52 protein-coding genes (1 of these 52 only partly in view) are annotated in these 55,953 nt (G+C 73.3%); 23 read left to right on the top strand and 29 right to left on the bottom strand.

Annotation, left to right across the window (positions count from 1 at the left end; translation table 11 throughout):
- A protein-coding gene (locus tag ABT084_RS26665) for an SUKH-4 family immunity protein (protein WP_351048779.1) crosses the window boundary here: on the top strand, positions 1-488 show its 3' end. 655 nt of this gene lie to the left of the window's left edge; only the last 488 of its 1,143 coding nucleotides appear in the window; its start codon lies beyond the left edge, outside the window; its stop codon occupies positions 486-488.
- 67 nt (positions 489-555) lie between these two features.
- Here ABT084_RS26665 and ABT084_RS26660 read toward each other — a convergent pair whose 3' ends face one another.
- Positions 556-1,623: an RNA ligase (ATP) gene (locus ABT084_RS26660; RefSeq protein WP_351048777.1), complete on the bottom strand. Its 1,068-nt coding sequence runs from the start codon at positions 1,621-1,623 to the stop codon at positions 556-558.
- A 906-nt stretch (positions 1,624-2,529) separates the two neighbouring features.
- Here ABT084_RS26660 and ABT084_RS26655 point away from each other — a divergent pair.
- Entirely contained in the window at positions 2,530-2,751 is a 222-nt protein-coding gene (locus ABT084_RS26655; protein WP_330334068.1) for a hypothetical protein, read from the top strand.
- A gap of 341 nt (positions 2,752-3,092) precedes the next feature.
- Here ABT084_RS26655 and ABT084_RS26650 read toward each other — a convergent pair whose 3' ends face one another.
- Positions 3,093-3,605 carry a hypothetical protein gene (locus tag ABT084_RS26650; RefSeq protein ID WP_351048775.1) on the bottom strand — a complete coding sequence of 171 codons (513 nt, stop codon included), beginning with the start codon at positions 3,603-3,605 and terminating at the stop codon, positions 3,093-3,095.
- A 147-nt stretch (positions 3,606-3,752) separates the two neighbouring features.
- Positions 3,753-4,361, bottom strand: coding sequence for a TetR/AcrR family transcriptional regulator (locus ABT084_RS26645; protein WP_351048772.1), 609 nt, complete (start codon positions 4,359-4,361; stop codon positions 3,753-3,755).
- 156 nt (positions 4,362-4,517) lie between these two features.
- Between ABT084_RS26645 and ABT084_RS26640 the strand changes: the two genes are divergently transcribed.
- From ABT084_RS26640 to ABT084_RS26630, 3 genes are all read left to right on the top strand, one after another.
- Positions 4,518-5,687: an FAD-dependent oxidoreductase gene (locus tag ABT084_RS26640; protein WP_351048769.1), complete on the top strand. Its 1,170-nt coding sequence runs from the start codon at positions 4,518-4,520 to the stop codon at positions 5,685-5,687.
- A gap of 87 nt (positions 5,688-5,774) precedes the next feature.
- Complete coding sequence (locus ABT084_RS26635; RefSeq protein ID WP_351048767.1) at positions 5,775-6,512, top strand: DUF1838 family protein; 738 nt, start codon at positions 5,775-5,777, stop codon at positions 6,510-6,512.
- Entirely contained in the window at positions 6,509-7,216 is a 708-nt protein-coding gene (locus ABT084_RS26630) for a hotdog fold domain-containing protein (RefSeq protein WP_351048765.1), read from the top strand. The genes ABT084_RS26635 and ABT084_RS26630 overlap by 4 nt, the downstream gene beginning before the upstream one ends.
- Before the next feature lie 12 nt (positions 7,217-7,228).
- Here ABT084_RS26630 and ABT084_RS26625 read toward each other — a convergent pair whose 3' ends face one another.
- The 6 genes from ABT084_RS26625 to ABT084_RS26600 all read right to left on the bottom strand — a co-directional run bounded on the left by ABT084_RS26625 (position 7,229) and on the right by ABT084_RS26600 (position 11,822).
- Positions 7,229-7,726 (bottom strand): hypothetical protein, encoded by a 498-nt coding sequence (locus ABT084_RS26625; protein ID WP_351048762.1) that lies wholly within the window; start codon positions 7,724-7,726, stop codon positions 7,229-7,231.
- 278 nt (positions 7,727-8,004) lie between these two features.
- The gene (locus ABT084_RS26620; protein WP_330334072.1) at positions 8,005-8,196 is read right to left on the bottom strand and encodes a DUF5302 domain-containing protein; all 192 of its coding nucleotides are present in this window, start codon (positions 8,194-8,196) and stop codon (positions 8,005-8,007) included.
- 153 nt (positions 8,197-8,349) lie between these two features.
- Positions 8,350-9,288 carry an SCO0930 family lipoprotein gene (locus tag ABT084_RS26615; protein ID WP_351048759.1) on the bottom strand — a complete coding sequence of 313 codons (939 nt, stop codon included), beginning with the start codon at positions 9,286-9,288 and terminating at the stop codon, positions 8,350-8,352.
- Between the two features lie 234 nt (positions 9,289-9,522).
- Positions 9,523-10,257, bottom strand: coding sequence for an anti-sigma factor (locus ABT084_RS26610; protein ID WP_351048756.1), 735 nt, complete (start codon positions 10,255-10,257; stop codon positions 9,523-9,525).
- On the bottom strand, positions 10,254-10,883 hold the full coding sequence (locus ABT084_RS26605; protein ID WP_351048754.1) for a sigma-70 family RNA polymerase sigma factor: 630 nt from the start codon (positions 10,881-10,883) through the stop codon (positions 10,254-10,256). Before ABT084_RS26605 ends, ABT084_RS26610 begins: the two co-directional genes overlap by 4 nt.
- 78 nt (positions 10,884-10,961) lie before the next feature.
- Positions 10,962-11,822 (bottom strand): DUF1996 domain-containing protein, encoded by an 861-nt coding sequence (locus ABT084_RS26600; protein ID WP_351048751.1) that lies wholly within the window; start codon positions 11,820-11,822, stop codon positions 10,962-10,964.
- Positions 11,823-12,669: 847 nt separating this feature from the next.
- Here ABT084_RS26600 and ABT084_RS26595 point away from each other — a divergent pair.
- From ABT084_RS26595 to ABT084_RS26585, 3 genes are all read left to right on the top strand, one after another.
- On the top strand, positions 12,670-14,451 hold the full coding sequence (locus ABT084_RS26595) for a S8 family serine peptidase (protein WP_351048799.1): 1,782 nt from the start codon (positions 12,670-12,672) through the stop codon (positions 14,449-14,451).
- A 256-nt stretch (positions 14,452-14,707) separates the two neighbouring features.
- Complete coding sequence (locus ABT084_RS26590; protein WP_351048749.1) at positions 14,708-17,476, top strand: helix-turn-helix transcriptional regulator; 2,769 nt, start codon at positions 14,708-14,710, stop codon at positions 17,474-17,476.
- Between the two features lie 61 nt (positions 17,477-17,537).
- Complete coding sequence (locus tag ABT084_RS26585) at positions 17,538-18,599, top strand: GNAT family N-acetyltransferase (protein ID WP_351048747.1); 1,062 nt, start codon at positions 17,538-17,540, stop codon at positions 18,597-18,599.
- An 89-nt stretch (positions 18,600-18,688) separates the two neighbouring features.
- Here the strand turns inward: ABT084_RS26585 and ABT084_RS26580 are convergent, their stop codons facing one another.
- Entirely contained in the window at positions 18,689-19,240 is a 552-nt protein-coding gene (locus ABT084_RS26580) for a DoxX family protein (protein ID WP_351048745.1), read from the bottom strand.
- Positions 19,241-19,365: 125 nt separating this feature from the next.
- Between ABT084_RS26580 and ABT084_RS26575 the strand changes: the two genes are divergently transcribed.
- On the top strand, positions 19,366-19,824 hold the full coding sequence (locus tag ABT084_RS26575; RefSeq protein ID WP_351048743.1) for a MarR family winged helix-turn-helix transcriptional regulator: 459 nt from the start codon (positions 19,366-19,368) through the stop codon (positions 19,822-19,824).
- Between the two features lie 51 nt (positions 19,825-19,875).
- On the opposite strand, the gene ABT084_RS26570 is transcribed toward ABT084_RS26575, so the two are convergent.
- A complete protein-coding gene (locus ABT084_RS26570) occupies positions 19,876-20,277 on the bottom strand; it encodes a hypothetical protein (RefSeq protein ID WP_351048740.1) in 402 nt (133 codons plus the stop codon).
- A 133-nt stretch (positions 20,278-20,410) separates the two neighbouring features.
- On the opposite strand from ABT084_RS26570, the gene ABT084_RS26565 reads away from it, so the two are divergent.
- Entirely contained in the window at positions 20,411-21,640 is a 1,230-nt protein-coding gene (locus tag ABT084_RS26565; protein WP_351048738.1) for a chymotrypsin family serine protease, read from the top strand.
- 31 nt (positions 21,641-21,671) lie between these two features.
- Here ABT084_RS26565 and ABT084_RS26560 read toward each other — a convergent pair whose 3' ends face one another.
- Positions 21,672-22,859 carry a glycosyl hydrolase family 18 protein gene (locus ABT084_RS26560; RefSeq protein ID WP_351048735.1) on the bottom strand — a complete coding sequence of 396 codons (1,188 nt, stop codon included), beginning with the start codon at positions 22,857-22,859 and terminating at the stop codon, positions 21,672-21,674.
- A gap of 185 nt (positions 22,860-23,044) precedes the next feature.
- On the opposite strand from ABT084_RS26560, the gene ABT084_RS26555 reads away from it, so the two are divergent.
- The gene (locus ABT084_RS26555) at positions 23,045-23,707 is read left to right on the top strand and encodes an NADPH-dependent F420 reductase (protein ID WP_351048732.1); all 663 of its coding nucleotides are present in this window, start codon (positions 23,045-23,047) and stop codon (positions 23,705-23,707) included.
- A 25-nt stretch (positions 23,708-23,732) separates the two neighbouring features.
- Here ABT084_RS26555 and ABT084_RS26550 read toward each other — a convergent pair whose 3' ends face one another.
- The 10 genes from ABT084_RS26550 to cynR form a co-directional block, all read right to left on the bottom strand.
- Entirely contained in the window at positions 23,733-24,356 is a 624-nt protein-coding gene (locus ABT084_RS26550) for an isochorismatase family protein (protein WP_351048730.1), read from the bottom strand.
- A 107-nt stretch (positions 24,357-24,463) separates the two neighbouring features.
- Positions 24,464-25,444: a GlxA family transcriptional regulator gene (locus ABT084_RS26545; protein WP_351048727.1), complete on the bottom strand. Its 981-nt coding sequence runs from the start codon at positions 25,442-25,444 to the stop codon at positions 24,464-24,466.
- A gap of 106 nt (positions 25,445-25,550) precedes the next feature.
- Positions 25,551-26,216, bottom strand: coding sequence for an HAD family hydrolase (locus ABT084_RS26540; protein WP_351048724.1), 666 nt, complete (start codon positions 26,214-26,216; stop codon positions 25,551-25,553).
- Complete coding sequence (locus ABT084_RS26535) at positions 26,213-27,181, bottom strand: pseudouridine-5'-phosphate glycosidase (RefSeq protein WP_351048722.1); 969 nt, start codon at positions 27,179-27,181, stop codon at positions 26,213-26,215. Before ABT084_RS26535 ends, ABT084_RS26540 begins: the two co-directional genes overlap by 4 nt.
- Positions 27,178-27,411, bottom strand: coding sequence for a tautomerase family protein (locus ABT084_RS26530; RefSeq protein WP_351048720.1), 234 nt, complete (start codon positions 27,409-27,411; stop codon positions 27,178-27,180). Before ABT084_RS26530 ends, ABT084_RS26535 begins: the two co-directional genes overlap by 4 nt.
- A 39-nt stretch (positions 27,412-27,450) precedes the next feature.
- Entirely contained in the window at positions 27,451-31,461 is a 4,011-nt protein-coding gene (locus ABT084_RS26525; RefSeq protein WP_351048717.1) for a non-ribosomal peptide synthetase family protein, read from the bottom strand.
- Positions 31,458-32,459: an EamA family transporter gene (locus tag ABT084_RS26520; protein WP_351048714.1), complete on the bottom strand. Its 1,002-nt coding sequence runs from the start codon at positions 32,457-32,459 to the stop codon at positions 31,458-31,460. Before ABT084_RS26520 ends, ABT084_RS26525 begins: the two co-directional genes overlap by 4 nt.
- On the bottom strand, positions 32,456-33,124 hold the full coding sequence (gene upp / locus ABT084_RS26515) for a uracil phosphoribosyltransferase (protein ID WP_351048712.1): 669 nt from the start codon (positions 33,122-33,124) through the stop codon (positions 32,456-32,458). The genes ABT084_RS26520 and upp overlap by 4 nt, the downstream gene beginning before the upstream one ends.
- A gap of 265 nt (positions 33,125-33,389) precedes the next feature.
- Entirely contained in the window at positions 33,390-34,235 is an 846-nt protein-coding gene (locus ABT084_RS26510; RefSeq protein WP_351048710.1) for a class I SAM-dependent methyltransferase, read from the bottom strand.
- Positions 34,236-34,381: 146 nt separating this feature from the next.
- Positions 34,382-35,284: a transcriptional regulator CynR gene (gene cynR, locus ABT084_RS26505; protein ID WP_351048708.1), complete on the bottom strand. Its 903-nt coding sequence runs from the start codon at positions 35,282-35,284 to the stop codon at positions 34,382-34,384.
- Positions 35,285-35,443: 159 nt separating this feature from the next.
- Here cynR and ABT084_RS26500 point away from each other — a divergent pair, with 159 nt between their 5' ends.
- On the top strand, positions 35,444-36,040 hold the full coding sequence (locus ABT084_RS26500) for a carbonic anhydrase (RefSeq protein WP_351048705.1): 597 nt from the start codon (positions 35,444-35,446) through the stop codon (positions 36,038-36,040).
- Between the two features lie 47 nt (positions 36,041-36,087).
- A complete protein-coding gene (cynS, locus tag ABT084_RS26495; protein ID WP_351048702.1) occupies positions 36,088-36,558 on the top strand; it encodes a cyanase in 471 nt (156 codons plus the stop codon).
- A gap of 31 nt (positions 36,559-36,589) precedes the next feature.
- Here the strand turns inward: cynS and ABT084_RS26490 are convergent, their stop codons facing one another.
- The 4 genes from ABT084_RS26490 to ABT084_RS26475 form a co-directional block, all read right to left on the bottom strand.
- Positions 36,590-37,480, bottom strand: coding sequence for a glycoside hydrolase family 19 protein (locus ABT084_RS26490; RefSeq protein ID WP_502969205.1), 891 nt, complete (start codon positions 37,478-37,480; stop codon positions 36,590-36,592).
- A 151-nt stretch (positions 37,481-37,631) separates the two neighbouring features.
- Positions 37,632-39,434, bottom strand: a complete 1,803-nt coding sequence (locus tag ABT084_RS26485; RefSeq protein WP_351048700.1) for a glycoside hydrolase family 15 protein — start codon at positions 39,432-39,434, stop codon at positions 37,632-37,634.
- 29 nt (positions 39,435-39,463) lie between these two features.
- Positions 39,464-39,994 (bottom strand): GNAT family N-acetyltransferase, encoded by a 531-nt coding sequence (locus ABT084_RS26480; RefSeq protein WP_351048698.1) that lies wholly within the window; start codon positions 39,992-39,994, stop codon positions 39,464-39,466.
- 91 nt (positions 39,995-40,085) lie between these two features.
- The gene (locus ABT084_RS26475) at positions 40,086-41,933 is read right to left on the bottom strand and encodes a galactose oxidase early set domain-containing protein (protein WP_351048696.1); all 1,848 of its coding nucleotides are present in this window, start codon (positions 41,931-41,933) and stop codon (positions 40,086-40,088) included.
- A gap of 526 nt (positions 41,934-42,459) precedes the next feature.
- On the opposite strand from ABT084_RS26475, the gene ABT084_RS26470 reads away from it, so the two are divergent.
- A complete protein-coding gene (locus ABT084_RS26470) occupies positions 42,460-43,929 on the top strand; it encodes a UDP-N-acetylmuramoyl-L-alanyl-D-glutamate--2,6-diaminopimelate ligase (protein WP_351048694.1) in 1,470 nt (489 codons plus the stop codon).
- A 150-nt stretch (positions 43,930-44,079) separates the two neighbouring features.
- The gene (locus ABT084_RS26465; protein WP_351048691.1) at positions 44,080-44,301 is read left to right on the top strand and encodes an acyl-CoA carboxylase epsilon subunit; all 222 of its coding nucleotides are present in this window, start codon (positions 44,080-44,082) and stop codon (positions 44,299-44,301) included.
- 25 nt (positions 44,302-44,326) lie between these two features.
- Here ABT084_RS26465 and ABT084_RS26460 read toward each other — a convergent pair whose 3' ends face one another.
- Positions 44,327-45,964, bottom strand: coding sequence for an FAD-dependent oxidoreductase (locus tag ABT084_RS26460; protein ID WP_351048688.1), 1,638 nt, complete (start codon positions 45,962-45,964; stop codon positions 44,327-44,329).
- A 238-nt stretch (positions 45,965-46,202) separates the two neighbouring features.
- Between ABT084_RS26460 and ABT084_RS26455 the strand changes: the two genes are divergently transcribed.
- The 7 genes from ABT084_RS26455 to ABT084_RS26425 all read left to right on the top strand — a co-directional run bounded on the left by ABT084_RS26455 (position 46,203) and on the right by ABT084_RS26425 (position 51,645).
- A complete protein-coding gene (locus ABT084_RS26455) occupies positions 46,203-47,309 on the top strand; it encodes a SchA/CurD-like domain-containing protein (protein ID WP_351048685.1) in 1,107 nt (368 codons plus the stop codon).
- 134 nt (positions 47,310-47,443) lie between these two features.
- Positions 47,444-47,899: a cupin domain-containing protein gene (locus tag ABT084_RS26450; RefSeq protein ID WP_351048683.1), complete on the top strand. Its 456-nt coding sequence runs from the start codon at positions 47,444-47,446 to the stop codon at positions 47,897-47,899.
- Positions 47,896-49,167 carry a beta-ketoacyl-[acyl-carrier-protein] synthase family protein gene (locus ABT084_RS26445; protein ID WP_351048681.1) on the top strand — a complete coding sequence of 424 codons (1,272 nt, stop codon included), beginning with the start codon at positions 47,896-47,898 and terminating at the stop codon, positions 49,165-49,167. The genes ABT084_RS26450 and ABT084_RS26445 overlap by 4 nt, the downstream gene beginning before the upstream one ends.
- Positions 49,164-50,429: a beta-ketoacyl synthase N-terminal-like domain-containing protein gene (locus ABT084_RS26440; RefSeq protein ID WP_351048678.1), complete on the top strand. Its 1,266-nt coding sequence runs from the start codon at positions 49,164-49,166 to the stop codon at positions 50,427-50,429. The genes ABT084_RS26445 and ABT084_RS26440 overlap by 4 nt, the downstream gene beginning before the upstream one ends.
- Positions 50,430-50,538: 109 nt before the next feature.
- Entirely contained in the window at positions 50,539-50,793 is a 255-nt protein-coding gene (locus tag ABT084_RS26435) for an acyl carrier protein (protein ID WP_351048675.1), read from the top strand.
- A 1-nt stretch (position 50,794) separates the two neighbouring features.
- The gene (locus ABT084_RS26430; protein WP_351048673.1) at positions 50,795-51,274 is read left to right on the top strand and encodes an SRPBCC family protein; all 480 of its coding nucleotides are present in this window, start codon (positions 50,795-50,797) and stop codon (positions 51,272-51,274) included.
- 41 nt (positions 51,275-51,315) lie between these two features.
- Positions 51,316-51,645 carry a TcmI family type II polyketide cyclase gene (locus ABT084_RS26425; protein ID WP_351048671.1) on the top strand — a complete coding sequence of 110 codons (330 nt, stop codon included), beginning with the start codon at positions 51,316-51,318 and terminating at the stop codon, positions 51,643-51,645.
- 127 nt (positions 51,646-51,772) lie between these two features.
- Here the strand turns inward: ABT084_RS26425 and ABT084_RS26420 are convergent, their stop codons facing one another.
- On the bottom strand, positions 51,773-53,140 hold the full coding sequence (locus ABT084_RS26420) for a tetratricopeptide repeat protein (RefSeq protein ID WP_351048668.1): 1,368 nt from the start codon (positions 53,138-53,140) through the stop codon (positions 51,773-51,775).
- A gap of 167 nt (positions 53,141-53,307) precedes the next feature.
- Between ABT084_RS26420 and ABT084_RS26415 the strand changes: the two genes are divergently transcribed.
- Entirely contained in the window at positions 53,308-54,693 is a 1,386-nt protein-coding gene (locus ABT084_RS26415) for a M64 family metallopeptidase (protein ID WP_351048665.1), read from the top strand.
- Here the strand turns inward: ABT084_RS26415 and ABT084_RS26410 are convergent.
- A protein-coding gene (locus tag ABT084_RS26410; RefSeq protein WP_502969204.1) for an IS5 family transposase occupies positions 54,690-55,612 on the bottom strand; the annotation gives its coding sequence in 2 pieces (ribosomal slippage) (positions 54,690-55,264 and positions 55,264-55,612; 924 coding nt in all). The two genes, ABT084_RS26415 and ABT084_RS26410, sit on opposite strands and share 4 nt — an antisense overlap.
- Positions 55,613-55,953: the final 341 nt, after the last annotated feature.

Here is a 55,953-nt window from a genome sequence, read left to right as displayed (position 1 = left end):
GGCTGCCCGCGGGCCTGGCCCATCCGCCGACCCGTGCCCTCCTCACCGAGGTCGGCCTGCCGCAGCACTGGGCGGCCGGGGTGACGGCCTTCACCCTCGCCTTCGACCGGGAGGGCCCGCAGCCGCCCGATGACGCGGGGCTGGTGCACCTGGGCACCTTCGAGCTGGCATACCGCGACCAGGGGAAGGTGTTCCTCCACGGGGAGACGGGCGCGGTGTCGCTGACACGAGGGGACCCGGGCGGGGGCGCCGTCTCGGCTCCATTCCCGTTCGCCCGGGATGCGGAAACGTTCCTGCGCCTGCTGGAGGCCGTACGCCGCTACATGGGCGCGTGCTGGGACCCGTATCCGGCGGAGGACGGGAGCGGGGCCTTCCTCGCCGAGGTGTCCGCCCTCGAACCGGACGTCCTCGAAGCGGCCGGGCCCGGCGCGGAGGTCTGGGAGCACGTCTTCGCGTCCATCGTGGAGCTGGGGGTCGAGGGCTACTGAGCCGCGGCTTCCCCCGCTTCCCGCCCCGGGCCTCGGCCCGGGGCGGGGGAGTGCAGCGAGGGGCCGTTCACTCGTACTCCGTGCCGCCCTTGCGCGTCAGGTACGCCGGGCTGACCGCCTTGGCGATGGCCCGGCCGCCCACCACGGGGCTGTACCGCTCGGTGACCGGGCGGATCACCACGCCCTCCCGCAGGTGCAGGGTGCGCCCCGAGAAGGTCTCGCGGCCGGTGGCCAGCTCCAGCACGGCGTCGAGGTCGTACGGCCCCTCGTACAGCCGGGGCACCAGCGGCAGTTCGCCGTCGAGGAGCGCGGCGGGGTCCAGCCAGCGCACCTGGCCGTCGATCTCCGCCGAAACGTCGAAGACGGCGTAACCGAGCAGCTCGCTGCGTCCGTCCGCGCCGTACGTCAGGTCCTGGACCCCCGCCCCGAAGACCTCGCCGAAGATCCCGACCCGGGTGGCGCCGAGGCGCTCGGCGAGCCGGGCGGCGACGGCGGGTACGTCGTGGGAGTGGATCGCCCGCCAGTACAGATTGCGCGGATCCTCCACCAGGGCCAGGCTCTTGGCACCGAACCCCTTCGAGGAGACGTGGGTCCGGGCGCCCTCGACGACGTAGGTGGTCAGACAGGCGGTCCCGTGCAGCTTCTCGGTGAGCACGACCGGCTCGCCGGGCGTGAAGATGTCCGGGTAGCGCTGCAGGTTCTCGATGTCGACCCAGGGCAGCAGGTCCGGGGCGGCCTCGACGTCGCCGCTCATCGTGGTGGGTATGGGCGGCGACCACTTGGTGATCCCGAGCAGTTGGGCGAAGTCCGTGCCCTCGGCGGCCGCGTGGGCCAGGTCGACATCCGACAGGGCCGCCGGGCGGCACACGATCCCCTGAGACAGCTCGCCACGCAGCCGGACCGCCTTGACCCGGTCCGCCTTGCTGCCCGCCAGCCGTCCGGTGAGCCCGAGTTCCCCGATCAACTCCGCCGGGAGCACGGCCTGCTCGGGGATGTACACCGCGAACTCGCCCGTGCGGTAGGCGCCCTTGGCGACGACGGCACGGTAAAGGCCCACCTGGGCCAGCTCGAGCGCGTCGGCGTTCGGGTGGGTATGGACGGTCAGGGGCTCGGCGGTGACGCGCAGCGTCGACATGTCAGGACTCCTCGGATGCGGTTCTCATCGCGGACCACTGTGGTCGACCTGTTTCTCCTGGGCCAACGGATATCCGCTCTGCTAACCTCAACGGCCGCCGCGCCTGGCGCGCGGACAACGCGTCCCGTCCCGGCGGAAGCCGACCCCGACCCCGCCCCCGACGCCGCGACCGTCCTGCGCGATGCCGGCGGCGGGGGCTCCGCGCACCGACGCCAGACGGAAGCCCGCCGCAGCCCCTCGCGCCCCCGCAGCCGGTACAGCCCACGTGGCGGGCTGGCCCTCCATGCCCGGGCCGGCCGACCCTGCCTCCGGCGGCGTCTCACACGCCGGCGAGGCTGGGGTGGCCCTGAGAGCTCAGCCTTTCGACCCGCCGAGCGGTGATTCCAGGCTGGGGGGCGGGCTCGGCTTGGGGGTCGACGGCAGCGAGTCCCGTGCTTCGATCCGGTGGGCGGTGATACCAGCCGTGGGAGCGCAGGTCTGCGACCCCCGAGGGGCATTCCCAGCGCCGGGGCCCAGGGCTTCGGGTTGCCGAGCCGCGAATTCTGCCCTGAGAAGCCCAGGTCTGCGGACCGTCGCGCGGTGAATCCGGCTCGGGGCCCCCATTCAGCCTCGCCGGCGTTTGAGGCGCCGCCGGAGGCCAAAGGACCCGCGGAGATCGGACGCGGGCGGGCGCGCCGGAGTGCTCCTCCGCACGGCGAAGACCGGCGTGCGGCGCGTGGCATCCGGACCGGGAGATTCCGCCGGAGGAAGGTGAATCGGGGCCGGGCGGGACGGCGGTCGGCGAGGCTCGAGTGGGTGACGGACCGGGTCCAACCGGCAGATTCCGGCATCGGCGTTATCAGGGCGCAATGAGAGAGAGGACCACACCGGGCGGCACGGCGGCTCGACAGGCGCATACTGGTGACAATGACAAAGTCAGCCGGAACCCGGCGCCACCTGCCCGCAAGCCCGTTCAAGGCCGCGACCGCTCCGCCTCTCAGGGTGTTCGTCGTAGGCGACCGGGTCACACACGATCAGCACGGCCTCGGCCGGGTCATCGCGATCGAGGACGGAATCGCCGTGCTCGTCGATTTCGGCTCGTCGCGGATGCGGATCCTGAGCCCGTACACCAAGATGACCACTCTTTGAGACGGTGAGAGTCGAGTGGAGGCTTGGCGATGAGCCATGCCTCCGCTCGGTCCCACCCGATCACGTCATCCCGAACCACGAAAGGCAGCGCCCTCATCGACGGATCCCCGCTGTTCTCCGCACCGGAACCGGTACGGACCCACGTCACGACGGCCGCATCGCGGCTCCCGGCGACGACGAACCCCTTCATGGCGCCGGATTTCGGCCCTGAGGACTCATCCGATTCGGCCACGACAGCCGACGCCCCCGGTGACGGGGAGCGGCTCCGTGAGCCCTTTAGCCCGTCGGCCTAGCCGGAACGACGACGCGGTGCGGGCGGTCCCGGCACGACTTCGCGGGACCTACCAGCCCGGTTGACCGGGAGCGTCCGTACGGAGCGGCACGTCGATGACCGCCCACAGGCGGTGCCCGTCCGGGTCCGACTCGGATCCGCAGTCGCGCAGGCCCGGCAGCCCGGTGACCCCGCCCAGCGTGCCGTCCTCGGCGCCCGCGGGGGGACGGGCCAGGTGGCTCAGCACGGCGATACAGGCCTGCCCTTCCAGCGCTGCCAGGTGCAGGCTGATGCGCCGCCCGCCGTCCGCGACGGCGCCCACGACCAGCGCCGTCACCACGGGCCCCACCCGGTCCGGATCCGGGAGATAGCGCCAGGCGGTCAGCTTGTCGACGACCAGCCGCCGGCCCCGGATCGCCGCCCAGGCCTGGGATTCCAGGGCCCAGTTGGCCGCCCGCTGGTTCGCGATGGTGAAAGCGCGCTCCGGCCGTGGCGACTCGACGGGTCTCCTCGGTGGCGGGGGTGTCCGCGGCGGATAGTCGGGCCGTCGCTCGGCCGCGTGGTCCGCGTGTGCCGGCAGCATCACGGTGACCCTCCCCTGAGAGGTGCGTGCGGCCGGGGCCGCCTGCGGTCACCCTAGATTCCGGACCCCTGCCCGCGCGGGCCGTCCGTGCCCGCGTCCCCCGCACGTGTCATCCGCCCGGTCGCACGGCCCGGTCGCACGGTCCGGTCACACGTCGGGCCAGCCCTGTCTGAGGTGGGCGAAGGCGGTGTCCAGGGCCTGCCGCGGGTCCGGCTCGAGACCCGCCAGATCCGGAACCTCCAGCACGAAGCGCGCCAGGACGCGCAGCGAGAGGTCGGACGCGTCCCGGCCGGTCTCCTCGGCGATGACCCGGGCCAGGACCTCCTCGCAGCCGGTCCACAGCGATCTGGCGTAGGCACGCAGCGCGGGCGTGGAGACCACCAGGTCCGTCTTGCGCCGCTCCTCCGGTGTGGGATCGGGGTCGAACGGGCCGCGCCCGGCCAGGAAGTCGTGGAGCGCGTCCAGGACGGACCGGCCCTCGGGGCGCTCGCGCACCGCCGCCGTCAGCGACGCTTCGCGTTCGCCGCCGTCCGCAAGGATCAGGGCCTCCTTCCCACCCGGGAAGTGGGCGAACAGCGTGGTCAGCGCCGTGTCCGCGGCTTCGGCGATCTCGGCGACCTTGACCTGGTCGAAGCCCCTCTCGAGGAACAGCTCCAGCGCGGTGTCCGCCAGCGCCTTGCGGGTGGCGGCCTTCTTGCGCTCGCGCCGCCCGAGGACGGGCTGCGGTTCCGGGTCTGCCTTCGTCGCACGTGTCATGGGCCCAGCGTACCGCACGCCCGCAGCAACTATGAAGTCGTAGTCATTGCGATTTTGAATTGACTGTGTTTATCTGGAAGGGCATCAGGCCCCAGGCCCGCCCCAGGCGACGGCCCGGCCGCCGTCCGTCGCCCGCTTCGCCCGAAGGATCCCGACATGACCACACCCCACCACCCGCTCGCGATCGTCGGTGCCGGACTCGGCGGGCTGACCCTGGCCCGTGTGCTGTACCGGCACGGCATCGACGCGGTCCTCTACGACCTCGACCCCTCACCGACCGCCCGCACCCAGGGCGGCATGCTCGACCTGCACGAGGACTCCGGCCAGGCCGCCCTGCGCGCGGCGGGCCTGTTCGAGGAGTTCCGCGCCCTCATCCACGAGGGCGGGGAAGCCATGCGCATCCTCGACCGGCACGCCACCGTCCACCACGAGGACCCCGGCGAGGACCGCCGCCGCCCCGAGGTGCAGCGTGGTGCGCTGCGCGACCTGCTTTTGGGCTCCCTCCCGGAGGGCGCGGTCCGCTGGGGCGCGAAGGCCGAGCGCGTCCGTACCCTCCCCGACGGCCGCCACGAGGTGACCCTCGCCGACGGCGGCAGGTTCACCGCGGACGTGCTCGTCGGCGCCGACGGGGCCTGGTCGAGGGTCCGCCCGCTGGTCTCGGCCGCCGTCCCGGTGTACGCGGGGCTCTCCTTCGCCGAGCTGTACCTGCGCGACGCGGACGCGCGCCACCCCGGCAGCGCGGCGCTGGTCGGCGGCGGCGTGATGTTCGCGCTCGCCGAGGGCCGGGGCATGCTCGCCCACCGCGAACCGGGCGCCATCCTGCACGTGTACGCCGCCCTGCGCGTCCCCGCGGACTGGTCCGCCACGGCCCAGGGCGACGGCGGCCGCTCCGGCGTCGACAAGGCCGCGGTCCTGGCGCACTTCGCGGACTGGGACCCGGGCCTGCGCTCCCTGATCACCGACAGCGACGGCCCCGCCATAGCGCGGCCCCTGTACGCCCTGCCGGTCGGTCACCGGTGGCCCCGGACGCCCGGAGTGACGCTGATCGGGGACGCAGCCCACCTCATGTCCCCCTTCGCGGGCGAGGGAGCCAACCTGGCCCTGCTCGACGGCGCCGAACTCGCCGGGGCGATCGCCGCCCACCCCGGCGACCCCGAACGGGCCCTGGCCGCGTACGAACAGGCACTCTTCCCGCGCAGCGAGGCGGCGGCCGCCGAGTCCGCCGAGAACCTCGACCTGTGCTTCGGGGCGGACGCCCCGCGGCCACTGGTCGACCGGATGACGTCCTACGCCGTCCGGTCCGGGGCAGCGGCGGACGCGAGGTGAGCGGGCGGCGCCGGGCGGATATCCGACCAGGAGTGCCCGTGCGGGAGCCCTTGCCGAGGACGCGGGTGACCTTGCACAGTGGGCGCCATGACTCCGGCCGATCTTTTCCAAGCCTTCGCCCGCACCCGCGCCTCGCTCGACGGAGGGGAGGTGACCTTCTGGTGGTCCGGCGACGTCTACGCCTGGTCCCCCGACCAGCCCTACCGACGCGTGTTCGGGTTCGAAGGGCTCAACGTGGCCCGCCTCGTGACCACGGACGGCGGTTACGAGCTGCTGACGCGGGAGGCCGCGTTCTACCTGGACCCGGACACCCGGGAGATCCTGGAGACCTGGGAGAAGAAGCCGGTCGTCCACGTCTGGAACGATCCCGCGAACCAGCGCTGGCGGCCCTTCCCCGTCCCGCTCACCCGCCTCGGGGACCAGGTCTGCTTCAGCCTGGAGATCCCGCTCGCCTATCCGTCGCCGCTGCCGGTCGCCGAGTTCCCGGAGAACTCCGCGGACGACACCTATAAGGCGCTCGAGATGTTCCAGTTCTTCGCGCCCGCCACGGTCTTCGAGACCGACGCCCCGAGCGTGCCGTCGACGATGTCGTGGACCCGGATGTCGCCCTGGCTGCCCTGGATGGAGCAGGGGCAGCTACCGGGAGGTCTGACCTTCCACTGCCGCGGCCGGAAGCTGGACTCCTACGACGAGGTGCCCGAGCGGACCCGCGCGTACGTCGCCGCGCACCACCCCGAGTTCGCGCACGCCCCGGAGGCCTGGAGCGAGCCGAACGAGACCAGCTGGACCTACTTCCGCAAGCTCAGAGACAGGGGCGCCCTGTGATCCTCACGGTGCCGGCCGACCTGAACGGCTACCCCGGGGTGGCCTTCGGCGGCTACGTGGCGGGCGTACTGGCCGGGCAGGCGGCCGCGAAGACGGTACGGGTGGACTTCCGGCGGCCGACGCCCACCGGCACCCCGCTCGGGCTCGCGGACACCCCGGACGGCGGGAGCGAGCTGACCAACGGGGTCCTGGTCCTGGCCGTGGCCACCCCCGCCGAGGCGGACGCGGCGGCGCCCGAGGCACCCTCCTGGGAGGAGGCCCTGGCCGCCGCCGAGGCCTACCGGGCGGCGCCCCCGGACGAGGTGGCGGACTGCTTCGGCTGCGGACCGGGGCGGACCTCCGACACGGGCCTGCGCCTGCACTGCGGCCGGGTGCCGGGCCGGGAGATCGTGGCCGCCGCCTGGACCCCGGGGGCCGGGCTCCTCGACGGCGACGGCAACCTCCCGCCCGAGCTGGTCTGGGCCGCGCTGGACTGCCCCGGGAACGCCGCCGGACGGCTGCTCGGCAGCCAGCGCGCCGGAGCGGTGACGGCCTCGCTGACCGCGCGCCTACGGGGCCCGGTGGCGGCGGCCGGAGGCCTGATCTCGTACGCCTGGCTGCTGGAGGAGGCCGGGCGCAAGCACCGGGTCGGCACCGCGCTGGCCACCGCGGACGGCGAGGTCATGGCCGTCGGCGAGGCACTCTGGGTGGACCCCCGCAGCTGAGGGCACCCGGCGTCAGTCCTTGATCGAGGTGATCTTCTTGGTCGCCAGATCGGCCTGGACGTGGATCTGGGTCGTCGTGCCCCCGCCCCACGTCAGGGTGACCGTGGCGCTGGTCTTGCCCGCTCCGCTGCCCGTGGAGGTGACCTTCCACTGCGACGGCACGTTCTGCGCGCGCAGGACACCGTTCGCGTGGTTGGTCTCCTCCCACTTCTTCAGCTCCGTCTGGAGCGGCTTGGAGAGGTAGAAGGAGCGCAGCTGGTCGGCCGTCGTGCCGTCGCCGTCGTAGACCGCGTCGATGTAGGCGCCGTAGAAGTCGGCGATCCGGGTGAACGCGCCCTCGGGGCTCCCGGAAACGGACGGGAGCGCGGCGGCCGCGACCGGCGCGGTCTTCGGGGCGGTCCCGTCGGCGGACGCGGAGGCGGTGGTGACGAAGGCGAGGGAGAGAGCCGCGGTGGCGGCGGTGGCCGCGAAGAGGATGGCGGCCGTGCGCTGGGTGGGGCGCTGCAGCATGGGTGGTACCTTTCCCCGTTCCGAGTGAGTGCCGTGTGGTCACTGTCACTGCACCCATCGACGCGGGAGCCGCGCCGGACGGTTCTCGGAGCACCCGAAATGGCCGAAACCCGGCTGCTCTGTCCGGGAACGGGTACGGGCACCGGCACTCGTACCGGCACTCGTACCGGTACCGGCACCAGGGGCTGTCACCGGCACACGTGTGCCGCTCCGGTGCGCTCGTGGGACCGGAGCGGCAGGGCCCCCGCCGTCAGCGGGGAGCGGGCCGTGGGCACGGGTCAGCCAGTCTTGCGGCGGACCTTCTTGTTCTTCCCGCTGCCACCGCTGCTGGTGCCGGAGATCTTGGCACGGCTCTGGTGCGCCTGCTGGGACTGGGCGTTGCGCTCATTGCGTTCCAGGGCCTCCCGGAACTTGCGCTTGGCCTCGGCGGCGGGGGAAGTGTCCTCCGGGGTGTCTGCGGTGTCTGCCATGTGTCCTCCTGGATTGATCTGAAACCGTTTCAGTCTGTCAGCCTGCGCCCTCGCTGACCAGCGCGTTTCGAGGAGGACCGGGGACGGGGCGGAAACGGCGACGCCCCGCCGATCCCCAGTGTGGCACAGGGGAGCGCGCCCCCGAGGCCCTCGTCACTTGGCGAGCTTGCCCTCCGGAGTGACGGCGAACCAGGTGCCTCCCACGCCCTGCCCCATGGTGTCGCCGGGGTTCTGGTCGCCCGTGAACCAGTACAGCGGCCAGCAGTCGATCGCCATCTGCTTCGCACCGTCCGCACGGGTGTACGTACTGAGCCGCTTCGGGTCGATCCCCTCGACCTTGGCCGCGTCGGCGGGCTGGGCGGGCTTCCACTTGTCCTGGCAGGCGCCCTCGCAGTTCGACTTCATCGGCCACGCGGTGTCCTTGGTGAAGCGGTAGAGCGTACGGCCCTTGCCGTCCCGGAGGATCTTGCCGAGGGTCTTGTCCTCACCGATCGACAGGCCGGGCAGCGCCGCCTGCTCCGGCTGCTGCTGCGCCGCCGCCGGTTCGGTGGCCTTCTTGCCCTCCGGGGTGACGGCGAACCACGTCCCGCCCACGCCCTGACCGTTCGTCTGGCCGGGAGCGGTGTCCTTCGCGAAGCGGTACACGGGCCAGCCCGCGATCGTGATTTGCTCCATGCCGTCCGCCCGCTTGAGGGAGCCGACCGCGGCGGCGGGGACCGCGCCGGCCGGGACGCCCTTCGCCGGAGCCGGGGGCCAGGTCTTCGCGCAGTCACCGGAGCACGCCGAGGTCGAAGCGGGCTTCGCGGTGTCCTTGTCGAAGCGGTAGAGCGTGAACCCGGCGGAGTCCGTCACGACCTGGCCGAGCTTGGCGTCCGTACGCACGCCCAGCGGGCCCGCGGCGGCGTCGGCGGGGGCCGCCGCGCCGGCGCCGTAGCCGTACGGGTCGGCGGCGGCCGACTTGGCCGCCGCGGGTACCTGGGCGCCGACGGGCTTGGCGTCCGTCTTCCCGCTCGCCTGCGTGCCGCAGGCCGTCGCGCCCAGGAGCAGCGCGGTGGCGGCTCCCGCGAGGGTGAGCTTGCGCAGGTTCTTCATGACAACTCCCGTAATCCGGTGATTCGTTTGAAACTGTCGGCATCTCACACACGCGCGCCCCCCGCGGATGGGTTCAACGGATGCCGGGAGTTTTTTGCGGCGGCATCCGGCGGGCGGGTCCCGGACACGCGAAAGCGCCGGTCAGGGGGTGTCCCCCGACCGGCGCTCCACGTATCCGCCGCGCTTTCGTCGCCGCGCTTTCGCCGTCGCCGTCGCCGTTGCCTTCGCCTTCGCTCAGGCGGGCATCGGCACGGACACGAACGACGTGCCCGCCTCGTTCTGCACCACGATCTCCTTCACATGCGCGGGATCGACGGCCGCGGAACCGTCCAGGGCGGCGCCCTTGCCCGCGCCGTTCTCCAGGCCGCCCACCACCCAGCTGCCCGCCGTGGTACGCGTACCGTCCCGGGCGACCACCACCAGCAGGCAGCGCTCGCCCGCGGGCACCCCGGTCACCGCCGCGTGCACCCGCACCCAGCGCGCCGCGGGCGTCATCTGTACGGTCATCCGCGCCCCGGTCCGGGCATCCGTGGCCGAGGCCACCTTGGTCCCCACGGGTGGCGGCGAGGGTGATGCCGTCACCGTCGGGGGCGGCGGCGGGGGACCCTCGGCCACATCGCGGCCGTCGCCCGCGCCGACGCGCGCCCCGGCCCAGAACACGGCCGCGAGCGACGCGGCGATCGCCAGCCCCGCCACGGCCGCGCGGCGCCGGGACCGGTCGGCCCGCTCGCCGCGCATCTGGCGCAGCGTCCGCTGGAGCAGCAGATCGCCGCCCTCCGGCGGCCCTTCCAGGAACGCCTCCTCGGGGACTTCCCCGAGCGCGGCCTCCATCTCACGCAACGCGGCCACCTCCTCGCGGCACCGCACGCAGCCGCTCACGTGCTCTTCGACGCGGCGGACCTCGGCGTCGTCGAGGACGCCGAGCACGTAGGGGCCGAGCAGTTCCTCCTCGTGCAACTCCCGGTTCATGCCACCACCTCCCGCAGTCCGGGCTGCTGGGGCGGCCTTCCCGGTCGGTTTCCTCTGGTGCCCCGATGCTGTCTTCCTTCCCTGCCGGTGCCCGCGCCGCCGCCGTCCCGGAACGCCTCGCGCAGTGCCTTGAGGGCGTAGTGCGAGCGGGACTTGACCGTCCCGGCCGGGATGCCGAGCACGTCGGCCGCCTCGGTGACGCTGAGCTGGCGGTAGTACAACTCCGTGATGACGTCCCGGTGTTCCGGCGTCAGCTGGTCCAGGGCGCCCAGTACGGTCATGGAATCCACGACCGAGTCGGCGTGGTCCAGCTCCACCGGCGGGGTCGCCGCGGATCCGGAGACCTCGCGCGGCCGCGCCGCCTTGGCCCGGTACCGGTCGGTGATGATGTTGCGGGCCACGGTGAGCAGCCAGCCGCGCACCGAGCCCTTCCCGTTGACCAGGACCTCGGAATGCCGCCAGGCGCGGATGAACGTCTCCTGGACGACGTCCTCGGCGGCGGCCCGGTCTCCGGTCAGCCGGGTCGCGTACGCGAGCAGGGCGTGACCGTGCTCCTCGTACACCGACCTGATCAGTGCCTCGTCGGTCGAGCCCCGCCTGCCGCGGGGCCACAGTGGTCCGGCCATCTCACCCTCTCCGTCTCCTCGCGTGCGTGGTGCGGTCCGTACACGCCGCCCGGGGGACCCGGGTTCAAGTGGCGTGCGTCACACGCCCGCGCAGTGGCGGCCCGTGTTGAGGCAGGACACGACGCCCGCCATCGCGGCGTCGGTCATCACGTTCACGAACATCGCGTGGTCCGTCTTCGGGCTGTGCCGCTGTTCGGGGAAGGAGTCGAGCGCGACCACCGCGCCGGGCGGCACGTCGTAGGCGAGGGAGATCCGCAGCCGCGGCACCGGGAAGGTGCCCTGCGGGCAGACGCCGCCCGCGCCGGGGAACACCAGGTGCGAGCGGTGGTCGAAGGAGGCCGTGTCCAGGCCGTTCCAGCAGCTGGGGAAGGTCAGGGTGCGGGTGAGGCGCTCGCCCGCCGGACAGCGCGGATAGCGGGTGGTGGAGCGGTCGGGCGAGCCCGAACAGCCCCAGCGCGCCCGGACGTCGGCGTCGTCGTCCGCCGTGGCGGCGACCGGGTCGCCCGTCATGGCGCGCAGGAACCGGGGCATCGGTACGACCTGGCTGACCGGATTGCCGAGGAACTCCACGGACACGGCGGCCTCCGGCAGGATCTCGCCCGCGTTCCCGTGCCCCGCCGCGCTCTCGCGCGGACGGGCCGCGGGTCGGTCCGGCCGGCGCAGGACCGGCCAGTAGTACGTCGACCGGTCGCCGTCGCGGCAACTGGTGGCGGCCGCGGCCAGGGCGGCGTCCGTGGACATCGCGTCCGTGCTCAGGTTGCCGACGTACGCGTGCGTGTGGTGGGCGCCCGCGCGCAGGCCGGGGGAGACCACCAGGTTGTCCTCGTTGTAGTGGCCCTCCTCGTCGCGGCCGCAGTCCACCGTCACCGTCCCGGTGGACGCGCCGGGGCCGGGCGGGGCCGGAGCGTCAAGGCCCGGCGGTACGTCGCGGATGTCCACCGAGTCGCCGGGCGCGGGGAAACCTGCGGAGGCCCCGGCTCCGGAAGCTCCGAAAGGCCCGCCTCCAGAATTTCCGCCTCCGGAATGCCCGCCTCCGGATTGCCCGCCTCCCGCATGGCCGCCTCCCGCATGCGCCGCAACGCCCCCGCCCCCGCCTCCGACCCGGCCCCCGCCCCCGGAACGCGCCGCGTCGGCCGCCCGCGAGGCGCCCAGGACGGCTCCCGTGAGACCGCCGCCGAGCAGCAGGCAGATCAGCAGCGCGACCAGTCGGCGTTCCGTCCCCGTCCCCATGACGGTCACGTTCGCCGCTCACGGGCGCCGCGGTCAACCGTGTCTCACGGGCGGGCCGCGGGAGCCGCCCGGCGGGGGTCGCGGGGCGGCGACAGGGGGTGAGCAAGGGTTTTCCCCGTATCGAGTTCATCCCGGCGTTGCCTACTGTCTGCCCACCGGCGGTCTCGCCCGGGCCGAACATCCGCACCGCCAACCCCACTTGGCGCGGCGCTCTGCGGCCCGGCGCTTCCCCGGTACCGCCGGTGCCCCGCCTCGTCGACGCGGGCGGGGTCGGGCGAGCGGTGGTGGCCGGGGCGTGTGGAGGAGCCCTCTCCGGCCGCCGTCGCCCGCACGGCGGGCCCGCCCCACACACCCCTCCCCGGTTCTTCCGTCTTCTCGCTCCGCCCTTGTCCCCTCCCGCACACCGCCGTGCGGGGACCGTGCCTCCTCCCCGATGCCCACCCCCCACGCAACCTCCCACACAGCACCACACCGGCCGTCCCCGGCCTGCCGGGGACGGCCCGCGAAAGGGAAATCCGTGCACGCATCCAGACGTCGGCTCATATCCGTGGTGGCGATGTCCGTCACCCTGCTCGGCGGCGCCGCCACCACCTCGATGGCCCTCGGCCGCCCGGCCGCGGCCCCGGCCGCTCCGGCTCCCGTGGCCCCGGCCGCACCCGCCACCGGATCGGCCCCGGTCGAGAACCTCATCGTCGGCTACAAGTCCTCCGCGACCGAGGCCAGTTCCAACACGGCCGCGGCCGACGACGCCGTCGCCAAGGGCCACAAGAGCGGCAAGAAGACGAAGTTCGAGCGCCGCCTCGGCACCGGCGCCGCGCTGGTCAACCTCGGCGGAGCCGTGGCCCCGGCCGAGGCCGCCGACGTGATCGCCCAGTTCCGCGCCGACCCGGACGTCGCCTACGTCGAGCCGGACAGCCGCGCCTACGCCATGGCCACCCCGGACGACACCGAGTACGCCAAGCAGTGGGACCTCTTCGAGCCCACCGCCGGCATGAACGTCCCCGGTGCCTGGGCGAAGTCCACCGGCACCGGCGTCACCGTCGCCGTCATCGACACCGGTTACGTGACCCACTCCGACGTGGCCGCGAACATCGTCCCCGGCTACGACTTCATCTCCAGCTCGAGCGCCGCCCGTGACGGCAACGGGCGGGACAACAACCCCGCCGACCAGGGTGACTGGAGCGCCGCCGAGGAGTGCGGCACCGGCTCCAAGGCCAGCGACTCCTCCTGGCACGGCACCCACGTGGCGGGCACCATCGCCGCGGCCACCAACAACGGCAAGGGCATCGCGGGCATCGCCTACGGCGCCAAGATCCAGCCCGTCCGGGTGCTCGGCAAGTGCGGCGGCGCCACCTCGGACATCGTCGACGCCATCACCTGGGCCTCCGGCGGCTCCGTCCCCGGTGTCCCGGCGAACGCCACCCCCGCCAAGGTCATCAACATGAGCCTCGGCGGCTCCGGCGCCTGCAGCGCCACCTACCAGAACGCGATCAACGCCGCCGTCGGCCGCGGTACCACCGTCGTCGTCGCCGCGGGCAACAGCAACGCGGACGTCAGCGGCTTCTCGCCCGCCAGCTGCAACAACGTCATCTCCGTCGCCGCGACCAACCGGACCGGCGACCGCTCCTTCTACTCCAACTTCGGCCCGCTGGTCGACGTCGCCGCCCCGGGCGGTGAGACCCGCCGCGCCACCGACACGCCCGGCACCGTCACCACCCCCGAGAACGGCATCCTCTCCTCGCTGAACGCGGGCACCACCACCCCCGGCGCCGAGATCTACAAGCCCTACCAGGGCACCAGCATGGCCGCCCCGCACGTCGCCGGGCTCGCCGCGCTCCTCGTCTCCGCCAAGCCCTCCCTCACCCCGGCCCAGGTCGAGTCGGCCATCAAGACCAGTGCCCGCCCGCTGGCCGGCACCTGCACCGGTGGCTGCGGCGCCGGTCTCGCCGACGCGGCCGCGGCCGTGACCGCCGTGACCTCCACGCCTCCCGCCCCGGCCTACGAGAACACCACCGACGTCGCCATCCCGGACAACGGCGGCGCGGTCTCCTCCTCGATCACGGTCTCCGGCCGCACCGGCAACGCCCCGGCCACCCTCAAGGTGTCCGTGGACATCAAGCACACCTACCGCGGTGACCTCGTCATCGACCTCGTCGGCCCCGGCGGCGCCGTGGTCAAGCGCCTGCAGAACTCCTCCGGCGACAGCGCCGCCAACATCCTCACCACCTACACCGTCGACGCGTCCGCGCTGCCCGCCAACGGCACCTGGCAGCTGAAGGTCCAGGACGTCGCCGCGGCCGACACCGGCTACATCGACTCCTGGAGCCTCGGCTTCTGAACCGGTGCGGGCGAGGCCCGGACCACCGGCCCCTCGTCACCGTCCGGACTGACCAGCCGGGCCTGACGGGCCGATAGTACGGACCAAGCCGGCCCCCGGACCTGCTGATACCCCGCGTATCGGCAGGTCCGGCGGGTATTCCGGTCACCTGACTGATTCCTGCGTCACAATCCGGGTCGTCCCGGCGGCCGACCTCGTATTGTCGCGCTCACAGGAGCGGCACAGGAATCGGGGACCGAGAGGCTGGTGGCTGTGCGTGGCGGCGACGGGGAACGCTGACACCACCGTCGGACACGGTGAACTCATCGAGGCGGTGGACCGCGCGCTGACCACGCACGGCCGCGCCGTCCTTACCGGACCGGCCGGTTCGGGCAAGACCGAAGTACTGCGCGCGATCGCGGCGGCCGCCACCGGCCGCCGCGAACGCGTGCTCCGGCTCGCGCCGGAGGCAGCCGACCAGTGGATACCCGAGGCCTCCGCGGCCGCCCTGCTCGCCTCCGTCCCCCGCACCGCCCTCGAACGCCTCGCCCCGCCCCAGCGCACCGCCATCGCCCTGCTCCGCCGCGAGGCCGACGCCCCCCGGGCCGGGCGTGACCACGTCGCCCTGCGCCTCGCGGTCGTCGAGGTGCTGCGCACGCTCGCCGACCGCAGCCCCGTGCTCCTCGTGCTCGACAACGCCCAGTGGCTCGACGCCGAGACCACCGACCTGCTGCGCTTCGCCCTGCGCCTGACCCCGCGCGGCGTACGGGTCCTCGTCGCCGAATGCGTCCAGGGCGGCGCCCCCGTCGCCGAAGCCCTCTGCGGCCCCGGCACCCCGACGGTGCGGGTGCCGCCGCTCGGCGCCGACGAGGTCGCCGAACTCCTCGTCCGCCACGGCCTGCCCGCCCGCCTCGCCGGGCGGATCCACCAGGCCAGCGGCGGGAACCCGCGCCTCGCCCTCGCCTTCGGCCACTCCCTCGCCGAGGCCCGCGACGGCGGCGCGCACCACGCCGACACCCTGCCCCTGTCCGGCCAGGCCCGCGAGGTCGCCCGGCGGCTGCTCGCCGAGGCCCCCGCCCGCGCCCACCGCACCCTGCTCCTCGCCGCCCTCGCGGCCCGGCCCACCACCGCCCTGCTCCGCCGGGCCGGGCGCCCCGACGCGGAGGCCGAGCTGGCCGAGGCCGAGCGGGCCGGGCTGGTGACCGTACGCGACGACGGCGCCGTCGAATTCACCGCGGGCGCCCTGCCCACGGCCCTCGCCGCCGACGCGGGCTGGCCCGAACGGGCCGCCGGGCACGCCGCGTTGGCCGACGCCGTCGACGACCCCGTCCAGGCCGTCCGGCACCGCGCCCTCGCCGTCGACACCCCGGACGAGGAGCTCGCGGCCGAGATCACCGAAGCCGCCGCGGCCAGCCGCCACCGGGGCAGACGGGCCCTGGCCGCCGAGCTCGGCCTGCTCGCCGCCGAACGCACCCCGCCCGACCGGCCCGCCGCCGAACTCGCCCGGCTGGTCGGAGCCGCCGAGGACGCCGGCTGGGCCGGGCGCGCCGATCTCGCCCGCCGCGCCGCCCGCGCCGTACTGGCCCGCGACGCCTCGCCCGCCGACCGGGTACGGGCCCGTCTCGCCGTGATCGACGCGGCCGGTCAGGCCCTGGCCGACCTCGACGAGACCTTCGCCTACGCCCGCGACGACGCCGCCGCGGACCCCTCCCTCCAGGCCGCCGTCCAGCTGCGGACCGCCTGGAAGCTCAACCTCTGCGACGGCGACCCCGTCCGCTCCCGCGACGCGGCCGCCGAGGCGGGCGTGCTGGCCGCCATCGGCGGGGACCAGGTCGCCGAGGCCATGGCCCTGACCGTACGGGCCCGGATGGGCCGCATCCTGGGGGACCCGGACGCCGAGGACATCCTGGCCGAGGCCCTGACCCTGCCCGCCCCCGAGGTACCGCTCGGCATGCGCAACGCCCCGCAGTACCTCGCCGTCCGCCACGCCCTCTTCGACGACCGGCTCACCGACGCCCGCGAGCAGCTCCTGGTCCTGCTGCCCGCCGTCCAGCGCACCGGCTCCGCCGAGGACGTCTTCGAGGTGCTGCGCAGCCTCACCGAGGTCGAGCTGCGCCGCGGCCGCTGCGCGGCGGGCCGCGCCCACGCCCGGCGCGCCCTGGAGCTGACCATCGAGGCGGGCCTCTCGCCCGGCCCCGCCTGGTACGTCGCCGCCACCGCGGAGGCCATGGCCGGCAGCTTCGCGCGCGCCACCGGATACGCCCGGCGCGGCATCCAGGCCTCCGAGGAGGAACGCGACCAGGTGTTCCTCTCGCGCAGCCTCTTCGCCCTCGGCCAGGTCGAGCTGGCCACGGGGGAGACCGCGAAGGCCGTGACCACCCTGCGCCGGGTCGCCGAACTGGAGGCCGCCCAGCAGGTCGTGGACCCCTCGGTGCTGCGCTGGCACGGCGAACTCGCCGAGGCCCTCGTGGCCTCCGACGCCCCCGACGAGGCGGCCGAGCTCGCCGAGTCCGTGCGTACGGTCGCCCTCGCCCTGGGCCGCGACGGCGTGGTCGCCGCCCTCGACCGGGCCCGCGGCCTGGTCCTGTCCGCCCGCGGCGAGACCGACGCGGCCGTCGCCCTGCTGGAGGCCACCGCCGACCGGTTCGAGACCCTCGAACTGCCCCTGGAGCGCGGCAGGACCCTGCTCGCCCTGGCCCGGGTGGAACGCAGGCGCCGCCGCCGCGCCCCCGCCCGCGCCGCCCTGCGCACGGCGGCCCAGATCTTCGCGCAGTCCGGGGCGAACCCCTGGACGGGCCTGGCCACCGAGGCCCCGCCCGGTCCGGCGGGCGCGGCCGAGAGCGGGAGCGGGCGGCCCGGCCTCGCGGCGCTCACCGAGGCCGAGACCCGCCTCGCGCTGCTCGTCGGCCAGGGGTCCAGCAACCAGGAGGCCGCCGACCGGCTGTTCGTCAGCGTCAAGACGGTGGAGGCGCGGCTGACCCGCATCTACCAGAAGCTCGACCTGCGCTCCCGGGCCCAGCTGGCCACCGCGCTGCGCGCCCGCTGACGGAGGCCGGGGCCCCGCAAATCCGCTGGCCCGGAGGGTCCGCGGCCTCTAGGGTGCGCGCATGACGATCATGCGCGCACAGCACATAGACGAAGCCGTGTCCCTCACCACCCGGGCCCTGCGCGGCGTCGTGGACCTCGACTGGAGCGTCCCCGCCGCCGGGCTCGACTGGAGCTGTTACGACACCGTCGTCCATGTGGCCGGTGACTTCACCTGCTACGCGGCGCAGTTGACCGGGCGGGCGGCCGACGGGTGGGTGCCGTTCGAGATCACCGCCGACGAGGGCACCACGCCCGAGGGGCTGATCCAGGTCATCGAGGCGACCGGCGGGATCCTCTCCGCCGTCGTCGCCGCGGCTTCCCCCGACGTTCGCGGCTGGCACCCGCAAGGCACGGGCGGCGCGGACGCGTTCGCCGCGATGGGTGCCGTGGAGGCGTTCGTGCACACGCACGACGTCCTGAACGCCCTCGGGGTCACGGACTGGGAGCCCGCCGAGGCGCTGTGCGCGGCGGTCCTGGACCGGCTCTTCCCGCACGCGCCGCGCGCGAACTCCCCCTGGCGCACCCTGCTCTGGGCCACCGGCCGGGACGAACTGCCGGGCCTGCCCCGGCTGACGGCGTGGCGCTGGCACACCGCCCCGATCCGCTCGGAGCGGCTCGTGCTCTGCGAGATCTCCCCGGTGGCCGGCGCCGACCTGCACGCCGGTGGCACGGGCGGCTTCGCCTGGGCCGAGGACGGGCCGTACGAGGGCACCCGGTTGGCCGCCGGAATGGTGGCCCGGGCGCGCGAGGCGGGGACGTACCGGCCGGGCTGGGGCGCGTACGCGATCGTCCGCGCCGCCGACGGCCTCGCGGTGGGCGGCATCGGCTTCCACGCGGCCCCGGACGGCGATGGCGACGCCGAGATCGGCTACGACCTCGTGCCCTCGGCCCGGGGGAACGGGTACGCCACCGAGGCGGTACGGGCGCTGGCGGCCTGGGCCCTCGACCAGCCCGGACTGACCACGCTGCACGCCACCGTCGACGACGACAACCTCGCCTCGCACGCGGTCGTGGGCCGGGCCGGATTCGCGAGGAGCGGCGCGGGCGAGGGACAGATCCGCTACACCCGCACCGTCGGCTGACCGCGCGCTCCCGGACCGGTGACGGCCAGGAGCGTTCGCGGTCAGGAGCGGTCTCGGTCGGGAGCGTTCGCGGTCGGGAGGGGCCTCGGTCAGGAACGGGCGAGGAGCACCGCGCCCGCCAGGACCACGCCGAGGACCACGGCGAGCGCGCCGTACGCCGGGCGGTGGGTCCGGAGCACCGGAACGAACCGGTCGAGGGCGAACCGGCCCGCGCCGGTGAGCGCGAGGGACGCGGCGGCGGTGGTCAGCAGCAGCTCGTACTCGATGCCCGCGGGGGCGAAGAAGGAGCCGGTGCCCTTGACCGCGATCGCGTTGATCATGGTGCCGACCACGGCGGCCGCAGCCAGCGGGGTGAGCAGCCCGGCGGCGAGGCCGAGCCCGCCCAGGGTCTCGGAGAGACCCGCGACGACGGCCATGGTGTCGCCCGCCGGGTAGCCGCTCGCGGTGAAGAACTGGCCGGTGCCGCTGATTCCGCCGCCGCCGAACCAGCCGAAGAGCTTCTGGCTGCCGTGGGCCGCCATGGTGAGACCCAGGACGAGGCGCAGGATCAGCAGGCCGCCGCCGGCGTAGGGATGTGCGTGCGGGGCGGCGGGGGCGGTGGTGGGGGAGTGCGTGGGGGCAAAGGTGGGGGTGGGGGTCATCGGGGGAGGTCCTTCCCGGTGGGGACTGCCGTAGAAGCGAAGCGATGAGGTCATTCGAATTTGAACGACCGATGCCGACCCTAACCCGTCATTCAAATTGGAACAACCTGGCGTAAGCTGGAGACATGGCTGAAACGAGATGGCTGGATGACGGCGAGATGCGGGCCTGGGAGGGTTTCCTGGCAGCCTCCGCGCTGGTGAACCGCCGTCTGGACCAGCAGCTGAAGGACGACTCCGGCCTCTCCCATGCGCAGTACGAGATCCTCGTCCGGCTCGCCCGGGCCGCGGACGGCGAGCTGCGGATGACCGAACTCGCCCTCGGGCTGATCAACTCCAAGAGCGGGCTGACCTATCAGGTCACCCAGCTGGAGAAGGCCGGGCTCGTGCGACGGCGCAGCTGCCCCTCCGACGTGCGGGGGATCTTCGCCGTCCTCACCGAGGAGGGGCGCGAACGGCTCGCCGGAGCGGCCCCGGGCCATGTCGCGGCGGTCCGCGAGGCCCTGATCGACGTCCTCACCCCGGAGCAGCTCGTCGCCGTGGCCGAAGGCCTGGGCGAGGTGGCCCGCCGGCTCCGCGAGAGCTGACGGACCCGCGCGAGAGCTGACGGACCCGCGCGGGGGCGCGCGCCGCCGGGGTCAGGCCGGCTCGGGCGCGTGCGGGACGGACTCGCGCAATTCGGCCAAGTCCAGCGCCATGACGGCGATGTCGGCGGTCCCGTCCGCGTAGACGCAGGACAGGATCCGCGACCCGGGGTTGATCGTCATGCCCTCCCGCACGGAGGGGGCGCGCACGCCGGTCGAGCGGACCCCGGTCAGCTCCACCGGCTCACCGCGCGCCGGCACCCAGCGCACCGCTCCCGGCCCGCCGCACACCCGGCCCATCCGCCAGCGCCCCTCGCCCGCGGGCAGCCGGGCCATGCCGGGGATGCCGACCGGGGCCGCGTCGGGCCCGGCGGCCGCCAAGCGCCGGAGGTGCTTGCGCCGCAGGAGCCAGCCGATGCCGCCGGCCACGAGGGTCATGAATACGAACTCGATCACCTGCCCTATTGAAACACATGCGTACGGGCCCGGAATAAGGCCGTAATCCGCCTTATCGGCCCCCGGCCCTCTGGCTAATGTCTCCCGCGTCCACGTCATGACCCCGTTCGCTCGGGGTCGACAAGGGGGATAAATGAAGATCGGAATTCGGCGCTCCATCGCACTCGCGGGGGCCCTCGCCGTCCTGCCCCTCATGACCGTCTCCGCGAATGCGGACACATCGGCTCCGCTCTCCGCCGACGCGGTGGCCTCCATGACGCCGGAGCGGCAGGCGGAAGTGCTGGGACCGCTGAGGCTGGCGGCCGACGCCGTGGCGCAGGTGGGGCGAGGGGCGCGGGCGGATGTGTACACGCAGGTCGAACTCGCCCCCACCTATCGCTCGGTCAATGTCTATCTGACCGATGTCGCCCAAGGCCGTGATTTCCTCTCCGCGGTACACAAAGCGAATCCGAAGGTGGACACGAACCTGATTCGGATCGTCCGGGGAAAGAAATCCGGGCAGCAGCTCAAGAAGGAAATCTCGGAGATCACCGACCGGAGCGATCTCCCCTTCAAGGTCGCCCTCGCGGGCAGTACTCCCGACGGCGGAGCCATCCAGCTGGCCGTGGACGATCCGACGGCGGCCCGCGGGTACTTCGCCTCACCGGCCGTCACGCAGCGCCGCACCGCGAGCGCCGCCGCCGCCGTCCAGGTCACCCAGGCACCCCCCTCCCGGCCCCTCACCCGGGAGAACGACACCTCGCCCTTCTACGCGGGAGCCGCGCTCGGCCCCAACATCGGCGGTCAGGCGCACTGCACCAGCGGCATCCCGGCCGTCAGTACCTGGGACGGCCGCCAGTGGCTGGTCACCGCGGGCCATTGCCACAACGTGAACGACAACGTCTACACGATGGGCGGCAACTACATCGGCCAGGTCAAGTACAAACTCCCCGCCGTCGACTCGGCGTTCATCGAGGCCCCCACCAACCGCTACACCTGGGACGGCCTCGACGCCACCGGCTACACCCGCTACCTCAACGGCGTGCGCAACGTCGCCGTCGGGGACTTCACCTGCCAGCTCGGCTACAACACCAAGGTCTTCTGCAACATCAGGACGGTCTACGCGGGCAACGCCAGCTGGACCGTCAACGGCACCACCGTAAACGGCAGTTACGGCGTCCCCCACTACGGGGGCATCGTCGGCCGGGGCGGCGACAGCGGCGGCCCCGTCATCTTCATCAACGACCAGAACTCCCGCCAGCTCAACGGCATCGTCAGCTACGGCTACGGCTGCAACGCCTCCCAGGAGTGCAGCACCGGCCTGGCCTGGGTCGACGTGTGGTCGATCTTCAACGCGTTCGCCATCAAGCTGAACCCCTCCTGACCGGTGCGCGGGCCGGCCGCCGCGGTGGCGGTCAGCGCTCGAGGGCGGTCCAGAGCTGTGGGTCCTCGAAGCCGAGGGCCCACAGCCCGCTGCCCCGGACGCCGTGGCGGTCCAGTACGCGCAAGTGGGCCGCCGACCCCTTCGCGTCCTGGTACCAGACCTCGTGCTCCTCCCCGTCGTCGTCGGTGTAGTCGAAGTGCGGGGTGCCGGACACCGGGTCGAAGGTGTAGTCGGCGCCCACCCGCTCGCGCAGCGCCTCGGCCTCCCGGCTGGTCACGTGGCCCGCGCGGGCCCCCGAGCCCACGGTCCAGTTCCAGCCGTAGGCGGGCAGCGCCACCTCCAGCTTCTCGCGCGGGACGACCGTGACGGCGTAACCGATGAACCGGTCGTACCAGTCCAGGGAAGAGAGCGGGCCCGGGTCGGCGAGCGCGTTGTGCAGGTTGTACCCCATGATCCGCAGCTTGTCGGCGACCTTGCCGAGGTGTGCGTAGTCGAAGGCGAGTCCCTCGCCGTCCACCCGGGGCATGACCGTCACGACACAGCTCTTGCCCAGCGCGTGCAGCCGGGCGCACAGCTCCTCGGTCAGCCGGTCGTAGCCGTCGCGCACCCGCCCGGTCAGCGCCGCGTCCGAGGTCTCGGACATCCGCTCGTAGTCCAGGTCGATGCCGTCGTAGGACCGGCTCGCCACGATGGCCATCAGCGCGTCCACATGCGTGGCCCGCTCGACCGGATCGCCCAGCAGCGCGGCCATCGCGGCCGGACCGGGGGTCTCGACCACCGTCGGGACGACCTTGATCCCCTTGCCGTGCAGACCGTCGATGATCCGGCGGTCCCCGGCCCCGGCCTCGCCCGCGATGCTGTCGGCCGTCGCCGTGTACCAGAACGGGCTGACGGTGTGCAGCTGGTCGGCATGGGCCAGGGCCGAGGCGTAACCGGCCTCGGTGTCCCAGTACGGCAGCCACGCGGACGTCGTACGGGCCTCCGCGCGGCCCGCGTCGGCGGCGCCGACGGCCCCGGCCCCACCGGCGGGCGTGCTCGCCGTGGTGAGGAGCACGGTGGCCAGCGCGGCGGCGCAGCGCAGGGACACGGACAGGGACACGGACTGTGACACGGGCTGGGGCACGGGCTGGGACACGGACGCGGGCTGGGGCACGGGCTGGGGCACGGGAAGGGACGGGGAGCGGGAGAGGAACCGGGCCAGGGAGCGTGCGGTCGTCATGCCCCGAACCTGGACCGAACGGAGGGCTGCGGGAGACCTGGACGCGCCGAAAGGCCCCGAGCGCACACCGATCGGCCCACGCCCCCTCGTTCGGAGAACTCCTCGCGAGCCGGGGAATGCGCGAGGGCCGCGGGCGGTTCGGACCATCGCGAGACCCGACCATTGCGCACCCATTGGAGAAGTCCATGAAGATCGGCATCATCGGCGCGGGCAACATCGGCGGCAACCTGACCCGCCGTCTGACCTCCCTCGGACACGAGGTGTCCGTGGCGAACTCGCGCGGCCCGCAGACGCTGGGCGCGCTCGCCCAGGAGACCGGAGCCACCCCCGTCACCGTCGCCGAGGCGGCGCGCGGCGCGGAGATCGTCGTCGTCACCATCCCCCTGAAGAACGTGCCGGACCTGCCCTCCGGCCTCTTCGACGAGGCGGCCGACGGGTTCGTCGTGATCGACACCGGCAACTACTACCCGCAGCAGCGCGACGGCCGGATCGCGGCCATCGAGGACGACGGGCTGACCGAGAGCCGCTGGACCGAGCGGCAGCTCGGCCACCCGGTGGTCAAGGCCTTCAACGGCACCTACGCCGAAGACCTGCTGAGCAAGCCCCTGCCGGCGGGCGACCCCGACCGGATCGCCCTGCCGGTCGCCGGGGACGACGAGGCCGCGAAGGCGACCGTCCGCGCCCTCATCGACGAACTCGGCTTCGACTCCGTCGACGCGGGCGGCCTGGACGAATCCTGGCGCCAGCAGCCCGAAACCCCCGTGTACGGGCTGCGTGCGGGCGTCGAGGCCGTCACGAAGGCGCTCGTCGAGGCCTCCCCGGTCCGCAAGGACAGCTTCAAGGGCTGAAGCCGCCCGCGGATCGGCGGACGTCCTACCGCGCCGAGAGGTGCCCGACCGTCGGGACCACCACCCCGAAGAGGTCCCCGATGGTGGTCAGGCTCGCGCTCTGGAGCGTGGCCGCGGGCATGACGCCCCCGTCGGGCGCGGGCAGCGCGCGGGTGGCGGTCGCCTCGGCGACCACGGCGGGCCGGAAGCCGAGGTTGAAGGCGCCCTGGGCGGTGAAGGTGACGCACATGTGCGTCATGAACCCGGCGAGCACCAGGTCCGGACCGGCGCCCCGCTCCCGCAGGACCTCCTCCAGCGTCGTGGCGTGGAAGGCGTTCGGGACGGTCTTGACGACGACCGGTTCGCCGTCCCGGGGGGCCACCTCGGGGCTGATCGAGCCGATCTCGGCCCGGATGTCGTACGGGCCGCCCTCGCCCCCGTCGTTGACGACGTGCACCACGGGCGAGCCGGCGGCGCGGGCGGCGGCGAGCAGACGGGCGCCCGCAGCCAGGGCGGCCTCGGCGCCCTCCAGCTCCATCACCCCGGTGCGGTAGGTCTGCTGGAAGTCGATCATGATCACGGTCGTCGCGGCCCCGAGCGGGGGGACCGAGGGGTCGAGCCCGGACAGCTCGCGCAGGGTGGCCGACGGGGTGGCGGTGGTGGCGGTCATGAGAGTGCTCCTCTTGTTCGGCCGCTTCGGTGAAACGGGCAGGGCGAAGCCGCGAACGCGGCCCGCGCGAAAGGGGGTTGGCTCGGCAGGGGGTTGGCTCGGAAGGGTCAGAGGGCGGAGCGGAAGCGGCGCCGGTAGGCGGCCGGTGTGGTGGCGATCTGCTTGCGGAAGGCGCGGTGCAGGGTCTCCACCGACCCCAGCCCGGCGGCCGCCGCGATCCGTTCCAGCGGCTCGTCGGTGGTCTCCAGCAGCCGCCGCGCGGCCTCCACCCGGACGGCCTCCACGTATCCGGCCGCGCCGACCCCGGTCTCCCGGCGGAAGGTACGGGCGAAGTGCCGCTCGCTCACGCACATGCGCTCCGCGAGCGCGGCCGCGGAGAGGTCGCCGTCGAGGTGATCGGCGATGTACGCGCGCAGCTCGTCGATGTCGCGGCGCGCGCCCGCGGGGCGGCTGAGCGGGACGCTGAACTGGCTCTGCCCGCCCTGCCGTTTGAGGTACATGACCAGATGGCGGGCCACGGCCAGGGCCAGTTCCTCGCCCTGGTCCTCGGTGACCAGGGCGAGCGCCAGATCCATGCAGGCGCTGATTCCGGCGCCGGTCCACACCCGCCCCGAGCGGACGAAGATCGGGTCCGGATCCACCTGCACCCGCGGGTGCTCGGCCGCCAGCAGGGCGGCCGTGGACCAGTGGGTGGTCGCCCGCCGGCCGTCCAGGAGCCCGGCCGCGGCCAGCAGGTGCGCGCCCACGCACACCGAGGCCACGCGCCGGGCGTGCGGGGCGGTGGCCTTGATCCACTCGACCACCGCGTCGTCGATGCGGGGGACGGGCCCGGCCGGGCCCAGCTCGACGGCCCCCGGCACCAGCAGGGTGTCCACCGCGGCCCCGACCTGCGCGAACGTCAGGTCGACGGCGAGCCGGACCCCGGCCGAGGTGGTCACCTGGCCCGGTTCGGGGGCCGCCAGCCGCACGTCGTAGGCGCGGGTGCCCGACTCGCGGTTGGCCAGCGCGAAGACCTCGGCGGGGCCGGTGACATCGAGCAGGTCGACATCGGGGAAGACCGCGATGACGACGCGGTGGGGAGTGGGCATGCGTCCATCCTCACCGCCCGCTCCGATGGCCGCAATGACGGTTATCTGTCACATCCGGACATCGGAGCGGTGCGGTGAGGACGACGGGCCAGGGGCAGCGGCGCGGCTACGCCGGCACGGGCGCGAGGTGCGCGACGACCTCCTCGAACGTGTCGGCCACCCACGTCGGCTCGGCCACGGCCAGCTCGGCCACGGAGTGCACGCCGTAGGTGACGGCCACCGACCGCATCCCGGCCGCGCGGGCCATCAGCAGGTCGTGGGTGGTGTCCCCGACCATCACCGCGTGTTCCGCGGTGACGGCCAGCCGGTCGAGGATGACCTGCCCCGACTCGGGGTCGGGCTTGGGCCGCGTGACCTCGTCCGCGCCGATCACGACGGCGAAGTACTCCCGCAGTCCGGCCGCGGTGAGCAGCGCGTCCGCCGGGCCGTGGAACTTGCTCGTCGCGACGGCGAGCGCCACCCCGTCTTCCCGCAGCCGGGCGAGCCCCGCCGCCACCCCGGGAAACACCAGGTCAGGGGCCTGTGGCAGGACTATGGTGTCGAAGAACTTCCGGTAGAGCCGGACCGCCTCGGACACCTGGGCGGCGTCCGTCTCGCGCTCCAGGAGGAGGGCGAAGGCCCGCTCCAGGGGGAGCCCGATGGTGGCCCGGACGGCGGCGTCCGGGGGCCGGGGGACACCCAGCGCGTCGAAGGCCGCCCCGAAGGTCGACACGATCGCGCGCGGGGAGTCGACGAGAGTGCCGTCCAGGTCGAATACAGCGAGTCTGATCATGACGCCGAACCTATCCGGGCGCCGTGCGCGAGCGCTCCGCGCACGAGCGCGCCGTGCGCGGCGGCCAGCCGGCCCGCCGCCTCCGCGCAGGTCACGAGCACGGCCATGTTGGCCCGGGCCGCCCGCCCGTCGGTGGCCTCGTCCACGGCCCGCATCAGGTACTTCGTCAGGCCCTGGCCCGACACCCCGTCCCGGGCGGCCGCGTCCACCGCCCGCGCGATGGCCGCCTCCACCTCCCCGGAGTCGATGGCGTCCTCCTCGCTCACCGGGGTGGTGATGAGGAACGACGTGGGGCCGCCCAGCGCCCGGTGGGTCTCGACGGCGCGGGCCAGGGTGTCCGGGTCGTCGATCCGGTGCGGGGCGCGGTGGCCGCTCGTACGGCAGTAGAAGGCGGGGAAGTCGTCCGAGCCGTACGCCACCACGGGCACGCAGTGCGTTTCCAGGTACTCCAGGGTCAGGCCCAGGTCCAGGATCATCTTCGCTCCCGCGGAGACGACCGCGACCCGGGACCGGGTGAACTGGATGAGGTCCGAGGAGACGTCGAAGCTCTGCTGGGCGCCGCGGTGCACCCCGCCGATGCCCGCGGAGGAGAACCAGCGGATTCCCGCCAGCTCGGCCGCCACCAGCGAGGAGGCCACGGTCGTGGCCCCGGGCCCGCCCCGGGCGAGGACCACCGGGAGGTCCCTGCTGGAGACCTTGGGGATGCCCGGGAGGGAGGCGAACCGCTCGATGTCCGCGTCGGTCATGCCCACCCGGACCGCGCCGTCCTCGACGCAGATCGTGGCGGGCACCGCACCGCCCGCGCGGACGGCGTCCTCGACCTTGCGGGCCGTGGCCGCGTTGTCGGGGTAGGGCAGTCCGTGCGTGATGACGTTGCTCTCCAGGGCCACGACCGCCCGGCCCTCGTGGAGGGCCTCGCGGACCTCTTCGGTGTGGACGAGGGGGACCCCCGCGCCGGTGTTCACGCCCCGTCCCAGTAGCCCGGAGCCTTCAGCAGCAGCTCGCGGCGGGCGGCGATGTCGGTGACGACGAGGTCGTTCCAGTCCTCGGGGGCCACCGGTTCGAGCGAGATCGACACGACGTCCTCACCGACGTCGAACGCCTCGGTGACGGCCGAGGTGACCGCCTCGTCGAAGGCGGCGAGCTGCTCGGGCGTGACGTCCTTGGGGAAGTGACGGATGTGGACGTGGGGCACGGAGCCCCTCCTTTCGGTCGGGCGTCGGTCGGGCGTCGGTCACGCATCGGACGGGATCCGGGTGCGGACCGCCGCCGCGAGGGCGTCGATGCCCTCGCTGCGCAGCACCTGGTAGTGGTCGGCGGGCAGATCGATGACGACCGGCGGCGCGGCGGAGTATCCCGACCGCCCCTCGATGAAGGAGTAGTCGTCCCCGGCGGCCCGGATGATGGTCACCGGAGCGCGCAGGCACCGCTCGGCCATCTCGTGGAAGGTGTAGTCGAATTCGTACGTCTCCCCGACGATCCGGGTGATCCGCCGGACCGTCCCGGGATCCAGCTCCGGGAACCGGCCGCAGACGAACTCCACGAAGCTCTCCTCGTCCCGGGCTGCCGCCAGGCACGCCGCGAGGTCCGGCCCGGCGCCGATGGCGCCCGCGAAGACCGAGTAGAGGATCGTCACGTAGCCGGGGTTGGCGTACGAGGACTCGCGGCCGTACGGTCGCCCGTGCGCGTCCCGCAGCTTCGGGTTGCCGGGGCAGATCAGCAGCAGGTCCGTGACCCGCTGCCCGGACTGTTCGAGCTGCCAGGCGCTCTCGAAGGCCACTCGGGCGCCGAAGGAGTAACCCCACAGCGTGTACGGGCCGTCGGGCCGCAGCCGCCGGATCTCCGCCACGTCCGCGGCGGCCATCTCCCCGATGGTCCGGTACGGCGCCTCGCCCGCGTTGATGCCGGCCGCCTGGACCCCGTAGAACGGGCCGGGGGCGTGCGCTTCGCGGGCGAGCAGCCGCAGGTTCATCGGGTAGCCGCCGAGCCCCGGCCAGCAGAACACCGGGGAGCCGGGTTCCCGCGCGTACCGGTCCTCCGCCGGGCCGCTGTCGTGCAACAGCACGAGCCGGGAGGCCGGTTCGGGATCGGCGTCCGCGATCCGGTCGGCCAGGTCGGCCAGCCGGGGGTGACCGAAGAGCGTCTGCATGGGCAGCGAGATCCCGAACTCCCGGTTGATCCACCGGGTGAGGGTCATCGCGATCAGCGAATTGCCGCCGGAGGCGAAGAAGCTGTCCGTCATCGATACGCCGGCCACGTCCCGGTACTTCAGGGCCTTGCCCCAGGCCCCGGCGAGCAGCCGCTCGGTCCTGGTCCGGGGCGGCACCGGAGCGCCGGAGCTGCGGGCGGGGGCCGTGAGTTCCTCCCGGCCCGCCAGAGCCGCGTAGTCGATCTTCCCGTTGGCGGTCAGCGGCAGCGCGTCCAGCACCAGCACCCGGTTGGGGATCATGTAGTCGGGCAGCAGCCGGGTCAGGTCGTCCCGGATCATCTCGGTCGGGCCGCGCATGTGGACCGAGTCCTCGCGCATCCCGGTGGAGGAGACCTGCTCCTCACTGACCTTCCCGCCGAGGAAGAAGTACGAGGGACCCGAGGGGATGCCCGCGTCGGCGAGGACGGCGTCGATGCGCTGGGCGGTGGGCAGCGGATGGCCCGAACGCGAGGAATAGCCGGACGACATCAGACCCAGCCGCAGCGCGTTGCGCTGGAGCCGGTGCAGGGTGCGGCCCAGGCTCACGTAGGCGAGCCGCTCGTCCCCGGTCCGGCTGACGGCGCTGACGCCGAAGCTCGCGGCCTCGTACACGCCCTGGTTGATGGCGATGACGTGCCGCTTCTCGACCATCTCGGCGGCGACGGGCGTGAACTGCCCGCGCTCGAGCCGGTAGAGACCGCCCGGCAGGTCGAGCACCCGGCCCGGGTGGGCCTGGACGAACAGGTCCACGGGGTCCGGCTCGGGCGGACGGTCGTCCGGGACCAGCTCGAAGCTGCCGACGAAGTGGTCCTCGTCGGCCACGCCGAGGGCGGACTTCACCGCCGCCCCGCCGTGCGGAGCGGGCCGGAGGGTCAGCCCGTACTCCGGGAGCACCTCCTCGAAGACGCCCAGCATGTGGCCGGTCTCGAACTCCAGCACCTCCTCGATGTTGGTGCTGTACACCGGCTCGATCGCGGCCCGGCGGCCCAGGAAGTGCACCCGCAGCGTGCCGGGGCCGGGTGCGCGGCCGGTGTCCGGGCTGTCACCGACCCGGACGAGGGTGTGGTCGAGGGGATGGAAGTAGTGGATCCCCGCCGCCAGCCCGGCGATGCCCCCGCCGGTCTCCAGGTACATCTGCACGGCGTACAGCGCGCCCGGGGAGGCGTAGGCGTACTTCGGGAGCAGCCGCTCACTGCTCCCGAACGGGCCGAACCAGCGGAGCAGCGCGCCGAGTTCACCCGAGGACAGGTCGCCGGCCGAGCGGGCGGTCCGGGGCGTCGTGACGCCGGTGTCCGCCGCGCCGGTGTCCGCCGCGCCCGGGGCGGCGGTGAGCAGCTCGCGCAGATCGTCCCGGGTGACCTTGCCCCCCTCGTAGAAGCGGTAGGTCTTGCGGGCGAAGGCCTCCCGGCGCTGGCGGCCCGTCGCCTCCCGGCCGGTCAGCACGGTCACCGCGCGGTCGGCCAGGTCCGCGGCGGGGCGCAGGCCCGGGTTGGAGAGCTGGGCCTTGACCTGGAGCTTGCTGGCCTTCGACTGGTGGTGCGCGCCGTGCGCGCCCTGGTCCATCAAGGACGCTTCGCGCGGGTTGAGTTCGACCAGCGCGATCAGCTGCTGGAAGCCGGTGCGCGGATCGTCGGTGACCACCGCGGCGGCCCGCCGGACCCAGGTGTGCTCCTCGATGGCCGAGGTGATCTCTTCCAGCTCGACGCGGTATCCGCGCAGTTTGACCTGGGTGTCGGCGCGGCCGCGGAAGCGGATCGTGCCGTCCTCGTTCCACGAGGCGAGGTCACCGGTCCGGTACAGCCGCTCGCCCGGCAGGAAGGGGGCGGTCAGGAACCGCTCCGCGGTCTGCTCGGGCAGGTTCAGGTAACCGCGCGCCAGCTGTACGCCGCCGATGTACAGCTCGCCCTTCTCCCGCGCGCCCGGCACCGGGCGCAGGTCGGCGTCGAGGATGAAACACCGGGTGTGAGCCACCGGTACGCCGATGGAGACGATCGCCGAGGCGTCCGCCGCGGCCAGTTCCGCCGGGCCGACCGTGTGCGCGGTGGCGTTGATGGTGCATTCGGTGGGCCCGTACAGATTGACCAGGGCGGTGTCCGGCAGCTGCGCGGTGACGGCGCGGGCCAGTTTGACGGTCAGTGCCTCGCCGCCGGAGAACACCCGCCGCAAGGAGGTGCAGGAGGCGAGGCGTTCGGTGTCCAGGAGGGCCTGGAGCAGGGTGGGTACGCACTGGAGGGTGGTCACCCCGTGCGCGGTGATCGTGTCGATCAGGTCCTCGGGGTCCCGGTAGCAGCCGGGCGCCCCCATGACCACCTGCCCGCCCGCCGCGGGCGCGAGGATCTCCCACTGCGCGGCGTCGAAGCTCATGGGCGTCTTCTGGAGCACGGTGGTGCCGGGGCCGAGGTGACCCTGGTCCAGCAGCCAGCCCAACTGGGAGACGATGCTGTGCTGTTCGATCAGGACCCCCTTGGGGCGGCCCGTGGAACCCGAGGTGTAGATGACGTACGCGAGGTCGCCCGGACGCCCGGCCGCAGGGGTCGACCTGCGCTCCGGCCCGGCCGCAGGGGTCGACCTGCGCTCCGGCCCGGCCGCAGGGGTCGACCTGCGCTCCGGCCCGGCCGCCGCGGCCCGCGGCGCCTCGCCGCCGAGGGCCACGACCGTGGTGCCGGCCGGGGCCAACTGGCGGACCTGGGACACGAGATGGCGCTGCGTCACGATGATCCCCATGGCGGAGTCCTCGATCATGTAGCGCAGCCGGTCCTCGGGGTAGTCGGGGGACAGCGGCAGGTACGCCCCGCCGGAGGCGAGGATGCCCCACACCCCGGTCATCAGGTCGAGCGAGGGTTCCGCGTACAGGCCTACGGGGGTGTCGGCGCGCGCCCCCAGCCGTCGCAGCTCCCGGCCCAGCCTCGCGGCCGCCAGGCCGAGTTCGCGATAGGTCAGGCGGCCGTCCGCGCAGCGAACGGCCACCTCGTCGGGTCTCGCGCGCACCTGCTCGGCGAGCAGGTCCGAGAGCACGGTGGACGGCGCGGCGGTGGCGCCGATCGGATCCGCCTTCATCGGGGCACTCCGGACGGGCGGGACGCGGCGGCCGCCGGACGTCCGGTGGACACGGGGGGCTGTGCGGTGGTGGCCGGGGCGGCTTCGGTGGAGGTGGAGGTGGGGGCGGCCGGATCGGCCTCGGTGGGCGACGGCGCGCGTCCCGCGCGCGGCTGGGCCACCACGACCGCCGCGACGACCGCGCACGCCCCCGCCAGCTGGACCGGCGACAGCGTCTGGCCCAGCACCAGATAGCCGAGGGCGGTGGCGGCGAGGGGCGAGATGAAGCCGAGGAAGGAGACGGCGAGCGCGGGCAGCCGCTCCACCCCGCGGAACCAGACGGCGTAGGCCAACAGCGCGCCGACGAAGCCGAGGTAGACGAAGCCGGCGAGATTGCGCCCGGTGATCGCGTCCGGCAGCCCCTCGCCGAGCAGCGCGATCGGGGCGAGGACCAGACCGCCGACGGTCAGCTGCCAGCCGGTGAAGGTGAGCAGTCCGACCCCCTCGGGGCGGCCCCAGCGCTTGGTGAGCACGATGCCGCAGGCCATGCTGACCGCGGCCAGCAGGCCGGCCGTCACCCCGGTGGCGTTGAGCCCCGCGTTCGGCTGGAGCACGAGCAGGCCGACCCCGGTCGCGCCCAGGACGCAGGCCACCACATGGACGGCCCTGATCCGGTCGCCCAGCAGCAGGGCCGAGAGGATCAGCACGAACATCGGCTGCACCGAGCCCACCAGCGCGGCGACCCCGCCGGGCAGGTGGTAGGCGGCGAGGAAGAGGAAGGTGAAGAAGGCGCCGATGTTCAGCACACCGAGGACCAGGGCCCGCGCCCACCAGATCCCGCGCGGCAGCTTCCGCCCGACCAGCAGAAGGATCAGCCCGGCGGGCAGTGCCCGGACCGTGGCCGCGAGCAACGGCCGGTCCGGGGGCAGGAATTCGGTCGTCACCAGATACGTCGACCCCCATACGGCCGGGGCCAGGGCGGTGACGGCGGAGTCCGTCGCGACCCGGTGGCCGTTCACCGCGCGGCCACGGCCGAGTCGGTGGTGCCGAAGAAGCGGTCACCGAAGTCCCCGATGCCGGGGATCATGAAGGCGTTGGGGTTCAGGCACTCCTCGATCGACGAGGTGATGATCGTGACGCCCGGGTGCTCGCGGTGCACGGCGGCGATCCCCTCGGGCGCGGCGAGGAAGTCGACGAGGACGATGTTCTCCTCGCGCACCCCGGCGTCGGTCAGCACGCCGATCGCGGCGTTCGCGCTGCCGCCGGTCGCCAGCATCGGCTCCAGCAGCAGGACGTGCCGCTCGGCGATGTCGTCGGGCAGGTTCCAGTACTGCAGGTGGGGCAGCTTGGTGGCCTTGTCCCGCTGGATGAGGATCTTGCCGATCCGGATCCCCGGTATGAACTCCCGCAGCGCCTCGGCCATCGCGTCCCCCGCCCGGATCACCGGGACGGCGCACAGTTTTCCGGTGAACTTGAGCCCGTGGTAGGTCTCGCCGACCGGGGTGATGACCTCGTGCTTGTCGAAGGGCAGCAGGTCCAGGGCCGATTCGAGCAGTAATCGGATCACGCGGCGCGAGTAGAGGACGAAGTCGGCGCGGGTGGCGCCACGGTCCCGGATGACCGTGTGCAGGGCGCGCAGCTGGTTGGTCTGGGGCAGTTCGTGGACTTTCGGGGTCGTCGACATGGGTCCTGCTCTTCGTCAGGGGGCGCGGGTCGGAAACAGAGCAAACACTCTGTGACTTGGTGTCCGCAAGGGTCCGACTTCCGCACGCCTGTCCGAATCTCGTCTTGTGCGGCCCCTCCGCGGAGCACGCGCCACCGCGCCGCGCTCCTGCGACCAGCGGGTGCGACCGTGCCCCGGTCGGCCCCCGGTCGGCCCGCCGCCTTCCCTCCTTGGCCGAATCAGGTCGGGCGGGGGTGGCGGAAAGCGGCAGGGGCGGGCCCGGGGTTCAGTGCGCGGTGAGCACGTACGCGTCGAGGGTGGTGTTCCCCCGCGGGAGGGCGAGCGAGCCGAGGGTGTCCAGGGTGGGCCGCAGCGCGCGGGCGACCGCGGTGTCCGGGTCGAGGGCGGCGTACATCTCCCGGCAGATCTCGATCTCCCAGTCCGCGTCCTGGAGCCCGGGGGTCGCGAGGGTCTCCTCCGTCGCGGGCTGCCAGCCCGCGGGGCCGAGCAGGGCCCGCAGGGCGTCCCGGGACATCGGGGTGCGCACATTGGCCCCCTCGCCGTGCCCGTACGCGGCCGCCTGGCCCTGGGCCAGTACGGCGAGCAGGTGCGGGATCCGGTCGGCGGAGCGCGGGGTGAGGTCCCATTCGGCGAAGAGGAGCGTACGGGCCCACGGGCGCACCCGGGCCAGGGTGCGCCCGAGCCGCTCGGCCGAGTCGAAGTACCAGGAGCAGTGTGCGAGCACCACGCAGTCGAACGCGCCGTCCGAGATGCCCGCCGTCGCCGCCCCGTCCAGCACGTCGCATCCGAAGCGGAAGTCGATGCGGGAGCCCAGCGGCCCGGCCGCGAGCCGCGCGGCGGACTCGCCGACCGTCACCGGCGCGCCGTACGAGGGATCGGCGACGTCCACGGCCAGCACATGGCCGTGCGGTCCGACGGCGTCGGCCAGCACGGCCGTCATGTCGCCCTGCCCGCAGCCCACCTCCAGCACGCGGGCGCCGGGCGCGATGCCCCAGTGGCGCACCAGCTCGCTCCGGTACCGGGTCTGGGTCTCCTGGACCGCGTGGTCGTGGTCGGCGGCGGCCATCGCGCCGGTGAGCGCGGCGATGTGGTCGGGTGAAGCGTGGGGCACGTGTTCCTCGAATCCGGGATGAGGGGTGGTACGTCGTCTGCGGTACTGGCCGTGGGCCGCTATGACGACATCACGTCCCCGGCGCCACCGCACCGGGTTTTCCGTCGGCGGCCCGGCGGAGTGCGGCCCCCGCGGGCGCCCCGAGGTCACGCGCCGGGCCCGGCCGGCCCGGTCCACTCGCGGGCCAGCGCGGCGAAGGCGCGGGCCGCCGCACTCTCGTACGCGCTCTCCCGGCGCAGCAGCACCACGGTGCGCGCGGGCACGGCCGGGGTCAGGCCGACGGGGTGCAGGCCGGGCTGGTCGCGGGCCAGCGCGTCGGGGAGCACGGTGGCCAGATCGGTGCGCCGGACGATCTCGGTCAGCGCGCCCAGCGAATTCGCCTCCACCACGATCCGGGGCGCGATGCGCCGCGCGGCGAAGTAGTCGTCGATGTGGGACCGCGTCGCGAACTCACCGCTCAGCAGGGCGAGATCGCACTCCGCGAGATCGGCGGCGGCCAGCGGCGAGGTGCGTCCGGCGAGCGGGTGGGCGCCGCCCACGGCCAGGCCGAGCGTCTCCGTGAACAGCTCGGTGGCGCCGATGCCCGCGAGGTGCGGCCCCGCGAAGGCGATCGCGAGGTCCAGGGAGTCGGCCAGCAGCCCCGACTCCAGCTGGGCCTGCGTCATCTCCTTGACGTCCAGGGTGATTCCGGGATGGCGCAGCCGCAGCCGCGCCGTCAGTGGTCCCAGGAGGTAGGTGGTGAAGGTCGGGGTCATCGCGAGCCGCAGGGTGCCCCGGGACAGATCGGCCACGTCGAGGACGGCCCGCTCGGCCGCGGCCAGATCGCGCAGGGCGCGGCGGGCGTAGTGCAGATAGGCGGCCCCGGCGTCGGTGGCCCGTACGGTACGCCCGCTGCGGTCCAGGAGCTGGGCGCCCACGGTCCGCTCCAGCTGCCTGATCTGCTGCGACAGGGTCGGCTGGGAGACCCGCAGCTCCTCGGCGGCGCGGGTGAAGCTGCCCTGCTCGGCGACGGCGAGCAGATAGCGGAGGTGACGCAGTTCCGGAGCCATGGGCACCACGATAGACCGGTCTATAGATGAGACCAATAACGATCATGATCAGTACGACTTGGACACTATAGGCACAGCTCATGCAGGGTGGATCTCGTCAGCCCGGCAGCACCGCCGGGCCGCACCGATCCCCACCGACGCACCCCGAAAGGAGTGGCCATGCACGCGCTCGCAGCGGGTGTCGCGCACTTTCAGCAGGACGTCTTCCCGGCGAAGGCGGGGCTCTTCGCCCGCCTGGCGACCACCCACCGACCGGACACGCTGTTCATCGGATGCTCCGATGCCCGGGTCGTGCCCGAGCTGATCACCCAGCGCGAGCCGGGGGAGCTGTTCGTCATCCGCACGGCCGGCAACCTGGTGCCCGCCCACGCCCCCGGCCCCGACGGCGTCGGGGCCAGCATCGAATACGCCGTCGCCGCGCTCGGCGTCCGCGACATCGTGGTCTGCGGCCACTCCGCCTGCGGCGCGATGACCGCGCTCGCCGAGGGCCGGGACCTGGCCGCACTGCCCGCCGGCGCGCACTGGCTGCGCCACGCCGACGCCTCGCTGGCCCGCGCCGGGTCACCGGGCGGCGCGGCCCCGGACGCGGACCGGCTCGGCGCACTGATCCGGGACAACGTCGCCGCGCAGCTGGCCAATCTGGCCACGCATCCGTCGGTGGCCCGCGCGCTGGCCGCGGGCGCCGTCGCCCTGCACGGCTGGGTATACGACATCCCCACCGGAGCCGTCGAGGACGTCACCTCCGCGGCCGCCTGATCACCCCCGTCCCTTCCCTCCCCTCCCGCACACGAAGGAAGTTCCCCATGCTGCACGCCCAGTTCGACCCCTCCGCGCGGCAGGCCCTCGCGATCACGGCCGTCGAGGCCAAGACGCGCAAGGACCTGTCCTGGCAGGAGATCGCCGACGTGACGGGCCTGTCGGTCGCCTTCGTCACCGCCGCGCTGCTCGGCCAGCACCCGCTCCCGGCCGACGCGGCCGCCGCCGTCGGCGCCCTGCTGGACCTGGACGACGACGCCGTACGCCTCGTGCAGACGGTCCCTACCCGGGGCTCGATCCCGGGCGGCATCCCGACCGATCCGACCATCTACCGGTTCCACGAGATGCTCCAGGTGTACGGAACGACCCTGAAGGCCCTGGTGCACGAGCAGTTCGGCGACGGCATCATCAGCGCCATCAACTTCCGGCTCGACGTGAGGAAGGCCGCCGACCCGGAGGGTGGGGAGCGCGCCGTCATCACACTCGACGGCAAGTACCTCCCCACCAAGCCGTTCTGATGGGCCCTCAGACGGCCAGCGGGTCGGCCGGTCAGCAGGTCAGCCGGTCGCCCGGAGTCACGCCCAGCAGCTGGGTGAAGGACTTGTAGCTGTTCACGCGGCTCTGGACCTGTGCGGGATTGCCGCCGTTGCACTCCAGGGAGCCGTTGATGGAGCGGATCGTCTCCCCGAAGCCCGCTCCGTTGACCATGGCCGCGTGGGCGGTCATCGTGCCCGGGCCGTTCTGGGTGTTCCAGTACCAGAGGGCCGTCTTCATCGCCACGGCCGGATCCTGCTCGACCAGGTACGGGTTCGCGAGCAGGTTGATGCCGAGGGCGTCGCCCGCCGCCTTGTAGTTGAAGTTCCAGCTGAGCTGGATGGGGCCGCGGCCGTAGTAGGCGGCCTGCCCGGCGGGACAGCCGTACGGCTGCGACGCGTCGCAGTAGTGCGGGTAGTTGGCCGTGTTCTGCTCGACGATGTACACCAGCCCGCCGGTCTCGTGGGCGACATTCGCCAGGAAGGCGGCGGCCTCGCGGCGCTTGGTGGTGTCGTCGCCCGTGGTGGCGAAGCCCGGGTAGGCCGACAGGGCCGCGACCAGGCCGTTGTAGGTGTAGAAGGGGTTCCTGTTCGGGAACATCTGGTTGAACTGGGCCTCGGAGACCACGAATCCGGAGGGCGTACCGGGCCCGGGGTTCGGGTCCTGGCCGCCACCGCAGACGCCCAGGTCCGCCCAGACGCCCCACTGGCCGGTGGTGCCGGGCGTCTCGCCCTGGGTCCACCACTTCGCCTGCCAGTTGTGGCCGCCGTACGAGATGGTCATGCCGTTCGTGTACACGGCGGAGGAGCCCCAGGCTCCGGCGCAGGCGGTGGCCGCGGCGGCGGGGGTGGCGGGCAGGGCGACGGCGAGGGCGGCGGTCACGGCCGCGGCGGATGCCAGGGCCAGGGCGCGGCGGCGAAGCGCACGAATCACGGGACTGCTCCTTGGGTGGGGGGAGTTGTCGTGGGGGACAACCACCGCCCACTCAAGCGAAACTGGTCTGGACCTGTCAAGGTCTAGACCAGCTTCGTCCGGTGTGCGGGTCCTGCCGTACCGCTCAGGGGTCGATGGTCACCGGCCAGGAACCGCCGAGGGCGAGGGCCGTGCCCACCAGTCCGATGTGGCTGAAGGCCTGCGGGAAATTGCCGAGTTGGCGCCCGGCGACCGGGTCGTACTCCTCGGCCAGCAGTCCCACGTCGTTGCGCAGCTCCAGCAGCCGCTCGAACAGCTCCCGCGCCTCCTTCTCCCGGCCCGTCATCAGCAGCGCGTCCGCCAGCCAGAACGAGCAGGCCAGGAAGGTGCCTTCGCTTCCGGGCAGCCCGTCCACGGGCGGCCCCTCCGTCGAGTAGCGGCGTACCAGCCCCGCGTGCCCGAGCTCCTCGCGGACCGCGTCGACCGTACCGATGACCCGCGGGTCGTCCGGCGGCAGGAAACCGACCCGGGGGATCAGCAGGGTCGCCGCGTCGAGCTCCGTCGAGCCGTACGACTGGGTGAAGGTGTTGCGGACGGGGTCGAAGCCCTTCTCGCACACATCGCGGTGGACCTCCTCGCGCATCGCGCGCCACTCCTCGACGTCACCCTCCAGCTCCGGATGCGCCTCCAGGGTGCGCACGGCCCGGTCGGCGGCCACCCACGCCATCACCTTGGAGTGCACGAAGTGGCGGCGCGGTCCGCGCACCTCCCACAGACCCTCGTCGGGCCGGCGCCAGTTCTCCGAGACGAACCGCAGCAGCGCCAGATTGATCTGCCAGGCGTGCGACTCGGTGACCAGCCCCGAGGTCCGCGCCAGATAGAGGGAGTCGATGACCTCCCCGTACACGTCGAGCTGGAGCTGGTCGACGGCCGCGTTGCCGACCCGGACCGGCGCGGAGGACTCGTACCCGGCGAGCCACGGCAGGTCGGTCTCCGGGATCCGCCGCTCGCCGGCGATCCCGTACATGATCTGGAGGTCGGCCGGGTCGCCCGCGACCGCGCGCAGCAGCCACCTGCGCCAGGCCCGCGCCTCGTCGAGGAAGCCGGTCTGCAGCAGCGAACCGAGGGTGAGGGTCGAGTCGCGCAGCCAGCAGTAACGGTAATCCCAGTTGCGTACGCCGCCGAGCTCCTCCGGGAGCGAGGTGGTGGGCGCGGCGACGATGCCGCCGGTCGGTGCGTAGGTGAGCGCCTTGAGCGTGATCAGCGAGCGCATGACGGCCTCGCGGTACGGGCCGTCGTACACGCACTGCGCGGACCACTCCTGCCAGTCCTCCAGGCTGTGCACCAGTGCCTCGTAGGGGTCGACGAGGTCCGGGCGCGGCTCGTGCGAGGGGTGCCAGGTCAGCACGAAGGCCACCCGTTCGCCCGCCTCGACGGTGAACTCCGACCGGGTGCTCTGGTCCTCGCCCCAGGTCTCCACGGGCGGCTCGCTGCGCAGCCAGGTGGAGTCGGGTCCGGCGACGGCGACCCGGTGGCCGTCGCTGCGGCGCACCCAGGGCACGACGGCGCCGTAGTCGAAGCGCAGCCGGATCGTGGCCGCCATGGGGACCGCGCCGGAGACGCCCTCGACGATGCGCACGACGTCCGGCGCGACATCGCGCTGCGGCATGAAGTCGGTGACCTTGACGGTGCCTTCGTCGGTCTCCCACACCGATTCGAGGACGAGCGACTCGCCCACGTAGCCGCGCCGGGTGCATCCGGCCCCGGCCGGGGCCACGGCCGGAGCGATCCGCCAGTGGCCGTTCTCCTCGTCCCCCAGGAGCGCGGCGAAACAGGCGCCCGAGTCGAAGCGGGGCAGGCACAGCCAGTCGATGGATCCGTCCCGGCCCACCAGGGCGGTGGTCATCAGGTCGCCGATCAGCGCGTAGTCCTCGATGCGTTGGTTCACCCGAGTCGTTTTCCCCCGTGATCCACGGGCTAAGCGGGCCGACCGGGGGTGAGACCGACACGGGCCGTCACACCGTCGGGGCCGTGGACGAGTTCGACGCCCAGGGTGGTGAGCAGGCGGTGCACGGGGATGTTGTCCGAGCCGGTGCTGATGAGCACCGCGGCGAACCCGTCGGCCCGGGCGCGCTCGAGGAGCCGACGGAGCACGGCGGCGCCCACTCCGGCGCCCCGGTGACGGCGGGCGATCCACACCCCTGCCTCGGCCGCCCCGGCCGCCCCGGCGGCGCCGGGCGCGTGCGCGGACGGAGAGGCCGGACACAGCCGGGCGGCTCCGGCGACCTCCGCTCCCACGAGGACGGCGAAGGTGGCCTCGACCGGCTGGGCGGACAGGGATCTGGAACGGTGGAAGCGGAGGAACGCCGCCCGGGCCCCGGCGGTCCACCCGTCCTCGCCGGGCACCGGAGGCATCACTTCCAGGGGATCCGCGTCCGCCACCGCGGTGCGCAGCAGTGCGAGGAGAAGGTCCTGGTCAAGTGGTCGCAGGGCGACGTCGGAGCGCATCCGCGCATTGTGCCAAGGGGGTGCGGGGCGCGTCGCCGGGGTTTTCCCGGGCCGGGCCGGTCCGTACCCGGACCGGGTCCCGGCCCCGGTGTCAGTGGGTGCCGAGGGTGATCCAGCGGGCGGTGCTCGGGACGCCCTTCGCGTTCAGGAGGAACAGCATGTAGTGGCCGGGCGGGGCGTCGGCGGCGCTGGGGGGTGTGCGCAGGCCGATCGTGTTGCCGGGGGTGGTGGTGAGGCGCAGTTCCAGGTGCCGCTGGCTGGTGTTCACCGCGTGGGTGACGGTCGTCGGGGCGAGGAGCACGGCGCGCTTCACCTCGCCCGGTGTCGAGGTGCCGGCCCGGAATTCCGTGTCGTAGCCGAGGTTCCCGGCCGGTACCCGGTCCAGCGCGGGCCGTGCGCCGCGGTGCAGGTAGGCGGGCTCGTACAGCTCGATGCTGCCGTCCATGCCGTCGCGGATGTCGGGGTCGTTGGCGATCTGCTGGAGTTCGTCCCCGGTGATCATGATCCGGCCGTCCGGCAGCACGAGGGCGTTGGAGTGGTAGCCGCGGGGGAGCCGCTGGGCCGGTCCCAGCCGCCAGCGGCCGTCCGCGCCCCGGGTCTCGATCTGCCGGTACTTCAGGTCGGCCTCCGGATTGAAGGGGCCGTGGCCGTAGTTCCGGGTGTCCAAGGCCCCGTTGACGGTGAGCAGGGTGGCGTCCGGCAGGATCAGCGTGTCGTCCTGGGTCCGGCCGAAGGCGCGCGGCTGCTGCGTGGTCCACGCGCCGCCCGAGAGCTGGTAGGTGTTCGGGTCGTGCGGGTCCCCGCCGAGGACCAGGACCGAGTCGGGGCCGTGGAACCCGGCCGGCAGCGGCACGGCCGAGCCGTAGCCGCGGAAATCCGCGGGCCGTCGGGCCAGGTCGCGCCGGGTCTCCTGGACGGGGTCGAACAGCCACTGCTGGTCCGCGTCGCGCCCGAGCCCGTAGATCATGCCGTCCCGCAGCGAGAAGAGGTGCGGGTAGTCGTTGCGGAAGGGCGCGTCCGCCCCGAACCGTTCCACCGGGAGGCCGACCGGGATGTCGTACCTGCGCCAGGGCACGGGACGCGAGCGCGCGGGGAAGCGTTCGACGACCGGAGTGGGCGTGCCCGTACCGCGTTCGGACTGGCCCGACATGATGTACTGGCGCCCGTCCGCGCCGGTCACCACCGAGGGGTACCAGCGGCCCACGGACATGTCGCGGTTGCGGAACCAGGTCTCGGTCCACGGGTCGAAGACGAAGGACAGCTTGGCGCCGGTGCCGCCCTTGCCGCCGACGTTCCCGCCGAACACGGCGACCATGCCGTTCGGCAGGAAGGCGTGCCCGGCGCAGAAGAACGGGGCGGGGCGGGGGGTGTACGTCCCGTCGGGCATCAGGACGGTCGGGGGTTCGACCTTCTTGAAGGCGCGGGCCCCGGTGCCTTTGGCGGGGTCCCAGAGGTAGGCGCGGCCCGCGTTGGTGCGGCCGATCCGGTCGGTGGGGCCGGTCTCCTTGGTGGGGTCGGTGTTCACGCGCTCGAAGGAGAAGAGCAGCACCTTGCCGGTCGGCAGCAGGGCGACGTGGACCCCGAAGTCGGGGGAGGGGAAGTACTCCGTGAACCGGCCGGACGCCGCCGGGCTGAAGGACGCGTTGGCCGCCAGCTGGGAGGTCCGTAGGGCTTCGAGGCTGGCGGTGCGTTTGGCCTGCGGGTATTCCGGGGCGGCGGCGGTGCCTGCGGCCAGGCGGCGTTGGGCGTGTTCCCGGGCGTGGGCCTCGCCCAGTTGGGCCGTCTCGGCGGGGTCGGGGGCGGGGGCGGCTGCCGGCGGTGTGGCGGAGTGGTGGTGGGTGGGGGGAGGGGGGACGGGGGGAGCCGCGGCGGTGAGGGTGGCCAGGGCCGCGAGGGCCACTGAAGCGGACAGGACGGCGGACCGGTGTGCGCGGGACATGAGGCTGCATAGTAGGAGAAAAGGGGCGGGTGGGTCGGTGTGCCGCGCACGGGTGCGGGGGTGGCGGCGGGTTCCGGCTGGGCCGGTGCCCCGCACGAGCGTCTCCTCGGCTCGCGGGCCCGGGGGGTCGGAGCGTGCGGCGGGGGCGACCCGCTCGGCCTGCGGGGATGCTGGTGCGGGGCACGGTCCCAGCGGGAACCCGCCGTGGGGTGGTGCCTCGGCATGCGGGGATTCGGGTGCCGGGGGCGACGTACACTCGGCGTCATGGGTCGCACTCGCACATGCGTTACGGGGAGCCACCCGCACCGGGGCGGCCTCGAGCCGTGTCCCGTTGAGGCCGGCCCTGATGCGTTGCACGGCCACGGCTAGCGCTTTCCGCCGCCCCGGGTACTGACACCCCTTCGCCACCGCCGGTCCGGTCACATTCGCACCCGCTCATTTTCACCGCAGCTCCGGCGCACCGCCGGAGCTGCCGCCTGGCTGCTGCCGCACGACCGGGCCGCGTGCCACCTTCGAAGGGACCACCATGAAGCTCAGCGAGCTGTTGGCAGGGCACGACCACGAGGTTCTCCGGGGCGACCCGGAGACCGTGGTGATCACCGCGGGGCCCACCTTCGACGTCGACCGGGTGACACCCGGATCGCTGTTCATCGCCGTTCCCGGTCATGTCGAGGGCGGTCCCGCCGCCGTCGGGCCGGCCCTCGCGCGCGGCGCCGCGGCGGTCCTCGTCGGCGCGGAGGCGCCGCAGGCCCCGGCGCCCGGGGGCTGCGTCGTACGGGTGCCGGACCCCCGCAAGGCGGCCGCGGTCGCCGCCTCCCGCTACTTCGGCGAACCGGGGCGGCAGATGGACGTGGTGGCCGTCACCGGCACCAACGGCAAGACCTCCGTCTCCTACATGGTCGAGTCGGTGCTGCGGATCGCGGAGGGCGCGAAGGTGGGCGTCATCGGGACCGCGGGCAGCCGCATCGGCGACGAGCTGATCCCGATGCCCCGCTCGGTGCTGACCACCCCCGAGTCGCCCGATCTGCAGTACCTGCTGGGATGCATGCGCGACCGCGGGACCACCGCCGTCGTACTGGAGGCCACCTCGATGGCGCTGCTGACGCACCGGGTGGACCGTACGTTCATCGACGTCGGGGTGTTCACCAATCTGACCCAGGACCACCTGGACGACCACGGCACCATGGAGAACTACCGGGACGCCAAACTCCGGCTGTTCCAGGGGCTGTGCCGCCGCGCGGTGGTCAACCTGGACGACCCGGTCGGAGCGGGCATCCGCGCGATGATGCCGGACGCGGTGACGACGTACGCCGTGGACGCCGAGGCGGACTACCGGGCCACCGATCTGGTGATGGACGCCTCCGGCACCCGCTTCACGCTGCGCCACGACGGGCACGCCCATCCCGCGTCCCTCCCCGTCCCCGGCCGGTTCTCGGTCTCCAACGCGCTGGCCACCGTGGCGGCCTGCCACGTCCTGGGTCACGACCTGCCCGGGCTGGTGGCCGCGCTCGCCGTGATGCCACCGGTTCCCGGCCGGTTCGAACGCGTGCGGACCCCGGGGGGAACCTCGGTGATCGTGGACTACGCCCACTCGCCGGATTCACTGGACAAGGTGCTGACGGCCATCCGGGGGTTCGCGCGCGGCCGCGTCATCACGGTCTTCGGGTGCGGCGGGGACCGGGACACCACCAAGCGGGCCGAGATGGGGCGGATCGCGGGCACCCACTCGGACCTGTGCGTCCTCACCTCGGACAACCCGCGCCACGAGGACCCCCGGGCGATCCTGGACCAGATCGCCCCGGGCATCGCCGCGACCGGTACGCCCTTCGAGCGGTTCACCGACCGCCGCGAGGCCGTGGCCTTCGCCCTGTCCGTCGCCGGTCCGCTCGACACCGTGCTGATCGCGGGCAAGGGCAGCGAGCCGCACCAGATCATCGGCGACCGGCTGATCCCCTTCAGCGACGTGGCGACGGTCCGCGAACTGGCCGGGTCGTAACCCGGCTCCCGGGCCGCCTCCGCCCGGGCGTGTCGCCCGGATGGCTGTGGACGGCGCCGCCCGGCACGACAGGGCGGTGCCGTGCTCGTAGCGTCGTCAGCGTCAGGGGCCCGTACGGCCCCACAGGGTGAACTCTCCTGATGAGAGGCCATGTCGATGCAGTCAGACGCGCCGATATCGAGCCTGCTGCGGGTCCACCGCGGCACCGCCGAACCCGAGGAGCTGGCCGCCGTCGCGGTCGTGGTGGCCTGCCTCGTGAGCCGTGCCTCCCACGCCGCCCGCGAGGCCCGCCAAGCCGCCCGGGCACCCCGGCACCGGCATCCGCGACCGCGCGGCCACGGATGCTGGGCGGGGTGCTGGGCCTGCGGCTGACGGCGGGACCGCCACGGGCCGCTGCTCAGGAGGTGCGGAGCACCTTCGACAGCACGTCGAGCAGGACCGCCTCCGGATCGGCCACCGGGCCGTCCGCGCGCCAGGCCACGAACCCGTCGGGGCGCACGAGCACGGCACCTCCGGCCGGCAGCTCGTGCACCTCGGTCCAGTCGGCGTCGTCGGCCTGGACCAGATCGGCCCCCGAACCACCGGATCCGACCGTGTACGAGTCCAGCCGGGCGGCCACGCGCCGGGATACGGCCCCGGCCGCCGCCGACCACGCCGTGTCCGGGGCGCTCAGCAGGACGAAGGACCGCTCGTACAGGTCCAGCGTGGAGATCCGCTGCCCGGCCCGGGTCAGCCACATGTGCGGGGCCCGGGTTCCGACGTCACCCTTCAGGCGCAGCCCGTCCGGGATGATCGGACGGGCCGGGTCGCCGCCCACCACCGCTCCGGTCGGATAGCAGTACCCCATGGCCGTGGGCAGCACCCCGCTCTTGGGGCCGCCCCCGCCCATGCTGGGCGGCGGCGCGAACCCCGGGTGGCTGTGCTCGGCCGAACGCGCCGACGCCCGCTCGCTCGTCGCCCTGGCCACCGGGAGCCGCTCGGCCTCGTAGGTGTCCAGCAGCTCCATGCCGGCCGACCCGTCGAGCACCGCCGCGATCTTCCACGCCAGGTTGTGCGCGTCCTGGATGCCCGTGTTGGAACCGAAGGCACCCGTCGGGCACATCTCGTGGGCGGCGTCCCCGGCCAGGAACACCCGGCCGGCGGAGTACCGCGTCGCCACCCGTTCGGCCGCGTGCCAGGGGGCTTTCCCGCCGATCACGACGTCCAGGTCCGGGACGCCGATCGCCTCGCGGATCTGACGTACGCAGCGCTCCTCGGTGAAGTCCTCCAGGGTCTCGCCCTGATCGGGGTGCCACGGCGCGTGGAAGACCCACTGCTGGTCGTTGTCCACCGGCAGCAGCGCCCCGTCCGCGCCCGGCCGGATCAGGTAGCAGACGATGAAGCGCAGATCGCCCAGCACCCCGGCCAGCCGCTTCGAGCGGAAAGTGATGCTGACGTTGTGGAACAGCTCGCCGCCGCCCGTCTGGGGGATGCGCAGGGCTTCCCGTACGGGGCTGCGCGGACCGTCGGCGGCGATCAGGAAGTCGGCGCGCACCCGGATGTGCTCGCCGGTCTCCCGGTTCTTCACCAGGGCGTCCACACCGGTCTCGTCCTGGTCGAAACTCATCAGTTCGGTGGAGAACCGCACGTCGGCGCCCTGCGCCCGGCTCTGCGCGGCCAGTTCGGGCTCGACGTTGTTCTGACTGCACAGGCACCAGCCGGTGGGGCTGAAGCGGGCCAGCGCGCCGCCCGGGTCGATCGTCTTGACCAGCCAGTTGTGCTGGTCGCCGGTCAGCGACTCCGTCTGCAGGATGCCGTTGTTGCCCTCCAGGGCGGAGGCGGCCCGCCGGATCGCGGGCTCGGCACCGGCCGTGCGGAACAGTTCCATGGTCCGGGCGTTGATCCCGCGTCCGCGCGGGTGCTCGGACGTACCGGCGTGCTTCTCGACGAGCATGTGCCTGATGCCGTGACGGCTCAGGAACAGCGAGGCGGACAGGCCCACGAGCGAGCCGCCCACGACGAGGACCGGTACGCGGACATCGGCGTTCTCTTCCATTGGCAAAGGGCTCCTGGTTTCTGTGCGGGTCGGTACGGGGCAGTGGAGTCCTTTATGCCCCCGTTCGTCCATCGAGCCCGGGCGATTCGTCTCTTGTCACCCGCTTGATTGTGAGATGTAGCGATCCGCGCGTGTCGGGATGACCATGAGTGACAGCGGCGCCCCTCCTCATCGGAACGCGACGGCCTCCACGCCCGCACGCCCGCACACCCTTGACGCCCCACGAAGGAGCGAGCAGATGACCAACACCCTGGCCGAACGGGTGTCACAGTCCGCCTTCGACGGCTCGATGCTCAGGGTCGTGCTGCTGATGGACCTCCACGAAGGGACCCAACAGCGGTTCTTCGACGCCTACGAGCAGCTCCGCCACGACATCGCGTCCGTCCCGGGACACCTCGGCGACCAGCTGTGCCAGTCCTTCGAGAACCCCTCCCAATGGCTCATCACCAGCGAGTGGGAGAGCGCGCCGCAGTACCTCGCCTGGGTCAACAGCGAGGCCCACGCCGAACAGGTCCGCCCGCTGGGTGCCTGCGCCCGCTCCATGCGGCCGCTGAAGTTCACGGTCCTGCGCGAGACCGGCAGGCGCTACGACGGCCCCGCGGCCCCGACGGTACGGGCCCGGCTCCAGCCCTCGCCCCGCCTCGGCGCGGGCATCGTCCGCCACGGCCTCACCTTCACGGTCAAGCCCGGCAGCGAAGCCGCCGTCGCGGAGATCCTCTCCTCGTACGCCTCCCCGGCCGCCCGGGTCGACGACCACACGCGGCTGTGCCGCACCTCCCTCTTCATGCACGGCAACCGGGTGGTGCGTACGGTCGAGGTCCAGGGAGACCTCATGGCGGCGCTGCGGCACGTGTCCGAACAGCCCGAGGTCCGCGCCGTCGAGGAGGCCCTGAACCCCTATCTGGAACAGGACCGCGACCTCGCCGACCCCGAATCGGCCCGGATGTTCTTCATGCGCGCCGGACTTCCGGCGGTCCACCACATCGCCGCCCACGGCACGGAGCCCGGCGCGGACGAGGTCCACCGCCACGCCGTCCTCTACCCCGCCAAGCCGGGCTGCGGGCCCGCGCTCGCCCGGTTCCTCGCCCAGCAGGACGAGGACGCGGCCCGGCGCCCCGGCGGTCCGGTGCGCAGCAGCAGCATCTTCCAGCGCGACGACATCGTCGTACGCCTGCTGGACGTGAGCGGACCGGCCGACGCCCGCCCCGCGGCCGCCGTCGGCATCGACGGGCCCCGCAAGGCGGCGGTCCTGGAGCGGCTGCTCGCCCGCCCGGCCGGCCGCGCGCCGGCCGCGCCCCACCCCATGAAGCTGATCACGGACCGCCACGCGGCGCCGCGGTCCTGATCCGGCGGCCGGAACGCCCTCCGCGTACGGCCGCACCCCGCACCACCACTGCCGCACCACCCCGCACCATCCCCACCCACCCCCCGACACGACAGCCTCGTGCAGGCTCCGTCTCCGCCCGGAGGAAGTCCGCCATGACCAGAGAACGCCCACGCATCGTCGACCTCAGCGAGACGCAGCCCAACACCCGGCGCGGAGGAGATCTGCGAGCCGTGCTCACACCGACCTCGGTGGGCTGCACCAGCGGTTTCATGGGCCTGGCCGTGATGGCCCCCGGTGAATCCATCGCCGAGCACTACCACCCGTACTCCGAGGAGTTCGTGTACGTGGTGGCCGGGCACCTGGAGGTCGACCTCGACGGCGAGGCCCACCCGCTGCGCACCGACCAGGGGCTGCTCGTCCCCCTCAACGTGCGCCACCGGTTCCGCAACGTCGGCGACACCGAGGCCCGGATGGTCTTCCACCTCGGCCCGCTCGCCCCCCGGCCGGAACTCGGCCACGTCGACACCGAGGAAGCACCGCACACCGCCGCCCACACGACGGCCGTCGAGTGGGATCGTCCGCCGGACCGTACGGGAGTGGTGTCGTGACCGGCCGCCGGGTGGCCGTCACCGGAGTCGGCGTCGTCGCGCCCGGCGGCATCGGCGCCCGCGCCTTCTGGGACCTGCTGTCCCACGGCCGTACGGCGACGCGCGGCATCACCCTCTTCGACCCGGCCGGATTCCGGTCCCGGATCGCCGCGGAGGTCGACTTCGACCCCGCCGCGCACGGCCTCGACGAGGACACGGCCGCCCGGGCGGACCGGTACATCCAGTTCGCCCTGGTCGCCGCCCGGGAGGCGGTGGCCGACGCGGGCCTCGACCTCACCGCCGACGGTTCCTGGCGCACCGGCGTCTCCCTGGGCACCGCCGTCGGCGGCACCACCCGGCTGGAGCACGACTACGTCGACGTCAGCCAGCGGGGCGAGTGGTGGGACGTGGACGAGCACCTCGCCTCGCCCTTCCTGCACCGCGCGTTCACCCCCGCCACCCTGGCCTCGGCGGTCGCGGAGCAGACGGGCGCGCGGGGCCCGGTACAGACCGTGTCCACCGGCTGCACCTCGGGTCTCGACGCGATCGGGTACGCCGTCCACTCCATCCAGGAGGGCCGGATGGACGTCTGCATCGCGGGCGCCTCCGACTCTCCCGTGTCCCCCATCACGGTCGCCTGCTTCGACGCCATCAAGGCGACCTCGCCGAACAACGACGACCCCGCCCACGCCTCGCGGCCCTTCGACGCGAACCGCGACGGATTCGTCCTCGGCGAGGGCGGCGCCGTCCTCGTCCTGGAGGAGCTGGAGCACGCCCGGGCCCGCGGCGCCACGGTCTACTGCGAGATCGGCGGGTACGCCACCTTCGGCAACGCCCACCACATGACGGGGCTCACCACCGAGGGCCTGGAGATGGCCCGGGCCATCGAAACCGCCCTCGGCCAGGCCCGGATCGCCGCCACGGAGATCGACTACGTCAACGCGCACGGCTCCGGCACCAAACAGAACGACCGCCACGAGACCGCCGCCGTCAAACGGGTCCTCGGCGACCACGCCTACAAGACCCCGATGAGCTCCATCAAATCCATGGTCGGGCACTCGCTCGGCGCCATCGGCGCCATCGAACTCGCCGCCTGCGTCCTGGCGCTCCGGCACCAGGTGGTCCCCCCGACCGCCAACTACGAGACCCCCGACCCCGAATGCGACCTGGACTACGTGCCGCGCACCGCGCGCGAGCACCCGCTGCGCAGCGTGCTCTCCGTCGGCAGCGGATTCGGCGGCTTCCAGTCCGCCGTGGTCATGTCCCAGCCGAAGGAGGTACGCGTGTGAACGCCCGTACCAGTGCCGCCCGTCGGCCGCCCGGCTCACCGGCGGTCGTCATCACGGGCATCGGGGTCGTCGCACCCAACGGGATCGGCGCCGACGCCTTCTGGAAGGCCACCCAGGCCGGAGACGGCGTCCTCGACCGGATCACCCGGCAGGGCTGCGAACACCTCCCGCTGCGCATCGCGGGCGAGGTCCGCGGCTTCGACCCGGGCACCCTCGTCGAGGACCGCTTCCTCGTCCAGACCGACCGGTTCAGCCACTACGCCCTCGCCGCGGCCGACCTGGCCCTGGAGCACGCCCGGCTCGGCCGCGCGGACTACGAGTACGACCCCTACTCCGTCGGCGTGGTCACCGCCGCCGGCTCCGGCGGCGGCGAGTTCGGCCAGCGCGAGCTGCAGCGGCTCTGGGGACAGGGACCCCGCTACGTCGGCCCGTACCAGTCCATCGCCTGGTTCTACGCGGCGAGCACCGGCCAGGTCTCCATCCGGCGCGGGTTCAAGGGCCCCTGCGGGGTGCTGGCCAGCGACGAGGCCGGAGGGCTGGACGCCTTCGCGCACGCCGCCCGGGCCATCCGCCAGGGCAGCCGCGCCATGCTGGTCGGCGCGACGGAGGCCCCGCTCGCGCCGTACTCGGTGGTCTGCCAGCTCGAGTACGACGGGCTGAGCGTCAGCGACGATCCCGAACGGGCCTACCGCCCCTTCACCGACAAGGCCTGCGGCTTCGTCCCCGCCGAGGGCGGCGCCATGTTCGTCGTCGAGGCCGCCGACGCCGCCGCGGCGCGCGGAGCGCCCGTACGGGCCGAACTCGCCGGGCACGCCGCGACCTTCACCGGCCCCGGTCGCTGGGCGGAGTCCGCGGAGGGCCTCGCCCGGGCGATCCGCGGCGCGCTGCGGGAAGCCGACTGCGCCCCCGAGGAGGTCGACGTCGTCTTCGCGGACGCCCTCGGCACCCCGGAAGCCGACGCCGCCGAGACCCGGGCCCTGCACGAGGCCCTCGGCGCACACGGCCGCAAGGTGGCCGTCACCGCCCCCAAGAGCGGTACCGGGCGCGCCTATTGCGCGGCCGGCACCCTCGACGTGGCCGCCGCCGTGCTGGCCCTGGAGCACGGCATCGTCCCGCCCACCCCGAACGTCTTCGACGTGTGCCACGACCTGGACGTGGTCACCGGCGGCGCCCGCCCCGCGGAGCTGCGCACCGCCCTCGTGCTGAGCCGGGGCCTGATGGGCTCCAACTCGGCACTCGTCATCCGTGGGCGGCAGCAGTAGTCCGCCTCCGCAGCGATCCACCTCCGCAGAAAGAAACAGTCACAGAGAAACGCAGTCACAGAGAGCAGTCACAGCGAAACGCAGCAGTCGCAGAGAGAAGGCACCCACCATGTCCGACCGACTCACCATGGAAGAACTCGCGGCCCTGATGAAGAGCGCCGGCATCACCGTCGACCCCGCCGAGCTGGCGAGTCGTCCGGACGCGCTGTTCGACGACTACGGCCTCGACTCGCTGGGACTGCTCGGCGTCGTCGGTGAACTCGAGAACCGGCGCGGCCGCGCGCTGCCGACCGACGCGGACCGCTGCAAGAGCCCGGGCGAATTCCTCGACCTGGTCAACAACAGCCTGATGACGGGAGCCTGACATGGCCGGCCACACCGACAACGAGATCACCGTGAAAGCTCCCGTGGACCTCGTGTGGGAGATGACCAACGACCTCCCCAACTGGCCCCGGCTCTTCAGCGAGTACGCGTCCATCGAGATCCTCGACCAGGCCGGTGACACCACCCGGTTCCGGCTGGCGATGCACCCGGACGAGAACGGCATCGTGTGGAGCTGGGTCTCGGAGCGCACCGTCGACCGCGAAGGCCTCACCGTCCGGGCCCGCCGGGTCGAGACGGGCCCGTTCGCGCACATGAACATCCACTGGGAGTACGCCCCGGTCCCCGGCGGCACCCGGATGCGCTGGGTGCAGGACTTCGCGATGAAGCCGGAGGCCCCCATCGACGACGCGGGCATGACCGACCGGATCAACCACAACTCCCGCATCCAGATGGAGCTGATCCGCGACAAGATCGAGGCGCACGACCGGGAGAACCCCGTCCCCGTCGCCGGCGGCCGCTGACCGCCCCTCGCCACTCCGAGCAGAAAGGCCCTCCCCCTCCCATGCACCAAGCGCTCATCGTGGCCCGAATGGCGCCCGGTTCCGCACCCGACATCGCCGAGCTGTTCGCGGCATCGGACGCGGGCGAGCTGCCCCACCTGGTCGGCGTCAAGCGCCGGAGCCTGTTCCAGTTCGGCGACGTGTACATGCACCTGATCGAGTCCGACACCCCGCCGGGGCCGGCCATCGCCGAGGTCACCGATCACCCGGAATTCCGCAGCCTCAGCGACAGCCTCGCCCGGTACATCAGCCCGCACGACCCGCAGACCTGGCGCAGCCCCAAGGACGCGATGGCCCAGCGCTTCTACCGCTGGGAGCGCCCCAGCGGCTGACGGCCGCGACGACGCTTCCCCGCACGGCCCGACGGGCCGGGACGGACGCCACGGTGCCCACGGCACGGCACGGCGCTCCCGACCGGCCCGCCGGGCTGTCGGGGCATCGGGGCATCGGGGTATCCGGCTAGCGGGGCAGGCGCGACACACCGGAGCCGGGCGCGGAGGTGACGGGAGCCGCGGGGGCCGGGCCCAGCGTCGTGGTACCGGGGGCCGCGCGATGGCCGAGGCCCGTCCGGTACGCGTCCAGCGCCGCCTCCGTACGCCCGGCGCGCCGCAGCAGATCTCCCAGCAGCCGGCACAGATCGGCGAGGTCGCCCGACGCCCCGCTGCGCTCCAGCAGGGCCAGCGCGCGTACGTAGTGCTCCTCCGCGGCCTCGGTGTCGCCGCGCTCCTGCGCGATCAGCCCGAGCAGCCGGTGGGCCCCGCCCGCGTGCACCGCGCCGTGCCGGTCGCCGAGCTCCAGCAGCTCCGACAGCAGCGCCGCCGCCTCCTCGTACCGGCCCAGCCGGCGCAGTACGTCGGCCAGCTCCACCTCGACCTGCGCGGTGTAGAGCGCGGCCCGGCGCGCCGCCAGCATGTCGCGGGCCGTGCGCAATTCGGCCTCGGCCGCGTGCAGTTCGCCGTTCTGGGCCTGTACGTACCCCCGCATCCAGTGGCAGTGCGCCAGGTCGGCCCCCAGCCGCAGCTGCCGGTAGATCGCCTGGGCCTTGGCGAGCGAGGCGTCGGCGTCGGCGGGCCGCCCCTCGGCGAGGAAGGTCCGCGCCACCTGCCGGTGCATGCCCGCGACCAGCGCCGGATCGCCGACCCGGGGCGCGAGCGCCAGCGCGAGTTCGGCCGCGTGCGCGGCCCGCGCGAGGGCGCCCATGTCGATGTACGGGCCGATGACGGCGGCGTAGAGCAGCAGCAGCGCCTCGGGGTCGGGCAGCCCGCTCGCGTTGAGTTCGTCGATGGTGGACTCGAGGAGGTAGCAGGCGTAGCGCAGCTCGCCGGTGAGCAGCAGCGCGATGGCGCGGCCCCGGATCGGGCGGGCCCGGCGGTGCAGCGGCTCGCCCTCCAGAAGCCGCTCGGCCGCCTCGAACCGGGCCACGGCGTCGGTGAGTTCGCCCGACTCCAGGGCGCAGTCGCCCAGGCCGAGCAGCGCCTCGACCCGCTCGGCGGTCAGGCCGAGGCGCTCCGCCTCGGCCAGCAGCCGCCGGTAGTGGTCGGCGGCCTCGTCGGCGGCGCCGGTGGCCAGCGCCCGCTGCGCGTCGGTCAGGGCGAGCCGTAGCTCGGTGGCCAGATGGGCGGGCCTGCCCGTGACCAGCTCCTCGTAACTGACGTCCAGCCGCCCGGCGAGGAAGCGCAGGGCGGCCTCGGACGGCCGGACCTTGCCCGACTCCAGCGTCGAGACGTACGCGCCGCTGTACGCGGGCTCGGCCAACTGCCGCTGGGTCAGCCCGCGTTCGCCGCGCAGCCGCTGCACCCTGCGCCCGATCTCGGCCGGTTCGTCCATCGATGCTCCCTGTTCCCGCCCACTCACTGCTGAGCGAACAGTATTGAGGCGCGCGGACCATTGCGCACGCCTCGCGCGCCCCCTAATTTAAGCAACCGGTTCAGTCTGCTTAATCCGTTGCTTAACTTTCCTGCCCCTGGGGGCACTTCGTGAGAACAGGGCACCGCATGAGAACAGGGCAGTTCACGAGACCAGCCGTCCGCCCGTCCCTGCGGGCGGCCGCCCTGGCGTGCTGCGCCGCCGTCGTGCTGCTGGCCGCCGGACCCGGTGGCGCGAGCGCCGCACCGACGCCGAACCCGGCCGCCACCGGGTCCGGCGCCACCCGCATACCCGTGGAGGTGCCGGGGCCGGAGAGCGGTGGCGACGCCGGATCCGGCACCGTCCGGGTGCCGGCCGGCGGCCGGGCGGCGCCGGGGCTGCGGCTTCCGGAGGCCGAGCGCGCGGCCGACGGAGCCGTCACGAAGATGGTCGACAACGGTCCGGTCGCCGACCGCCTCGACATCGTGGTCGTCGGGGACGGGTACACCGCCGCGGAACTGGACCGCTTCCACGCCGACGCCAAGGAGAAATGGGCCGAACTGGCCGCCGTGGAGCCCTATGCCAGCTACCGGAACCTCTTCAACGTCTGGACGGTCGACGCGGTCTCGCGGCAGTCGGGAGTCTCCGGCGACCCGGACCCGGCGACGGTCCGCGACACCGCGCTCGGTTCGTACTTCTGGTGCGAACAGATCGAGCGGCTGCTCTGCGTCGACCAGCCCAAGGTCGACGGGTACGTGGCGAAGGCGCCCGCGGCCGACCTGGTGATCGTCCTCGCCAACAGCGCCAAGTACGGCGGCGCGGGCTACAACGAGCCCAGTGCGAGCCTCGGTTACGCGGGCATATCGACCGCATCGGCGGGTCACCCGAAGTCGGGCCAGGTCGCCATCCACGAGACGGGGCACTCGCTGGGCAAGCTCGCCGACGAGTACTTCTATCCCGGCGTCCCGGAGTACGAGCACTACACCGGCCCCGAGCCCACCGAGTCCAACACCTCCACGCTCGCCGCCGGTCCGATGGGCACGCAGCGGACCAAGTGGTACCGCTGGCTCGGCGAACCCTCGCCCGACGGGGGCGCGGTCGGCACGTACGAGGGCGGCGGCTACTTCGTGTCCGGCCTCTACCGGCCGACGGACGCCTCGATCATGCGGGTCCTGGGCAAGCCCTTCAACCTCCCCGGGGTCGAGGCGATGATCGCGGGGTTCTACCAGCACGCGCACCTGGTCACCCCGCTCGCCCCGACCGCCCGCACGCTGCGGCTGTGGGACGCCGCGAAGGTCTCCATACCCCGCCTGACCGGGGCGGACGGGCGGCAGCCGGTGGTCCGCTGGTACCTGGACGGCCGGGAGCAGAAGCGGTTCGCGGGGCGCACCGAGGTGCGGGTGGGGGAGCTGTGGCTGCTCGACCTGCGGGGTCACCGGCTGACGGTCACCGCCGAGGACCGCACCTCTTCGGTCCGCGACCCGGAGATCGCCCGCACCCTCCGCTCCTCGGCGGAATGGCAGGTCCGCCTCTAGGCAGTGTCTGATGGCTCTTTGATGAGGTCGCGGAGCCAGATGACGATGGCTGCTGTGGCCAGGGTGCCGTTGAAGATGTAGTCGCGTTTGTCGTAGCGAGTTGCGACGGCTCGGTGTTGTTTCAGCTTCCCGATGGTGCGTTCGACGGTGTTGCGCTGGCGGTACTGCTCGCGATCGAAGGCCGGTGGGCGGCCGCCGGCCCGGCCGCGCCTGCGGCGCTTCGCACGCTGGTCGTCCGGCTGGGCGATCGTTGCCTTGATTCCGCGTTTGCGCAGGTAGAGGCGGTTGGCGCGGCTGGAGTACGCCTTATCGCCGCGGGCCCGGTCCGGGCGGGTGCGGGGACGCCCGCGCCCGGTGCGGGCCACGTTCAGGGCCTGCATGAGCGGGATGAACATCGGGCTGTCCCCGCGCTGGCCGGGTGAGGTCAGCCAGACCAGGGGCCGGCAGCGGTCATCCGCCAGCAGGTGGACCTTGCTGGTCAGCCCGCCCCGGGAGCGTCCCAGGGCCTCGCGGCCCTCTGCATCCACACGCGTTCCGCCCCCTTTTCGGGATGGTCGGCCGGGGGCGCGTGCCGGGCCCCGGCCGCATGCTGATGGGCCCGGCAGGAGGTGGAATCGACGTTGACCGCCCACGAGCCGTCCTCGTCCGAGGCGGTGGCATCGGCGCCGGCCTGCAACGCCCGCAGGTTCTTCAACCAGGTGCCGTCGGCCGACCAGCGGCGGTGGCGTTCGTAGACGGTCTGCCAGGATCCGTAGCGTTCGGGCAGGTCACGCCAGGGAATCCCGGTCCGGGTCCGGTAGAGCACCCCGTTGACGACGGTCCGGTGGTCAGCCCACCGACCACCCGGGCTACCGGTCTCCGGCAGCAACGGAGCTATGCGATCCCACTGAGCATTCGTCAGTTCGTGCCGACGCACCATGACCGACTCATGCCCGGAACAGCGAGAGATCCACCACCCCGGACAAGAGCCATCAGACAGGGCCTAGTCCCGGCCCGGTGGCCCCGGTGGGGCCCGGACCCGGCGTCGCCGCTCCCGGCTACCTGGCCCACCCCTTGCCTCGCCGGCATTCGGCGCGCGGTGCCGGGCATTCCAGCCTCGCCGGCGTTTGAGGCGCGGTGACCCACCTCAGCTTCGCCGACGCGCCGTGCGGCATTTCAGCCTCGCCGGCGTTTGAGGCGCGGGGTCTGGGGCGGAGCCCCAGGAGCCCCGCAGGGGACAACGGCCCTGGCGGGCCGCACCGGGCTCCGCCCGGACAGGTC

It is taken from the genome of Streptomyces sp. NPDC002138, assembly GCF_040296485.1.
Lineage (GTDB): Bacteria > Actinomycetota > Actinomycetes > Streptomycetales > Streptomycetaceae > Streptomyces.
This window is presented reverse-complemented; position numbering and strand designations above follow the sequence as displayed.

Coding starts and splice junctions, on each gene's coding strand:
- ABT084_RS26555 (WP_351048732.1), top strand. CDS start 23,045: ATGAAGATCGGCATCATCGGCGCGGGCAACATCGGCGGCAACCTGACC.
- ABT084_RS26645 (WP_351048772.1), bottom strand. CDS start 4,361: ATGACACGTGCGACGAAGGCAGACCCGGAACCGCAGCCCGTCCTCGGG.
- ABT084_RS26455 (WP_351048685.1), top strand. CDS start 46,203: ATGACCAACACCCTGGCCGAACGGGTGTCACAGTCCGCCTTCGACGGC.
- upp (WP_351048712.1), bottom strand. CDS start 33,124: ATGTCGACGACCCCGAAAGTCCACGAACTGCCCCAGACCAACCAGCTG.
- ABT084_RS26425 (WP_351048671.1), top strand. CDS start 51,316: ATGCACCAAGCGCTCATCGTGGCCCGAATGGCGCCCGGTTCCGCACCC.
- ABT084_RS26585 (WP_351048747.1), top strand. CDS start 17,538: ATGACGATCATGCGCGCACAGCACATAGACGAAGCCGTGTCCCTCACC.
- ABT084_RS26615 (WP_351048759.1), bottom strand. CDS start 9,288: ATGAAGAACCTGCGCAAGCTCACCCTCGCGGGAGCCGCCACCGCGCTG.
- ABT084_RS26540 (WP_351048724.1), bottom strand. CDS start 26,216: ATGATCAGACTCGCTGTATTCGACCTGGACGGCACTCTCGTCGACTCC.
- ABT084_RS26625 (WP_351048762.1), bottom strand. CDS start 7,726: ATGCTGCAGCGCCCCACCCAGCGCACGGCCGCCATCCTCTTCGCGGCC.
- ABT084_RS26650 (WP_351048775.1), bottom strand. CDS start 3,605: ATGCTGCCGGCACACGCGGACCACGCGGCCGAGCGACGGCCCGACTAT.
- ABT084_RS26595 (WP_351048799.1), top strand. CDS start 12,670: ATGTCCGTCACCCTGCTCGGCGGCGCCGCCACCACCTCGATGGCCCTC.
- ABT084_RS26420 (WP_351048668.1), bottom strand. CDS start 53,140: ATGGACGAACCGGCCGAGATCGGGCGCAGGGTGCAGCGGCTGCGCGGC.
- ABT084_RS26460 (WP_351048688.1), bottom strand. CDS start 45,964: ATGGAAGAGAACGCCGATGTCCGCGTACCGGTCCTCGTCGTGGGCGGC.
- ABT084_RS26415 (WP_351048665.1), top strand. CDS start 53,308: ATGAGAACAGGGCAGTTCACGAGACCAGCCGTCCGCCCGTCCCTGCGG.
- ABT084_RS26640 (WP_351048769.1), top strand. CDS start 4,518: ATGACCACACCCCACCACCCGCTCGCGATCGTCGGTGCCGGACTCGGC.
- ABT084_RS26580 (WP_351048745.1), bottom strand. CDS start 19,240: ATGACCCCCACCCCCACCTTTGCCCCCACGCACTCCCCCACCACCGCC.
- ABT084_RS26660 (WP_351048777.1), bottom strand. CDS start 1,623: ATGTCGACGCTGCGCGTCACCGCCGAGCCCCTGACCGTCCATACCCAC.
- ABT084_RS26610 (WP_351048756.1), bottom strand. CDS start 10,257: ATGAACCGGGAGTTGCACGAGGAGGAACTGCTCGGCCCCTACGTGCTC.
- ABT084_RS26435 (WP_351048675.1), top strand. CDS start 50,539: ATGTCCGACCGACTCACCATGGAAGAACTCGCGGCCCTGATGAAGAGC.
- ABT084_RS26525 (WP_351048717.1), bottom strand. CDS start 31,461: ATGAAGGCGGATCCGATCGGCGCCACCGCCGCGCCGTCCACCGTGCTC.
- ABT084_RS26565 (WP_351048738.1), top strand. CDS start 20,411: ATGAAGATCGGAATTCGGCGCTCCATCGCACTCGCGGGGGCCCTCGCC.
- cynR (WP_351048708.1), bottom strand. CDS start 35,284: ATGGCTCCGGAACTGCGTCACCTCCGCTATCTGCTCGCCGTCGCCGAG.
- ABT084_RS26465 (WP_351048691.1), top strand. CDS start 44,080: ATGTCGATGCAGTCAGACGCGCCGATATCGAGCCTGCTGCGGGTCCAC.
- ABT084_RS26480 (WP_351048698.1), bottom strand. CDS start 39,994: ATGCGCTCCGACGTCGCCCTGCGACCACTTGACCAGGACCTTCTCCTC.
- ABT084_RS26545 (WP_351048727.1), bottom strand. CDS start 25,444: ATGCCCACTCCCCACCGCGTCGTCATCGCGGTCTTCCCCGATGTCGAC.
- ABT084_RS26475 (WP_351048696.1), bottom strand. CDS start 41,933: ATGTCCCGCGCACACCGGTCCGCCGTCCTGTCCGCTTCAGTGGCCCTC.
- ABT084_RS26620 (WP_330334072.1), bottom strand. CDS start 8,196: ATGGCAGACACCGCAGACACCCCGGAGGACACTTCCCCCGCCGCCGAG.
- ABT084_RS26550 (WP_351048730.1), bottom strand. CDS start 24,356: ATGACCGCCACCACCGCCACCCCGTCGGCCACCCTGCGCGAGCTGTCC.
- ABT084_RS26500 (WP_351048705.1), top strand. CDS start 35,444: ATGCACGCGCTCGCAGCGGGTGTCGCGCACTTTCAGCAGGACGTCTTC.
- ABT084_RS26470 (WP_351048694.1), top strand. CDS start 42,460: ATGAAGCTCAGCGAGCTGTTGGCAGGGCACGACCACGAGGTTCTCCGG.
- ABT084_RS26560 (WP_351048735.1), bottom strand. CDS start 22,859: ATGACGACCGCACGCTCCCTGGCCCGGTTCCTCTCCCGCTCCCCGTCC.
- cynS (WP_351048702.1), top strand. CDS start 36,088: ATGCTGCACGCCCAGTTCGACCCCTCCGCGCGGCAGGCCCTCGCGATC.
- ABT084_RS26430 (WP_351048673.1), top strand. CDS start 50,795: ATGGCCGGCCACACCGACAACGAGATCACCGTGAAAGCTCCCGTGGAC.
- ABT084_RS26575 (WP_351048743.1), top strand. CDS start 19,366: ATGGCTGAAACGAGATGGCTGGATGACGGCGAGATGCGGGCCTGGGAG.
- ABT084_RS26635 (WP_351048767.1), top strand. CDS start 5,775: ATGACTCCGGCCGATCTTTTCCAAGCCTTCGCCCGCACCCGCGCCTCG.
- ABT084_RS26450 (WP_351048683.1), top strand. CDS start 47,444: ATGACCAGAGAACGCCCACGCATCGTCGACCTCAGCGAGACGCAGCCC.
- ABT084_RS26655 (WP_330334068.1), top strand. CDS start 2,530: ATGACAAAGTCAGCCGGAACCCGGCGCCACCTGCCCGCAAGCCCGTTC.
- ABT084_RS26605 (WP_351048754.1), bottom strand. CDS start 10,883: ATGGCCGGACCACTGTGGCCCCGCGGCAGGCGGGGCTCGACCGACGAG.